Source organism: Hyphomicrobium sp. (assembly GCF_009026145.1).
GTDB lineage: Bacteria > Pseudomonadota > Alphaproteobacteria > Rhizobiales > Hyphomicrobiaceae > Hyphomicrobium_A.
Genome location: NZ_WBUE01000006.1, coordinates 1 through 55,139, shown reverse-complemented (window position 1 = coordinate 55,139; position 55,139 = coordinate 1). Strand labels below are relative to the sequence as shown.

At 66.4% G+C, this 55,139-nt stretch carries 57 protein-coding genes and 2 pseudogenes (1 of these 59 running past the window's edge); 28 read left to right on the top strand and 31 right to left on the bottom strand.

Annotated elements, in window-relative coordinates:
• Positions 1–131, bottom strand: the start of a protein-coding gene (locus F9K20_RS07020) for a DUF2066 domain-containing protein (protein WP_290999126.1). The gene continues 991 nt to the left of window position 1, outside the view; the window shows 131 of its 1,122 coding nt (coding positions 1–131); its start codon is at positions 129–131; its stop codon lies off the left edge, out of view.
• Positions 132–264: 133 nt separating this feature from the next.
• Between F9K20_RS07020 and purM the strand changes: the two genes are divergently transcribed.
• Positions 265–1,389: a phosphoribosylformylglycinamidine cyclo-ligase gene (purM, locus tag F9K20_RS07015; RefSeq protein WP_290999123.1), complete on the top strand. Its 1,125-nt coding sequence runs from the start codon at positions 265–267 to the stop codon at positions 1,387–1,389.
• Between the two features lie 21 nt (positions 1,390–1,410).
• Here the strand turns inward: purM and F9K20_RS07010 are convergent, their stop codons facing one another.
• A complete protein-coding gene (locus F9K20_RS07010; protein ID WP_290999120.1) occupies positions 1,411–1,764 on the bottom strand; it encodes a hypothetical protein in 354 nt (117 codons plus the stop codon).
• A 131-nt stretch (positions 1,765–1,895) separates the two neighbouring features.
• On the opposite strand from F9K20_RS07010, the gene purN reads away from it, so the two are divergent.
• Both purN and F9K20_RS07000 read left to right on the top strand, forming a co-directional pair.
• Positions 1,896–2,558, top strand: coding sequence for a phosphoribosylglycinamide formyltransferase (purN, locus tag F9K20_RS07005; protein ID WP_290999117.1), 663 nt, complete (start codon positions 1,896–1,898; stop codon positions 2,556–2,558).
• 228 nt (positions 2,559–2,786) lie between these two features.
• A complete protein-coding gene (locus tag F9K20_RS07000) occupies positions 2,787–4,181 on the top strand; it encodes a cytochrome P450 (RefSeq protein ID WP_290999114.1) in 1,395 nt (464 codons plus the stop codon).
• A gap of 75 nt (positions 4,182–4,256) precedes the next feature.
• On the opposite strand, the gene F9K20_RS06995 is transcribed toward F9K20_RS07000, so the two are convergent.
• Entirely contained in the window at positions 4,257–5,048 is a 792-nt protein-coding gene (locus F9K20_RS06995) for a nickel/cobalt efflux transporter (protein ID WP_290999111.1), read from the bottom strand.
• Between the two features lie 280 nt (positions 5,049–5,328).
• Here F9K20_RS06995 and F9K20_RS06990 point away from each other — a divergent pair, with 280 nt between their 5' ends.
• The gene (locus F9K20_RS06990) at positions 5,329–6,030 is read left to right on the top strand and encodes a hypothetical protein (RefSeq protein ID WP_290999108.1); all 702 of its coding nucleotides are present in this window, start codon (positions 5,329–5,331) and stop codon (positions 6,028–6,030) included.
• 139 nt (positions 6,031–6,169) lie between these two features.
• Positions 6,170–6,535 carry a cytochrome c gene (locus tag F9K20_RS06985; RefSeq protein WP_290999105.1) on the top strand — a complete coding sequence of 122 codons (366 nt, stop codon included), beginning with the start codon at positions 6,170–6,172 and terminating at the stop codon, positions 6,533–6,535.
• Here F9K20_RS06985 and F9K20_RS06980 read toward each other — a convergent pair.
• From F9K20_RS06980 to ndk, 4 genes are all read right to left on the bottom strand, one after another.
• Positions 6,532–7,929, bottom strand: coding sequence for an FAD-binding monooxygenase (locus tag F9K20_RS06980; protein ID WP_290999102.1), 1,398 nt, complete (start codon positions 7,927–7,929; stop codon positions 6,532–6,534). The genes F9K20_RS06985 and F9K20_RS06980 overlap by 4 nt on opposite strands.
• Positions 7,930–8,060: 131 nt before the next feature.
• Positions 8,061–9,293, bottom strand: coding sequence for a DUF1624 domain-containing protein (locus F9K20_RS06975; RefSeq protein ID WP_290999099.1), 1,233 nt, complete (start codon positions 9,291–9,293; stop codon positions 8,061–8,063).
• 115 nt (positions 9,294–9,408) lie between these two features.
• Complete coding sequence (locus tag F9K20_RS06970; RefSeq protein WP_290999096.1) at positions 9,409–9,951, bottom strand: dihydrofolate reductase family protein; 543 nt, start codon at positions 9,949–9,951, stop codon at positions 9,409–9,411.
• Positions 9,952–9,991: 40 nt separating this feature from the next.
• Positions 9,992–10,414, bottom strand: a complete 423-nt coding sequence (gene ndk, locus F9K20_RS06965) for a nucleoside-diphosphate kinase (RefSeq protein ID WP_290999093.1) — start codon at positions 10,412–10,414, stop codon at positions 9,992–9,994.
• Between the two features lie 236 nt (positions 10,415–10,650).
• Here ndk and F9K20_RS06960 point away from each other — a divergent pair, with 236 nt between their 5' ends.
• From F9K20_RS06960 to F9K20_RS06950, 3 genes are all read left to right on the top strand, one after another.
• On the top strand, positions 10,651–11,862 hold the full coding sequence (locus F9K20_RS06960; protein ID WP_290999090.1) for a DUF4339 domain-containing protein: 1,212 nt from the start codon (positions 10,651–10,653) through the stop codon (positions 11,860–11,862).
• Between the two features lie 9 nt (positions 11,863–11,871).
• Positions 11,872–12,222: a DUF3147 family protein gene (locus F9K20_RS06955; RefSeq protein WP_290999085.1), complete on the top strand. Its 351-nt coding sequence runs from the start codon at positions 11,872–11,874 to the stop codon at positions 12,220–12,222.
• A gap of 259 nt (positions 12,223–12,481) precedes the next feature.
• Positions 12,482–14,398 carry an ABC-F family ATP-binding cassette domain-containing protein gene (locus F9K20_RS06950; RefSeq protein ID WP_290999082.1) on the top strand — a complete coding sequence of 639 codons (1,917 nt, stop codon included), beginning with the start codon at positions 12,482–12,484 and terminating at the stop codon, positions 14,396–14,398.
• A gap of 227 nt (positions 14,399–14,625) precedes the next feature.
• On the opposite strand, the gene F9K20_RS06945 is transcribed toward F9K20_RS06950, so the two are convergent.
• Complete coding sequence (locus tag F9K20_RS06945) at positions 14,626–15,045, bottom strand: gamma-glutamylcyclotransferase (protein ID WP_290999079.1); 420 nt, start codon at positions 15,043–15,045, stop codon at positions 14,626–14,628.
• A gap of 150 nt (positions 15,046–15,195) precedes the next feature.
• Between F9K20_RS06945 and F9K20_RS06940 the strand changes: the two are divergent.
• Positions 15,196–15,493, top strand: a pseudogene (locus F9K20_RS06940) (GIY-YIG nuclease family protein).
• 125 nt (positions 15,494–15,618) lie between these two features.
• Here F9K20_RS06940 and glyS read toward each other — a convergent pair.
• The 7 genes from glyS to F9K20_RS06905 form a co-directional block, all read right to left on the bottom strand.
• Positions 15,619–17,799 carry a glycine--tRNA ligase subunit beta gene (glyS, locus tag F9K20_RS06935; protein WP_290999077.1) on the bottom strand — a complete coding sequence of 727 codons (2,181 nt, stop codon included), beginning with the start codon at positions 17,797–17,799 and terminating at the stop codon, positions 15,619–15,621.
• 259 nt (positions 17,800–18,058) lie between these two features.
• Positions 18,059–18,541, bottom strand: a complete 483-nt coding sequence (locus F9K20_RS06930; RefSeq protein WP_290999074.1) for a hypothetical protein — start codon at positions 18,539–18,541, stop codon at positions 18,059–18,061.
• A 3-nt stretch (positions 18,542–18,544) separates the two neighbouring features.
• On the bottom strand, positions 18,545–18,769 hold the full coding sequence (locus F9K20_RS06925) for a hypothetical protein (RefSeq protein WP_290999072.1): 225 nt from the start codon (positions 18,767–18,769) through the stop codon (positions 18,545–18,547).
• Positions 18,766–19,722 (bottom strand): glycine--tRNA ligase subunit alpha, encoded by a 957-nt coding sequence (locus F9K20_RS06920; RefSeq protein WP_290999069.1) that lies wholly within the window; start codon positions 19,720–19,722, stop codon positions 18,766–18,768. Before F9K20_RS06920 ends, F9K20_RS06925 begins: the two co-directional genes overlap by 4 nt.
• An 86-nt stretch (positions 19,723–19,808) precedes the next feature.
• Entirely contained in the window at positions 19,809–20,375 is a 567-nt protein-coding gene (locus F9K20_RS06915) for an autotransporter outer membrane beta-barrel domain-containing protein (protein WP_290999066.1), read from the bottom strand.
• Positions 20,326–21,354 (bottom strand): hypothetical protein, encoded by a 1,029-nt coding sequence (locus F9K20_RS06910; RefSeq protein ID WP_290999063.1) that lies wholly within the window; start codon positions 21,352–21,354, stop codon positions 20,326–20,328. Before F9K20_RS06910 ends, F9K20_RS06915 begins: the two co-directional genes overlap by 50 nt.
• Positions 21,355–21,637: 283 nt before the next feature.
• Positions 21,638–22,399, bottom strand: coding sequence for an AraC family transcriptional regulator (locus F9K20_RS06905; RefSeq protein WP_290999060.1), 762 nt, complete (start codon positions 22,397–22,399; stop codon positions 21,638–21,640).
• Between the two features lie 139 nt (positions 22,400–22,538).
• Between F9K20_RS06905 and F9K20_RS06900 the strand changes: the two genes are divergently transcribed.
• On the top strand, positions 22,539–23,498 hold the full coding sequence (locus tag F9K20_RS06900) for an MBL fold metallo-hydrolase (protein WP_290999478.1): 960 nt from the start codon (positions 22,539–22,541) through the stop codon (positions 23,496–23,498).
• Positions 23,499–23,516: 18 nt separating this feature from the next.
• On the opposite strand, the gene F9K20_RS06895 is transcribed toward F9K20_RS06900, so the two are convergent.
• From F9K20_RS06895 to F9K20_RS06875, 5 genes are all read right to left on the bottom strand, one after another.
• Positions 23,517–23,723: a hypothetical protein gene (locus tag F9K20_RS06895; protein WP_290999057.1), complete on the bottom strand. Its 207-nt coding sequence runs from the start codon at positions 23,721–23,723 to the stop codon at positions 23,517–23,519.
• A gap of 44 nt (positions 23,724–23,767) precedes the next feature.
• A complete protein-coding gene (locus F9K20_RS06890) occupies positions 23,768–23,986 on the bottom strand; it encodes a hypothetical protein (protein WP_290999054.1) in 219 nt (72 codons plus the stop codon).
• 40 nt (positions 23,987–24,026) lie between these two features.
• Positions 24,027–24,869 carry a S49 family peptidase gene (locus F9K20_RS06885; RefSeq protein ID WP_290999051.1) on the bottom strand — a complete coding sequence of 281 codons (843 nt, stop codon included), beginning with the start codon at positions 24,867–24,869 and terminating at the stop codon, positions 24,027–24,029.
• Between the two features lie 93 nt (positions 24,870–24,962).
• Positions 24,963–25,751: a methyltransferase gene (locus F9K20_RS06880; RefSeq protein ID WP_290999048.1), complete on the bottom strand. Its 789-nt coding sequence runs from the start codon at positions 25,749–25,751 to the stop codon at positions 24,963–24,965.
• 102 nt (positions 25,752–25,853) lie between these two features.
• A complete protein-coding gene (locus tag F9K20_RS06875; protein ID WP_290999046.1) occupies positions 25,854–26,066 on the bottom strand; it encodes a DUF2007 domain-containing protein in 213 nt (70 codons plus the stop codon).
• Positions 26,067–26,185: 119 nt separating this feature from the next.
• On the opposite strand from F9K20_RS06875, the gene F9K20_RS06870 reads away from it, so the two are divergent.
• The 3 genes from F9K20_RS06870 (at position 26,186) to F9K20_RS06860 (ending at position 29,474) form a co-directional block, all read left to right on the top strand.
• Complete coding sequence (locus F9K20_RS06870; protein WP_290999043.1) at positions 26,186–27,202, top strand: polyprenyl synthetase family protein; 1,017 nt, start codon at positions 26,186–26,188, stop codon at positions 27,200–27,202.
• A 91-nt stretch (positions 27,203–27,293) separates the two neighbouring features.
• Complete coding sequence (locus F9K20_RS06865) at positions 27,294–27,788, top strand: hypothetical protein (protein WP_290999040.1); 495 nt, start codon at positions 27,294–27,296, stop codon at positions 27,786–27,788.
• A 519-nt stretch (positions 27,789–28,307) separates the two neighbouring features.
• Complete coding sequence (locus F9K20_RS06860) at positions 28,308–29,474, top strand: methyl-accepting chemotaxis protein (protein WP_290999038.1); 1,167 nt, start codon at positions 28,308–28,310, stop codon at positions 29,472–29,474.
• Between the two features lie 6 nt (positions 29,475–29,480).
• Here F9K20_RS06860 and F9K20_RS06855 read toward each other — a convergent pair whose 3' ends face one another.
• The 3 genes from F9K20_RS06855 to F9K20_RS06845 form a co-directional block, all read right to left on the bottom strand.
• Positions 29,481–30,341, bottom strand: coding sequence for a 4-(cytidine 5'-diphospho)-2-C-methyl-D-erythritol kinase (locus F9K20_RS06855; RefSeq protein ID WP_290999036.1), 861 nt, complete (start codon positions 30,339–30,341; stop codon positions 29,481–29,483).
• Positions 30,342–30,419: 78 nt separating this feature from the next.
• Positions 30,420–32,213 (bottom strand): tetratricopeptide repeat protein, encoded by a 1,794-nt coding sequence (locus F9K20_RS06850; RefSeq protein WP_290999033.1) that lies wholly within the window; start codon positions 32,211–32,213, stop codon positions 30,420–30,422.
• 156 nt (positions 32,214–32,369) lie between these two features.
• Entirely contained in the window at positions 32,370–34,049 is a 1,680-nt protein-coding gene (locus F9K20_RS06845) for an electron transfer flavoprotein-ubiquinone oxidoreductase (RefSeq protein ID WP_290999030.1), read from the bottom strand.
• Positions 34,050–34,390: 341 nt separating this feature from the next.
• Between F9K20_RS06845 and F9K20_RS06840 the strand changes: the two genes are divergently transcribed.
• Positions 34,391–35,272: a uracil-DNA glycosylase gene (locus F9K20_RS06840; protein ID WP_290999027.1), complete on the top strand. Its 882-nt coding sequence runs from the start codon at positions 34,391–34,393 to the stop codon at positions 35,270–35,272.
• 27 nt (positions 35,273–35,299) lie between these two features.
• Positions 35,300–35,836 (top strand): molybdenum cofactor biosynthesis protein B, encoded by a 537-nt coding sequence (gene moaB, locus F9K20_RS06835; protein WP_290999024.1) that lies wholly within the window; start codon positions 35,300–35,302, stop codon positions 35,834–35,836.
• A gap of 13 nt (positions 35,837–35,849) precedes the next feature.
• Here moaB and F9K20_RS06830 read toward each other — a convergent pair whose 3' ends face one another.
• From F9K20_RS06830 to F9K20_RS06820, 3 genes are all read right to left on the bottom strand, one after another.
• Positions 35,850–36,539, bottom strand: coding sequence for a hypothetical protein (locus F9K20_RS06830; RefSeq protein ID WP_290999022.1), 690 nt, complete (start codon positions 36,537–36,539; stop codon positions 35,850–35,852).
• A gap of 155 nt (positions 36,540–36,694) precedes the next feature.
• Entirely contained in the window at positions 36,695–37,027 is a 333-nt protein-coding gene (locus F9K20_RS06825) for a hypothetical protein (protein ID WP_290999019.1), read from the bottom strand.
• A gap of 146 nt (positions 37,028–37,173) precedes the next feature.
• On the bottom strand, positions 37,174–37,875 hold the full coding sequence (locus tag F9K20_RS06820; RefSeq protein ID WP_290999017.1) for a TIGR04283 family arsenosugar biosynthesis glycosyltransferase: 702 nt from the start codon (positions 37,873–37,875) through the stop codon (positions 37,174–37,176).
• A gap of 132 nt (positions 37,876–38,007) precedes the next feature.
• Between F9K20_RS06820 and F9K20_RS06815 the strand changes: the two genes are divergently transcribed.
• From F9K20_RS06815 to F9K20_RS06800, 4 genes are all read left to right on the top strand, one after another.
• Positions 38,008–39,126 carry a PA0069 family radical SAM protein gene (locus tag F9K20_RS06815; RefSeq protein WP_290999015.1) on the top strand — a complete coding sequence of 373 codons (1,119 nt, stop codon included), beginning with the start codon at positions 38,008–38,010 and terminating at the stop codon, positions 39,124–39,126.
• Positions 39,127–39,194: 68 nt separating this feature from the next.
• Positions 39,195–39,854: a ribonuclease HII gene (locus F9K20_RS06810; RefSeq protein WP_290999012.1), complete on the top strand. Its 660-nt coding sequence runs from the start codon at positions 39,195–39,197 to the stop codon at positions 39,852–39,854.
• A 153-nt stretch (positions 39,855–40,007) separates the two neighbouring features.
• On the top strand, positions 40,008–41,135 hold the full coding sequence (locus F9K20_RS06805) for a DNA methyltransferase (RefSeq protein ID WP_290999009.1): 1,128 nt from the start codon (positions 40,008–40,010) through the stop codon (positions 41,133–41,135).
• Between the two features lie 170 nt (positions 41,136–41,305).
• Entirely contained in the window at positions 41,306–42,655 is a 1,350-nt protein-coding gene (locus F9K20_RS06800; RefSeq protein WP_290999007.1) for an NAD(P)-binding domain-containing protein, read from the top strand.
• Between the two features lie 26 nt (positions 42,656–42,681).
• Here F9K20_RS06800 and F9K20_RS06795 read toward each other — a convergent pair whose 3' ends face one another.
• A complete protein-coding gene (locus F9K20_RS06795; RefSeq protein ID WP_290999004.1) occupies positions 42,682–42,945 on the bottom strand; it encodes a hypothetical protein in 264 nt (87 codons plus the stop codon).
• Between the two features lie 194 nt (positions 42,946–43,139).
• Positions 43,140–43,622, bottom strand: a complete 483-nt coding sequence (locus F9K20_RS06790) for a GNAT family N-acetyltransferase (protein WP_290999475.1) — start codon at positions 43,620–43,622, stop codon at positions 43,140–43,142.
• Between the two features lie 100 nt (positions 43,623–43,722).
• Here F9K20_RS06790 and F9K20_RS06785 point away from each other — a divergent pair, with 100 nt between their 5' ends.
• From F9K20_RS06785 to F9K20_RS06770, 4 genes are all read left to right on the top strand, one after another.
• Positions 43,723–44,586 carry a Ku protein gene (locus F9K20_RS06785; protein WP_290999001.1) on the top strand — a complete coding sequence of 288 codons (864 nt, stop codon included), beginning with the start codon at positions 43,723–43,725 and terminating at the stop codon, positions 44,584–44,586.
• Positions 44,587–44,634: 48 nt separating this feature from the next.
• Complete coding sequence (locus F9K20_RS06780) at positions 44,635–44,889, top strand: hypothetical protein (protein WP_290999473.1); 255 nt, start codon at positions 44,635–44,637, stop codon at positions 44,887–44,889.
• A 220-nt stretch (positions 44,890–45,109) separates the two neighbouring features.
• Positions 45,110–45,460 (top strand): septal ring lytic transglycosylase RlpA family protein, encoded by a 351-nt coding sequence (locus F9K20_RS06775; RefSeq protein WP_290998998.1) that lies wholly within the window; start codon positions 45,110–45,112, stop codon positions 45,458–45,460.
• Between the two features lie 195 nt (positions 45,461–45,655).
• Positions 45,656–47,263, top strand: a complete 1,608-nt coding sequence (locus tag F9K20_RS06770; RefSeq protein WP_290998996.1) for an EAL domain-containing protein — start codon at positions 45,656–45,658, stop codon at positions 47,261–47,263.
• A gap of 39 nt (positions 47,264–47,302) precedes the next feature.
• Here the strand turns inward: F9K20_RS06770 and F9K20_RS06765 are convergent, their stop codons facing one another.
• Positions 47,303–49,000: a thiamine pyrophosphate-binding protein gene (locus F9K20_RS06765; RefSeq protein ID WP_290998993.1), complete on the bottom strand. Its 1,698-nt coding sequence runs from the start codon at positions 48,998–49,000 to the stop codon at positions 47,303–47,305.
• Between the two features lie 67 nt (positions 49,001–49,067).
• Positions 49,068–50,174, bottom strand: a complete 1,107-nt coding sequence (gene mutY / locus F9K20_RS06760; protein WP_290998990.1) for an A/G-specific adenine glycosylase — start codon at positions 50,172–50,174, stop codon at positions 49,068–49,070.
• Between the two features lie 88 nt (positions 50,175–50,262).
• On the opposite strand from mutY, the gene F9K20_RS06755 reads away from it, so the two are divergent.
• The 4 genes from F9K20_RS06755 (at position 50,263) to F9K20_RS06740 (ending at position 54,844) form a co-directional block, all read left to right on the top strand.
• Entirely contained in the window at positions 50,263–50,826 is a 564-nt protein-coding gene (locus F9K20_RS06755; RefSeq protein WP_290998987.1) for a DUF721 domain-containing protein, read from the top strand.
• A 236-nt stretch (positions 50,827–51,062) separates the two neighbouring features.
• Positions 51,063–51,659, top strand: coding sequence for a thioredoxin domain-containing protein (locus tag F9K20_RS06750; protein WP_290999470.1), 597 nt, complete (start codon positions 51,063–51,065; stop codon positions 51,657–51,659).
• 12 nt (positions 51,660–51,671) lie between these two features.
• Positions 51,672–52,484: a DsbA family protein gene (locus tag F9K20_RS06745; RefSeq protein WP_290998985.1), complete on the top strand. Its 813-nt coding sequence runs from the start codon at positions 51,672–51,674 to the stop codon at positions 52,482–52,484.
• 221 nt (positions 52,485–52,705) lie between these two features.
• Positions 52,706–54,844, top strand: a complete 2,139-nt coding sequence (locus tag F9K20_RS06740; protein ID WP_290998982.1) for an AAA family ATPase — start codon at positions 52,706–52,708, stop codon at positions 54,842–54,844.
• On the opposite strand, the pseudogene F9K20_RS21255 reads toward F9K20_RS06740, so the two are convergent.
• A pseudogene (locus tag F9K20_RS21255) lies at positions 54,830–54,877 on the bottom strand (hypothetical protein); the annotation flags it as partial. The gene F9K20_RS06740 and the pseudogene F9K20_RS21255 overlap by 15 nt on opposite strands.
• Here F9K20_RS21255 and F9K20_RS06735 point away from each other — a divergent pair.
• Positions 54,859–55,139, top strand: a 281-nt coding sequence (locus F9K20_RS06735) for a DUF58 domain-containing protein (protein WP_367238178.1), incomplete at its 3' end; no start/stop codon positions are given. The pseudogene F9K20_RS21255 and the gene F9K20_RS06735 sit on opposite strands and share 19 nt — an antisense overlap.

Sequence of the window (55,139 nt, the reverse complement as noted above, 5' to 3'; positions counted from 1 at the left end):
TTGGCGGCCTGCGCGTCCACGGGATAGTTGGCGACGGTGAACACCTCATCGTTGCCGGCGGCGAGGGCACCCGGCCCGATCAGGATGCCGGCCAGCATTGCACACAGGAAGCTAAGTCGAACAGGCCGCACGCGCCTTATCCCTCCCCGGGGCCGCCCTTGCTATGAGCCCAGAATCGCCGCGAGTTGCCCTTCGCCCACCGAAGCTGCTAGGACGCCGCATCTCCCGCAGGCAAAGGGGGCAAAAGTTGGGTTCCAAGGTCACATGACAGAGCCTGATCGGGAACGCAACCCGGCCATCACCTACCGCGACGCCGGCGTCGATATCGACGCGGGAAATCGCTTGGTGGAGCTGATCAAGCCGCTCGCCCGCGCAACGCGCCGGCCGGGGGCAGACGCCGATCTCGGCGGCTTCGGGGGGCTGTTCGACCTGAAAGGCGCGGGTTTCCGCGACCCCGTCCTCGTTTCGGCCACCGACGGCGTCGGCACCAAGCTCAAGATTGCCATCGACACCGGACAGCACGCCACCATCGGCATCGATCTCGTCGCCATGTGCGTCAACGATCTCGTCGTGCAGGGGGCCGAGCCGCTGTTTTTCCTCGACTATTTCGCCTGCGGGAAGCTCGACGTGGAGACTGCGCGCGTAGTTGTCGGCGGCATCGCCGATGGCTGCCGGCAGGCCGGCTGCGCGCTCATCGGCGGCGAGACCGCGGAAATGCCTGGCATGTATCAGGCCGGCCACTATGACCTCGCCGGCTTCGCCGTCGGCGCCGTCGAGCGCGGCGAGATCCTGCCGCGCAGCGACATCCATGTGGGCGACGTGCTCATTGGGCTTGCCTCCTCGGGGGTGCATTCCAACGGCTACTCGCTGGTGCGCCGCCTCGTTAAGGAGAGCGGGCTCGCCTGGGAGGCGCTGGCGCCGTTCGAGCCGGGCAAGAGTGTGGCTGAAGCGTTGCTGGCGCCGACGCGCATCTACGTGAAGCCGGTGCTGGCGGCGATCGAAGCGGCGGGCGGCACCGACGGGGCGGTGAAGGCGCTCGCCCATATCACCGGCGGCGGCTTGTCGGAGAACGTGCCGCGCGTGCTGCCCGAGACGGTGGCGGCACGCATCGATCTTGCATCGTTCGCGGCACCGGCGGTGTTCGGCTGGCTGGCGCAGACGGGACACCTTTCCGACGCAGAAATGCTGAAGACGTTCAACTGCGGCATCGGCATGGTGCTCATCGTCGCCAAGGGGGAGGCGGAAGCGGTCGTGCGCACGCTGCAGGAGGCGGGCGAGGCGCCGTTCCTCATCGGCGAGATCGTGCCGCCCGGAGGGGCGCGCTCGGAGGCCAAGGGCAAGGGTGATACCTGGGCCGTGCAGTACACGGGCGCCCTGCGCTACGCGTGAAGCCACAGGGCCAGGGCAGCCTCAGGCGCGGTCGAGCGGGCCGTGATCGTCGCAGTGATTGCCATGCGGGTGATGCAGATGCCCGTCGACCAGATAGTCGACATGGTCGCCGTGCGGCACCGCCTCATGTCCGCAGCCGGGCCCATGCACGTGGCCCGGGGCGTGTCCGACGCAGCGATGGTCGGGCGTGCAGCGGTCGGGGTTGCGCGTGGAAACCTCGATCACGTGCTCGTCGACATGGTCCTCGTGCGGGTGGTGCAGGTGCCCGTCGTGCAGGTAGTCAACGTGCCCATTGTGGCGGACGGCCATATGCCCGCAATTGGGCCCGTGCTGATGGGTGTGATGGGCGTGGTGCTGATTTGTACATCCCGGCATGGCTGGCCTCCCTGTGCTCGGCGACGCAAACGGCGTGGCCAGCATAGCCTCACTCACCCGATCCGGCCACGGCATTGCATTGTGGTTCATCCTGGGCTGTTATCCGCCGGGCCGCATGCTATGCCGCGGCCATGAGCACAGCAAAAAAGCGAGTCGGCATCCTCATCTCCGGGCGCGGCTCCAACATGATGTCGCTGATCGCCGCGGCGCGCGCAGCGGGCTATCCCGCCGAGATCGTGTGCGTGCTCTCCAACCGGCCGGAGGCCGAGGGGCTGCTCAAGGCGGCAGGCGAAGGGCTGCCGACGCGCGCCATCGATCATAAGGGCTTTGCATCGCGTGAAGGCTTCGAGGCCGAGCTCGACAAGGCCCTCGCCGACTTCGGCGTCGAACTCGTCGCCTGCGCCGGCTTCATGCGCAAAATGACGGCCGGCTTCGTCGAGCGCTGGCGCGACCGCATGCTCAATATTCACCCCTCGCTATTGCCGGCCTTCAAGGGCCTCGATACGCACGCCCGCGCGCTGGCGGCGGGCGTCAAGCTGACGGGGTGCACCGTGCACCTGGTGCGCTCGGAGGTCGATTCGGGGCCGATCATCGCCCAGGCGGCCGTGCCGGTTCTCGACGGCGACACGGCCGAGAGCCTCGCGGCGCGGGTGCTGGAGGCCGAGCATCGGCTCTATCCCCACGCACTTTCACTTTTTGCTTCCGGGGCCGCATTGGTTTCGGGCGACATGGTGAACATTCGGCAAGCGTCGATTAACCAAGCAAAACCATTGTTTTGGCCGCCGCTCGAGTGAGCCATCGAGCGTTGCCGCAGATCAGCGGTCGAGCGCCAAAATGAAGCGGAAACGCGTGGTCGCATGGACACTTGCGACCGCCGGGTGGTACTTAGTCTTCAGCCTTGGGGGAGCCGGCTCGGCCGTGCAAGGTATCCACACGGGCCCGCCCGTTGCCCAGTTTACAACCCGTTGGCTGGATTAGGCATAGAAGAGCGTTTGAACGGCCTTCTCGCCGGGAGAGACGTCATGACCGCGACGGCAAAGCCCACACCCGCTGCTGAAGCAGAAGCCCCCAGCTACGCGCAGGGCCTCGGTGAAGAATCGAGCATCTGGTTCAAGCTGACACCGCTTCTGAAGGGCGGCCTCGACAACCCCCTGCACATCATCATGCAGATGGCCGAACGCTACGGGCCGGTGATCCCTATCAACCTCGCCAATCAGCGCATCGTGCTGCTTTCCGAGCCCGAGCACTTCAAGCACGTGCTGGTCACCAAGGCCGACGCTTACATCAAGTATTTCGACGGCTTAAAGCCGATCTTCGGCAAGTCGATGATCACCAACGACGGCGTGCTCTGGCAGAAAATCCGCATGCCGCAGCAGCCGGCGTTCCACCCCGACATGTTCGCCGAGTACATCCCCTACTTCCTGGCGGCCATCCGCACCAAGATGGGGCTGTGGTCCGACATCGCCAAGTCGGGCGAAACCATCGAGATGGTCGAGCAGACGTGGACGCTCGCCGCCGACATGATCTGCAAGGCGCTGTTCGATCGCGACATGCCGTTCAATCCGCACTTCGTGTTCAAGTGCGTGAAGACATACACCGACGTCATGAACCACAAGGAGATCCGCCTCAAGAAGCAGGCGGGCGAGGTGTTCGAGATCACGAAGGAGGACGCCGCGAAGGCGATGGAGGTGTGGGCCAGCGTGCCGCCGTCCGTCATCGCCGCTGACCCGCGCGAGGAGCGCGAGCGCACGCTTTTGAAGATGATCGAGGCGGCGGTCAACGACCCCAACATGCCGGAGTTCAACCAGCAGCAGGCGGTCGACGAATTGAAGCAGTACCTGTGGGCCGGCACCGAGACGACGGCGCTCACCCTCGCCTGGGCGCTATACGAGACGGCACGCCACCCAGAGGCGGCCGAGCGCATCCGCAAGGAAGGCGAGCAGGTCTACGGCGACCGCGAACCGACGGCGGCGGACTACTCGGCGCTCGCCTACACGCGCGCCGTCATCCAGGAGACGATGCGCATCTATCCGCCCATCTGGGGCCTCATCCGCGTCGCCAACGAGCACGACGTGATCGACGGCAAGGAGATCCGTCCCGGCGACCGCGTAGTGCTGTTCGCCTACGGCGCGCACCACAACCCGCGCTTCTGGGAGGCACCCGAAGAGTTCCGCCCCGAGCGCTGGATGGGCGGCGGCGCCAAGAAGCAGGTGAAGTATTCCTACCTGCCGTTCGGCGGCGGCAAGCGCTCATGCATCGGCGGCGCCATGAGCCAGGTGGAGAACACGCTCGCCCTGTCGCTCTTGCTGCGCCGCTTCCGGCCCGAGTACGTCGGCAACGATCCCGCAGGCATCAACGCCACGGTGACGCTGACGCCCAAGGGCGGCCTCAAGTTCAAGATCCGCGAGCTGAGCTAGGACCAGATCATCCCAGCGTTTGCACGACGCGGCGCGGAAGAAGCGTTCGCGCGCTGCGTTGCGGATGGACCGCCTTCAAATGACCTGCAGCTCGGCGAGGCCCTGCGCCGTAATCACGACGCCGAGCACGAGGACCATCGCCGCCGAGGCGTAGGGCGCCCAGCGTGCGAAGCGGTCGAGACCGAACTGCGCCAAGGCTCTAGCACCCCAGGATGCCAGCACGCCGACCGCGATCAACGTCAGCGCAAGACCGATGCTGAACGCGGCCACCATGATGACGCCGAGCGCGTAGGCCTTCTGGTGAAAGCAGGCGAGCAGAACGGCGAAAGCGGCCGGACAGGGCATGAGGCCGCCGGTGAAGCCGAACCAAGCAATGTCGCCGGTTGTGACCGAGCCCTTCGCCAGCTGCTGCTTGAGCTCGGCGGCGTGGGCCGCGGCATGGGCATCTGCGTCGAGATCGTCATCCGCATGATGATGGTCGTACCCGCCGGGATGAGCGCGGTGGTGTACATGCCGATGACCCGCCCCGAAGTCCAAGCGCGAGAGGATGCGTATGGCCAGCGCGACGAGGAGAAGGCCGCCGACGAGAAGCAGCCATGGCTCGGCGTTCTCCAATACCGCCGTGTCCTGCAGCTGCCAGGCGGTGATCGCCAACACCCACACGACGATAGTGTGGCCCACGGTGGCCGAAACGCCGAGCAGCGCCGCCTGCGCCGCCGTGCCGTGGATGGCGACGATGAAAGCCGCCATCATCGACTTCGCGTGACCGGGCTCGAGCGCGTGCAGCGCCCCAAGCGCGAGCGCCACCGGCAGCAGCAGGATCGCATTGGCGGCGCCGGACTGGATGAGCGCGGCGATGTCGGGCATCGATGCCTCACAGGTGATTGACGAGCCCCGAACTTGCGAAGCACCGCTCGATCCGTCTTCTCTCCGATGGCAACCCCGTCGTCGAGCAGTGCTCGGTAGGATCGTAAATCGGCTACGTCTGGCTCTGCGGAGTGCATGCTCCACGCCGTGGAGCCGTTGCGCAAGAGCCAGAGGTGGTTTCATTTGCCTCGATCACGCCAATAAGCGAGCGCAGATGGGCCTCGGCGCGCTCAAGGCACATGATCTTAGGGGGATGACTGGCGTGCTGGGACGCATCTGAATGCAGTGGCTGATCGAGCTGCAACATTGGCTGTATGGAGGCATGGCGCAAGGCCTCAAGTCGGCCGGCGACGTGACCGCGCTGCCGGCGCTGCTCGCCTCGGCCGTCCTCTTCGGGGCTCTGCACGCGCTCATGCCCGGACACGGCAAGAGCGTGCTGGTCTCCTACCACCTCGGGCGTGAGGGCAGAGTGGGCGAAGGATTGCTCACCGGCATGGTGCTCGCCCTCACCCACGTCGGCTCGGCGGTCTTGTTCATCATGGCGGGCATTGCCGTCATCAGCCGTACGCTGGCGGCTGGCGGCAGAGCGCCGGCATTCGAGCAGGCGAGCGCCGCGCTCATCGTGGGCGGGGGCATCTTTCTGCTTTGGCGATCGCTGCGACCGCATGAGCACGCCCACCCCGGCGATGGACGCGTCCTGGCATTCGTCACCGGGCTCGTTCCCTGTCCGCTGACAACCTTCATTCTGACCTACGCCATTGCCAAGCATCAGCTCGCGGTCGGGTTTGCCGCCGTCGGCGCCATGACGATCGGCGTCATCGCCACACTCGCAAGCTTCTCCGTGGCCGCGGTGCTTCTGCGCGGCAGATTCATGCATCTCGCGGCCCGAACCGAATCCCTGCGGCTCCGTATCGGACACGGCTTCGAGATGGCCGGCGCCGCCGCCATCGTTGTGCTGGGGCTGGCGATGCTCGCCCGTTGATGCCGCCCCGGCCGGGCTCAATCCCGCCCGCACGGGCCGCCGGGTTGCGCCACCAAGCCGCCCCGTCGTTGACCTCACGCAATGACCCGCCGATGCTGCTGCCTCTTATTGACGGGGACAGAGCCGGAGGAGTGTCGATATGCATTCGAGCGCCCAACTGAAGCGAACCATCGCCCTCAGCCTTATCGCCGGAGCTTCCATTGCCGGCTTGGCGCTATCGGCCGGCTCGCTGCGCGCGCAGGTGCATCCGGACGCCAAGACCGGCAAGCAGATCGCCGAGAAGCTGTGCGTAGGTTGCCACATCGTCGGGGCTGAGGCGGCGGGCGCCGCGGTGCCGGCCGACGTGCCGAGCTTCACGACCATAGCCAACAAGCCGGGGCAGACGGCACAGGCGATCGCCGGCGCCATCGTCATTCCGCACCCGCCGATGCCGCAGATCGAGCTGACGCGCGAGGAGATCGGCGACGTTGCCGAGTACATCCTGACGCTGCGCACCACACCCTAGCGGAATACAGAGCCCAGCCCGCCGAGTAGAGAAGCCCCGCGTGCTTGCCCCGCCGTATGATGCAAGCGGCGCAGGTTGCCGCGCAGCACCTTCATGGCGATCGCGGGGGCCAACAGCGCCGCCGGCGGCGCCAGCAAGTTGGCGACCTCGAGAAAGCGCACGCCGAGACTGGCGTCGAGCGCGCCGGCGCGGTGCAGCCAGCGGATGTACCAACTCAGCATGCGTCCCGACAGCGTGCGTTCCCCTTTGACGAGGGGGTGCTCGAGGTCGCCGCCGACGGCGATCTGCCAGGGCGTGTCGACGATCTTGGCGGCGGCGCTGAAAAAGCGCGGCGCCAGCGGGCCGGTGGCCGACGCGAGGCAGTCGCGCAGGGCCATCGCCTCGAGGATGGCGGCGGCCATGCCCTGGCCGTAGGCGGGATTGAACGAGCACAGGGCATCGCCGGTCACCAGATAGCCGGCGGGAAAGCGCGGCAGCCGCTCGTAGCGTCGGCGCACACTGGCTGGAAAGCGGAAACCACGGAAGGGCGAAAGCGGCTCGGCGTTGGCGACGATGTCGGCGATCTCGGTCACGGGCAGCGAGCGCGCGAAGGCATCATAGCTCTCCTGGTCGGCCGGCGGATTGCCGCCGAAGTAGCCGCCGAGGCTGACGATCCAGCGGTCGTCCTCCTGCGCCAGCGCGACGCCGAAGCGGTAGCGCGGCGCGCCGCCGCGCACGGCCACCACACGCTTGCCACCGGCATCACCAGAGCGGCGGCGGTAGAGGCGCGTCGTATAGCCGATGCCGACCTCGACCTCATCCACGGACGGCGGCTCGAAGCCCAGCTCTTGCAGCCAGGATGGGCTGCGCGAGAAGCGCCCCGAAGCGTCGACGACGAGATCGGCGGCGAGGATCTGGCGACCCTCGCCGACGTCGATCTCGAGCCCCGTAACGCAATCGAGACGCGAATCGAAGGTGGGACCACGGACCTCGCAGCGCTCGAGCAAGCGCACGTTGCGGCGCTCCATGAGGCGGCGGCGTACGAGCCCTTCGAGCATCGGGCGGCTGACAAGAAGCCCGATCAGTCCGCTCGGCGCCGCGGCGAGGCGGACGCCATGGTTGAACCACACACTGTCAGCGAAAAGATCGGATTCGATCGCGCCCGCGGCGACGAGCTCGGCACCAAGACCAGGGAACAGGGTTTCCAGCGCCTCACGGCCGCGCGCCAACAGGGCGTGGGCGTGCAGGCCCTGCGGCACGCCTTTGCGAAACCGTGCATCGGCGGGAAGAACGTCGCGGTCGAGCACGGTCACGCGCGCGTAGTGCTCGGCCAGAACGCGGGCGGCAGCGAGGCCGGCCATGCTGCCGCCGACGACGACGGCGTGATCTCGGGCACCGGGCATAGGGCGGGACATGCGGCGTTCTCCCTCGTTTTCTTGACGCGGTTGCCACAAGCTACGGGGCAGCTCACCTCTGGGTTTCGCGCTGCGGTCTGTCGGAAGCAGGCGAGACAGGCCACGCCGGCGCGCGGCCGCCTCGATCACGCCTAGAGGTAGCTCCACCACCATTCGCTGCGGCTGCGCTTCAGTTGCGCAAACCAGCGACACAGGGGGTAGAGGGCGGCGACGACAACGAGCCACGCGACGTAGACGCCCGGCAGGGCAAATCCGAAGCCGGGCGGCTTGGCATCCGGCAGCGAGCCGAACAGCCAAGCAGCGTCGCCAAGCGTCAGCGCTGCCACGACCACGGCGAAGGCGTGGATGAGAAAGATGTGCGCCACGTAGTAGAGCAGCGGCACGCGGCCGAAGGTCGTGATGCGCCGCGCGAGGTCGCCGCGCGCTCCCTCGAACACGGCGAGCAGCATCAGCGCCGGGCCCAGCGTCATCATCAGATAGAGCAGCGATGGCGGATACTTCTCGACATTCAGCATCGACAGCACGCTCGCCAGCGCATTCCCCTGCACGGCCCACGGAGCGGGGTCGCCGTAGACGTTGCTAAGTCGCAGCACCAGGAAACCGACGGTGATCGTCGCGCCGAGCGTGAGCAGCAGGCGCCGGCGCTCGAGGGCCGGAAGGGCGAAGGCCGGCCCCAGTACGTAGCCGGCCGCCATGACGCCAGCCCAGGGAATGAGCGGGTAGAGCGCGTAGAGCTGCATCCCCGGTCCCAGCGTGAGGAGCTTCGGCTCGTGGAGGAAATTCCACACCCAGCCGGCCGCGCCGAAGTCGGCGGCATGAATGCCATCGAGCAGGTTGTGACCCGCTATCATGCCGATGCCGATGGCTGCGATCGCCGCGCGCGGCAACCACACGAGCCCGGCGAGCACCACCATCGAGGCGCCGATGGCCCAGATGACCTGGGTGACGAAAAAGTCGAGGCCTAATCCGAACGTCCAGCCGAGCCGCACGACGGTGAACTCGAGTACCATCAGCCAGAAGCCCCGCGTCAGAAGAAAGCGGCTGATCTCGCCCGTCGACCGCCCGCGCGTGCCGTAGAGGTAGGCCGACACGCCGGCCAGCAGGATGAAGATCGGGGCGCAGAAGTGCGTGATCCAGCGCGTGAGGAACAGGGCCGGATCGGCGACGTCGCGCGGATTCATGCCGCTCGAGCCGAAGAAATCGCGCGTGTGGTCGAGCGCCATGAGGACCATGACGAGGCCGCGCAAGAGATCGATGGAATCGAGGCGCGGGCGCGCGATGCTGCCGACCTCGACGCGGGTAGCGGTCGGCGCCGGAAGCGGCAGCGGCCAGGTGCGCGCAAGGGTATCGTATTGAAGGCTCATGACGACCTCGTGGTCCGCAATGCCACCGCGGTCAGATACGTGGCACAGACCAATCAGGTGTCACCTGAGCCAAGGAGGCGTGCTGTTCCCGTGGGAACAAGCGCGCTAGGTCGCTCTAGCGCAATACGCCGCTGCGGCCCGGCACGAGGTAGCGCAGCTTGACGACCCCGTCGGGAAACGCCTCGATGCCGTCGAAGACCAGCGTCGGGCGGCGACTGAGGTCATTGAGCAGACTGAGGCCCGAGCCGAGCAGCACCGGGACGAGGAAGATCTCCACCATGTCGACGAGACCTTCTTCCAGCGCCGATTGCATGGTGACGGCACCGCCGACGATCCAGATGTCGTTGCGCGTCGTCTCGCGCGCCTGCTGCAAAGCGGCCTTGATGCCGCGCGTGTTGGTGACCACGCCCTGCGGCACGTCGCCGAGGCTCGACGACGAGAGGACGTAGACAGGCTTGCCGGCGTAAGGCCAATCCTCGCCGATGGCGAAGATCAGCTCGTAGGTGCGCCGCCCCATGATGAGGGCGCCGACCTCGGAGATGAATTTGTCATAGCCATAGAGGCGGGCGTCGTACGGCGCCAGCCAGTCAACGCTTCCCTCGCGGTCGGCGATGAAGCCGTCGAGACTGGTGGCAACGTAGAACCTGACGCGCGCCATGAGGAGGGTACCCCCGCGACCGCGTTAGGAGATCGCGGCCTCAGCCGACAATTTCGTTCGTCTTGAAATTCAATGCAATCTCGCGTGCGGCGGAGGCGGCACTATCGGAGCCGTGCACCGAGTTGTGGGCCTTCGACTTGGCGAAACGCTTGCGAATGGTGCCCCTTTTTGCTTCGCGCGGATCGGTGGCGCCCATCAGCTTGCGGTACTTGGCGACGGCGTCCCCGCCCTCCAGCACCTGCACGACGATCGGCCCCGAGGTCATGAAGGCGACGAGCTCGTCGAAAAAAGGGCGGCCCTTGTGCTCGGCATAGAATTTCTGCGCCTGCGCCGCCGTCCAGCGCACGCGCTTTTGGGCGACAATGCGCAAACCCGCTTTTTCGATGAGCGCATTGATCGCTCCGGTCAGGTTGCGCCCAGTGGCATCCGGTTTAATAATGGAAAGAGTTCGCTCGATGGTCATCCCTCGGCCTCTGGTCCGGTTTGGATTTTTCTTGAATTGCGGCGCCTTATAGCGGGGCCGCGAAACCTCAGCAAGCCCGCCAAAAGGTCGCCGTGGAGTACCGGGACCCGCGCCCGTGCGGCCAATTGACGAAGCGGGGTGCGGCGAACCACATTGGCGCCATGCAAAAAGGCCAGCGTAGGCCAGGGTGCTGCGCGCTCGGTGCCGTCGGCTCCCCGCAATGATACGAGAATTCCATGACTGGCCAGCAGGCTGACATTCAGTGGTATATCGCGCGTGAAGGCAAACAGCACGGCCCGCTGTCCGACGTCGAAATGCGCACATTTGTCGCGCAAGGTCATCTAAAGCCGACCGATCTCATTTGGCGCCCCGGGTTCGCCGATTGGCGTCCTGCGCCGGCGGTGTTTCCATTTCAGCAACCTGAGGCGGCCCCCGCACAGCCGCGACCGACGACGCAAGGGCGCCGCGCCGAGCCGTCGCGGGGCCCGGGAGCACCGGCCGCCGCAGGCGGGCAGCCGACATTCGAGCCCAATCGTATCCGCGTCGCGCGAGGGTCTGATGACAGCCGCTCGTCGGGAGCAAGGCGGGCGCTAGGCATCCTGGCGTTGCTCGCGCTGCTCGGGGGCGGCGGCTGGTATGCGTGGCAAAGCGGGGCGCTGGACAGCCTGCGCGACCGGCTGACGACGTCGAAGGAGGGCGAGCAGGTGCCGACCGTCGCGGCGCCGGACGCCTCCACCCCGCCGGCGCCCGAGGCAACGGCACCGGCTGCTTCCTCCGCCGAGGTCGATGCCGGCGCGCAGCAGCTCGATTCCAAGTTCGAGAAGATGGCGGCGTGGAGCGTCGTCAAACGCGAGTTCCCGGATTGGTACGGCGAACAGCTCCGCCAGGCCGCCAAGCTGTCGGCCGAGAACCAGCCGGAGACGGCGGTCAACAAGCATCTGGCCGAGGCGCTCGTCGCGCTGCGCCGCCAGCATGCCAACGACGCACTCTCCGCCAGCACCCCGCGCCTGAAGGATGTCGCGACCGCGTTCCTCAACAACCTCAAATCGCTCGCCAACAAGAGCGTCGGCGCCTGCTACGGCTTCATCTCGCAGGGCGAGACCTCGCCCGCCGTTCTCGAGGTGCTGCAATCGCCCGATCAGGGTGCCGCGGTGCAGGCGCAGGTCGCCGCCATCTTCGAGGCCATCGCCGACGGCCGCAAGTCGCCGACCCCGCACGACAAGGCGGTCAAGGCCGACTACGACATACTGGTACAGGAGCTGACCAAGCTCGGCTGGAAGGAGAACGACCTACAGGTGTTCTCCAATCCGACGCTGCTCTCGCGCGAGCCCCCCGAACGGGTCTGCCAGATGGTGCAGGACTGGTTCAACGCCCATCTCGCCGTGGCCGACCAAGGGACGCAAGAGCGATTGCTGGTCGAGACGCTGAAGCCCGTCGTCTCAGGCTGAGCAACGCGCATGCTGGCGGCCGCCATCAAAGTCGCCATTACCGCCGTGCTGGTGGTGGCCATCTCCGAGGTGGCAAAGCGCTCATCGCTACTCGGCGCCGTTCTGGCGTCCATTCCGCTGACCTCGGTGCTGGCGATGGTCTGGCTCTATGCCGACACCGGCGACGCGCACAAGGTCGCCGACCTGGCAACGGGAATCTTCTGGCTGGTGCTGCCGTCGCTGGCGCTGTTCATCGCGCTGCCACTGATGCTGCGCGCCGGCTGGCCGTTCGGCCTGAGCCTCGCGGCGTCGAGTGCTCTCACCGTTGCCTGCTACTTCCTGATGCTCGCCATCCTGAAACGCTTCGGCATCGCGATTTGAGCTTCCTCACCTGCCATCCCAGAAGCCGTCATGGCGAAGCGTCACGGCGCAGCCGTGCTCCGCACGGACCTTCGCATGGACGCGCTAGCCGAGGCTATCCGGACCCAGGTAAGAATCGTCGAAGACACAACGAAGCGCCTCCGGCGAGCCTCTCCTGGGTCCCGGGTCGCGCTCGGCTGAGGCCTCGCTCGCCCGGGATGACAGTAGTGGCATTGCGCGACGGTGACAGGGCGGGGAAGAGCCGCTATGCCGTCGGCCCATGCTGCATATCAACGACCTCAGCTACCGCATCGAGGGGCGGCCGATCTTCGAGGGGGCAACGGCGGGCATTCCGACCGGCCACAAGGTGGGCCTCGTCGGCCGCAACGGCGCCGGCAAGACGACGCTGCTGAAGATCATCGCCGGCGATCTTTCCCCCGACATGGGCTCGATCACCATGTCGCGCAACGCCCGCATCGGGCACGTGGCGCAGGAGGCCCCGGGGGGCGAGGAAAGCATTATCGCATGCGTGCTCGCCGCCGATAGCGAGCGTGCGCGCCTGCTCGAGGAAGCGGAACATGCCAGCGATGCGCACCGCATCGCCGAGATCCATGAGCGTCTCTCCGATATCGGCGCGCACGCGGCGCCGGCGCGCGCGGCGCAGATCCTCGCCGGCCTCGGCTTCGACGAGGAAGCCCAGCAGCGCCCGTGCCGCGCCCTATCGGGCGGCTGGCGCATGCGCGTGGCGCTCGCCGCCGTGCTGTTCCTCGAGCCGGAAATCCTGTTGCTCGACGAGCCGACCAACTACCTCGATCTCGAAGGCGCCATGTGGCTTGAGAGCTACCTGCGCTCCTATCCGCACACGGTGGTCATCGTCAGCCATGACCGCGACCTCTTGAACCGCGCGGTAACGGCGATCCTGCATCTCGACCGCGGCAAGCTCACCTTCTACTCCGGCGGCTACGACGACTTCGAGGAAGCGCGGCGCGAGAAGCAGCGGCTCGAACTCAAGCTCAAGAAGAAGCAGGACGAGGAGCGCCGCCGCATCCAGGTGTTCATCGACCGCTTCAAGGCCAAGGCGACCAAGGCGGCGCAGGCGCAGAGCCGCGTCAAGGCGCTGGCCAAGATGCAGCCGATCGCGGCGCAGCTCGACGAGCGCGTCAAGCCGTTCCATTTGCCGAATCCCGCCAAGGCGCTCGCCTCGCCGCTCATGCGGCTGGAGGAGGTGGCGATCGGCTATGCGGCGGACGCCCCCGTTCTGGCGGGTCTGAACCTGCGCATCGACCAGGACGACCGCATCGCCCTGCTCGGCCAGAACGGCAACGGCAAATCGACCTTCGCCAAGCTCATCGCCGGCAAGCTGGCGCCGCTCGGTGGCAACCTGTTCGGTGCCAAGCGCGTCGATGTCGGCTACTTCGCCCAGCACCAGCTCGACGAGCTGAGCCCGGGCAAGACGCCGTACGACCACATGCTGGAACTGATGCCGGAGGCGACCGAGGCGCAGCGCCGCACGCGGCTGGGCACCTACGGGTTCTCGGTCGACAAGGCCGATACTAAGTGCGCCAACCTGTCAGGCGGCGAGAAGGCGCGCCTGCTGCTGGCGCTGGCCGCCTTCCACGCCCCGCACCTGCTCATCCTCGACGAGCCGACCAACCACCTCGACGTCGACAGCCGCGAGGCGCTCGTTCACGCGCTCGCCGAGTACGAGGGCGCCGTCATCCTCATCAGCCACGACCGGCACCTGATCGAGGCGTGCGCCGATCGGCTTTGGATCGTGCGTGGCGGCACGGTGAAGGCGTATGACGGCGACATGGACAGCTATCGCGCCGACCTGTTGGCCGAGCGCGGCGCCGGAACGCGCACGAAAAACAACGGCGCGCGCAACGAGGCGGGACGCAACGCGCGCGCCGACCAGCGGCGCGCGGCGGCCGACCGGCGTGCGGCGGTGGCGCCCCTGAAGAAAGCCATGCAGGGGGCGGAGAAAGAAGTGGAAAGGATCGGCGCCGACATCGCGCGCCTTGATCGCCTGCTCGCCGATCCGCAGCTCTATGCGCGCGATGCACAAGCAGCGCAGAACGCCGCCATCGACCGCGGGCAGTTGGCCAAGCGTCTCGCAGAGGCGGAAGAGGCTTGGCTCGCCGCCAGTGAAGCCTACGAGGCCGCCAATGCCGACGCGTCCGACGCTGCGGATGCGTAAGGCGCGAGGATCGCGTGACGAATTCGTGACAAGTCAATTCTGCGCGATATGCACATAAAAATATGTTTTTGCGCGCCCCAATAGTGACGGCTTCGCGACGGGTGTATGACGAAACGTGTGGGAGCTGGCCGCCTCGGTCTTAAGCGGGGACCGTGCCTGCGCGGTAGAGGGCCGTTCGGGGTCCGCAGGCCAGCTCTCAACGACTTCCCCCAATGTCGACAAGTGCGTCAGCGGCCAGTCCATCGGCCGCTGGCGAGTCGGCGCCGCGCGTCCGGTGCAGCCCGCAACATATAGACCCAGGCGTCGAAGGTTTCGCCGCCGGCGAGCCGCACCTGGCGGATGGTGCGGTCGTACTCGTTGTGATCGGCGCCGTGCACATAGCCCTCGTACTCGTCCAGCCACCTGAGCGCTGCGTGCGGATTGGAAAGCAGCACCGCTTCACCGTGCACGATGTCGTCGATGTCGTTGCTCGGCGCGGCGCCGGGATAGCGGCCGAGATCGTAGAGGCGCGCCTGCGGCAGCGAGGCGGGGCCGAGGCCGTCGGACTGGCGCGCCAGGCGCAGGCGCTGTGCGCGGCCAAGGACACTGCGCGCGCCGCTCATCAGCGTGCCGTAGACGAACAGGTAGCGGCAGTCGGGGTCAGTCATAACTTTGGAGCCTTCGGCACACGTTACGCTGGGTCCCGGGTCGTCGCTCGGCTGGCGCCTCGCTGGCCCGGGATGACAGTGTGAACTCGCTCTCTTACTGTTATCCTGGAAGGCGAAGCGAAGCTGAGCCTATCTGGGAAGGGGCCGGCTATGCCACGGGTGTACGCGTACTTCGTCCACATTCTTGCGAGCAAGCGCAATGGTACTCTTTACGTGGGCGTCACGAGCGATCTTTACGGCCGCATGGTCGAACATCGGGATGGCCTCATCCCTGGCTTCACAAAGCACCACGGTGTCAAGACGCTTGTCTACTTCGAAGCATGACGACGTGGACGAAGCCATCCGCCGCGAGAAGCGTATTAAGCGCTGGCGGCGTGCCTGGAAGCTCGCGCTGATCGAGCAGCGCAATCCGCAATGGCGTGATCTCTGGCTCGACCTCACCACGTAACCTCCGTCATCCCGGCCGCGGGAGCGGAGCGACCGCAGAGCCGGGACCCAGCATAAGAATCGCCGAAGGCTCATAAGGGTCTTCGACGCAATTTGCGCTGGATGGGGCGCAAGGAGCGTATAACATTACCCCGTGATTTTGGTGAAGTCGGCGACGTTCAAGGTGGCGGCGCGGATCTGCGACAGGAGGCGCAGGCGGTTCTTGCGCAGCTGGGGATCGTCGGCGTTGACCGTCACCTTGTCGAAAAAGGCATCGACCGGCGCGCGCAGCTCGGCGAGGGCGCGCATGGAGCCGGCGAAGTTCTCCACATTGAGCGCGGCGACGGTGTCCTGCTTCACGCTCTCGATTGCGGCGGCGAGTGCTAGCTCCTCCTTCTCCTGCAGGAGGGCGACCTCGTAGTCGCCGGCGTAGCTCACCTTGTCCCTCTTCTCCTCGATAGTGAGGATGCTCTGCGCGCGCTTGACGCCGGCCAGCAGGTTGGCGCCGTCATCGGTCTTCAGGAACTCGGTCAGCGCCTCGACGCGCTTGACGATGAGCGCCAGGTCGTCCTGACCGGGCAGCGAGAAGATGGCATCGATGAGGTCGTGGCGCGCGCCCTTGTCGCGCAGGTACACCTTCAGCCGCTCGGCGAAGAACGCGAGCAGGTCCACTGAGTTTGGTGATACCTGCCGTCCATTCCAATCTGTGAACGTTCGAACTTCGCCGTGAACTATGTCCCCACCACTCTTGCGCTTCTTTTCAAGCGCGACATCACTGATCGACTTCAGTACCAGTTCTGCTGCCTTCTCGATTTCGTCGATTAGCGGCAGGCGCAGGTCGTTGTCGATGACGAGGCGGATGACGCCCAATGCGGCACGGCGAAGCTGGTAGGGATCGCCCGAGCCGGTCGGCTTCTCGCCGATGGCCCAGAACCCGACGAGGGTGTCGAGCTTGTCGGCGAGCGCTACGGCGACGGCCGCGCCGTCGCCCTCGCTCTCCAGCGGCACGCTGTCAGCCGGACCCTTCGGCTTGTAGTGCAGCTCGATGGCGCGCGCGATCTCCGGGCTCATGTGCTCGGCTTCCGCGTAATATCGGCCCATCAGGCCCTGCAGCTCGGGGAACTCGCCGACCATGCCGGAGACGAGGTCGGCCTTCGACAATTCGCCCGCGCGCAAGGCGAGCGCGGCCTCGCACAGCTCTTCGAACCTGGCGATCTCGGCGGCGAGCTCCTTGATGCGCTCGGTGCGCTCGAACTGGGTGCCGAGCTTCTCGTGGAAGGTGACACCCTTCAGTTCATCGCGCATGACGTCGAGCTTCTTCTTGAGGTCCTGCTCCCAGAAGAACTTGGCATCGGAAAGCCGCGCCGCGATCACCTTCTCGTTGCCGGCAATAATGGTCTTGCCGCCGTCCTTGGCCTTCAAGTTGGAGACGAGCAAGAAGTTATTGGCGAGCTTCTTGCCGTGGCGCAGGGAGAAGCACTTCTGGTGGGTCTTCATCGCGCTGGTCAGGCACTCAGCCGGCACCTCGAGGAACGATTTGTCGAAAGCGCCCATGAGCACCGTCGGCCACTCGGTGAGGCCGGCGTTCTCAACGGCCAGCGCATCGTCCTCGACGAGGGTGAGATGAGCTTCCTTGGCGAGCGCGTGCGCGCCCTCGTTGATCTGCGAAGCGCGCGTCGCCGCATCGAGGATCACCTTGTGTGCTTTCAGCTGCTTCTCGTAGTCGGCGAATCCCGTCACCTTGAACGGCTCATTGCCCATGAAGCGATGCCCGCGCGTCTGGTTGCCGGCCTTGATGCCGGCGATCTCGAACGGCACCACCTTGCCGTCGAGCAGCAGCACGATCGAATGCAGCGGACGGATCCAGCGCAGCTCCGAGCCGTTGTCGAGATGAGCGTTGAAGCGCATCGTCTTCGGCCAGGGGAAATTGAGGATCGTCTCGCGCAAGATCTCGTTGACGATCTCGCCGGCGGAGCGCCCCGGCTTGTCGATGCGCGCGATGTAATAGTCGCCCTTCTTCTCGTCCTTGACGACCTCGGCGTCCTTCAGCGAGGCGAGCCCCGCTGCCTTGAGGAAGCCCTGCACTGCCTGCTCCGGCGCGCCGACGCGCGGGCCTTTGCGCTCCTCCGAGGTGGCGGGGGATTTCTTCGGCACGCCGTCGATGACCAGCGCCAGGCGGCGCGGCGTGGCGAAGGCGCGCGCCTCGCCCACCTCGAGCCCGCGCGCTTTCAGGCCGTCCACCATCAGGCGGCGCAGGTCTTCCGCCGCGCGCGTCTGCAGGCGGGCGGGAATCTCTTCGGAGAACAGCTCGAGCAAGAGCTCAGACATAGGTCATCTCAGGCTTCGAATTGGGAGGCGCACTCATACGTGATCGGGCCATGACTGTCATCCCGGAAGCCGTCATGGCGAAGCGTCACGGCGCAGCCGTGCTCCGCACGGACCTCCGCATGGACGCGCCAGCGGAGGCTATCCGGGACCAGCACAATAAGCGTCAAAGACGCAAGAATGGGCCTGCGGCATTCCTCTGCTGGGTCCCGGGTCGCGCTCGGCTACGGCCTCGCTTGCCCGGGATGACAGCTGCGGGAAGCTAGCCGATGCGGGCGTGCAGGCCGAGGTCGTAGTCGGTGATGGCGAACGCGGCACGCTCGGGCTCGATGACCATCGGCACGATGGAGATGATGATGTCGCTCGCCGCGCTCGCCGTCTGCATCAGGTTGAGCATCAGCAGGCCATTGGGTGCGGCGAGAAAGTCGTGGAAGAACATGAAGGCACTTTTGTCATCGACATCGAAACGGCCCACCGCCCAGGCGGCGAGGCGCTGCGACTCTTCCGGGTGCAGCACGTAGATGGCGATCTTCTGCAGCGGGCCGGCGAAGGGACGCAGCGCCTCGCCGAGGGCACGGTTCTCGATGTCGCGAACCTCCAGGCGTGCCTCGAGCTTGAACAGCGGGACGGAACGGCCCGGGCTCTCGCGCCAGATGCGCGAGGTCCACGACGTAAGGCGCGGCTTGATGGCCAGCGCCTTGTCCTGCGGGGGGGCCTCGCTGCCGGTGTAGGGCGCGAGCTGCATCCCTCAGGGCGCCGGAGTGATGACGGGCGTCTGCGTGGGGGCGCTGCCGAGGATCAGATTGGCGATGTCGGCGAGGGCGCCGGTCGAGCCGAGATATCCAAGGCCGGCGACAACCAGCGCCAGGACAAACCAGAAGATCGACCGTTGCCGTCCCCAGAAGGCGATGTAGGCGATGAGCAGTGCCGGAATGCCGATGATGAGCGCGCCGATAATTGTTGGGTCCATCATGCGCCGCCTCCCGTGGTTTGCAGCCATGCCGCGCAGCAGGCCTTGGCCAGCTCGCGCACGCGTAAGATATAGCTCTGCCGCTCGGTAACGGAAATGACCCCGCGCGCGTCCAAGAGGTTGAACAGGTGCGAGGCCTTGATGCACTGGTCGTAGGCCGGCAGGGCCAGCAAATGGCGCCCCACCGGCATTACGCCCTTGTCGAGCAGCGCCATGCACTCCTTCTCGGCGTCGTTGAAGTGGGCCAATAGCAGACCCGTGTCGGCGTGCTCGAAGTTGAAGCGCGAATACTCCTGCTCGGCCTGCAGAAACACCTCGCCGTAGGAGAGCTTGCGCGCGTCGGTGCGCCCGTTGAACGACAGGTCGAACACCCGGTCGACGCCCTGCACGTACATGGCGAGGCGTTCCAGGCCGTAGGTGATCTCGGCCGAGACAACCTCGCAATCGAAGCCGCCGACCTGCTGGAAATAGGTGAACTGCGTCACCTCCATGCCGTCGCACCACACCTCCCAGCCGAGGCCCCAGGCGCCCAGCGTCGGGCTCTCCCAGTCGTCCTCGACGAAGCGGATGTCGTGCAGCTCGGGGACGAGACCGATGCGGCGCAGGCTCTCGAGGTAGAGGTCCTGCATGTCGACGGGCGCCGGCTTCATGATCACCTGCAGCTGGTAGTAGTGCTGCAGGCGGTTGGGGTTCTCGCCGTAGCGCCCGTCCTTGGGGCGGCGCGAGGGCTGCACGTAGCAGGCGTTCCACGGCTTGGGGCCGAGGGCGCGCAGCGTCGTCGCCGGGTGGAAGGTGCCGGCGCCGACCTCCATGTCGTAGGGCTGCAGGATGACGCAGCCCTGCTCGGCCCAGAAGCGCTGCAGGGCGAAGATCAGGTCCTGGAACGACTTTTTTGGGTGTAGCGGCGCCACCTCGACGGCGCTTGGGCGGGACTTTGCGGCTTCGGTGGTCGGCATGGCGTGACGCCCCTCTTCGGATCGGGGCGCACTATACGCAGCGGAAACTCCCTGTCACGTCGCAATAAGTGCTGCGAGGCAGGCGCTCAGTTCAGCGGAACGTTGAGCGTGCCCTGCAGGGTGTAGCCCGAGTAGTCGTCGGATCCGACGCCGTCCCAGGAGGCGAGGCCGCGCAGGTACCATCCACTCGTCGTAATGACGTTGAGGCCACCTTCGAGCCGGCCCCAGAAGTCGCCGGGGCCGACGACGAAGCCGTCGACGATGGCGACGTTGGGGTTGTCGAAATCCCACACGCCCTTGATGGCCGCGAACGGCTCGATGAACGTGTCGGCCGAGTGCGCGAAGCGGTAGCCGATCTCGGGGCCAAACTGCAGCCGTCCGAGTGAGACGTCCTGGCCGGCGATGAAAGTCCCGGCCGAGTTGGTGAAGGCGTCCTGACTCTCCTCGACGTAGGCGAGCTCCGCTGACGGTGTGAAGCGCCAGGCGTCGTAGAGCCAGTTGCCGGCAAGCGTGCCCTTCACCAGCCAGCGCGAGGTGTCGAAGCCGCCGGTGGTGGTGCCGAGGGTGAGGTCGTTGGACGAACGTCCCCAGGCGGCGCGCAGATCAAAGTAGATGTTCTCGTGCACTTGCATCGACAGGTACGGCCCGATCATCCAGTCCGTTGCCGTCGACCTTGGAGGCGAGCACGGAAGAGTCGTCGTTCGACCAGTCGAACTGCACCAGCGCGCCGACGATCATGTTCTTGGCCACGCGATAGTCGCCGCCGACGTAGAGCACGCCAACGTGGCCGTCGCGGTCGAGGTTGCCGTTATCATCGTCGAAGGCCGAGTAGCGGCCTTCCACCCAGATGTCCCACGGTGACGTTGTTTCGTAGACGAGCGGCAGCGATCCGCCGTCGCCGGCGCCGAGCGCCATGCGGTCCTTACTCATCTGCGCTTGCGCCGTCTTTCGGCGAAGCTGCGACAGGCTGTGCGAGAACTGAATGCTCTTGCCGCCGGTGGTATCGACCGTGTCACCAAGGTCGTTCGCGCCGAGGCCCATGGCATTGCCGAGCCCCGCTCCGAGCCCCATGGCGCTGCCGAACGCGGCGGCATTGCTGGCGACGTTCGTCGCGCCGTTGGCTGCGCTGGCGACATTCACCGGCACCGACACATGCGAGCGATTGAGCAGGCTCGTGCTGCCAGGATTGTTGAGCAGGATGCCGTTGATGCGCGAGACGAGGAAGCCTTTGGTCACCCCCTGCGAGGCATCCGCACCGGACGGCGTCGGAGTCGGCGTCGCGCAGGTCGCAGTGATCGTGAGCGTTGCACCTGACTGATAGATGGAAAAAAAGGTCACGAGAGTCGTGTCGCCGTTGTTTCCCGTGACGGTGTAGCTCACCTGCTGTGGGGAGCTCGTTAGGTGGACGACAAGCAGCTGCGTGCTAAGTCCTGCATTGTACAGCTCGAAGTCCGAGGTGTTGCCGTTACCGGTGACGGTGAAATGGATCGTATCACCGACGCTGAAGCCAGAGATTTGCCGCTGCAGGCCCGGAGTCGTCGAACTCGACACGTTGAACAGGCCGAAGTTGTCGACCGCATTGCAGCCCTGGGCAGGGGCCGCCCAGGCGGCGCTCGATCCGGCCAGCAGCAAAGCTATTGCGATGATGGGGATAAGAAGGCGGCGCGTGCTCGCGTGGTGCCGAAGCGTGGTCAGAATCCCCTCCTGCGGTCGCGCTGTGGTTATCCCGCAGCTTCCGACACCCTCACGCGCGAGCACTTGCGAAGAGCGTCCAGAAATCCCATCGTCGATTCGGGTGCAATTGGACAGGTGTCACCAACGTGAGCACAACTTGGCGTTGCCTTCCAGGCACGCTTTTCTGATCCACGTCAACGTGCGGGGCAAAGAGGCGTCCGTTCGCACCAACAAGAGGAGCCTATAGACCGCGCGAGGGCGGGGCGCCGAAGGTCAAGCGAAAGGCGCGGGAGAAGTGCGCCTGATCGGCGAAACCGGCGGCGTGCGCGGCAGCGGTGAGGCTGCTGCCTCCGTGGGCGACCTCGCGGATGGCCGCGCGCAAGCGATGCCAGCCGCGATAGCGCCGGAACGGCACGCCCACCTCGCGGGTGAAGAGATGCTGGAAGCGCGAGGCCGACAGCCCAGCGGCAGTGGCCGCTTGCGTCGTCGACAACGCATCGGCTGCGCGGCTTTGCATCGCCTCGACGGCACGCGCCACGCGCTCGTCCATCTGCCGCCGAGCGCGGCGCTGCGCGAAGCCGACGATATCGCCCATGCTCGCACGTAGGTCTTCCGTGTCAGGGCGTAGCTCGAAGTGGCTGCGCAGCGGCGAGGCATCGCTGCTGCCGACGATCGCGCCGCTCACATCCTCTCCCCCGGCGACCAGCGCGGCGAGCGCATCGGCGCCCGCGATATTGGGCTCGAGGTAGAACACGCCAAGGGGTTCGCCGCCGACGTCGAACTCGTATGGCGTGCCGGCGCGGATGACGGCGCTGCGGCACGTGAGCCAACGGCTACCGGCGATGCACAGGCGGAAGGTGCCGTAGAGGCCGGCGAGATAGACGGCGGTGCTGTGGGCGTGCGGCGCGTTGTGGTGGAGCGGCCCGGCGAAGGTGGCCCAGCCGGCATCGACGTGCCACAGCGAGCCGCGGAGGGTGCACTCCTTCGTAGCACGTTCGTTCAAGCGACCCGACACGGTCATCCATTACCTCAAGGGTAAGCGAGAGCAGCCAAGCTTGCAGAGGACCAGCGACGTGGCAACGGAACAGATTGGCAGCGCATACGTGATGCCGGGCGACGGCGCCGGCTTGACCCGCCGCCACATGCTGGCCTCGGCCGCCGCACTGGCGGCGGTGCCGCTGGCGGCAGCACTGCCGCCGGCAGCGCACGCCGCCAGCCCCATGCAGGGCACCAGCAGGCCGAGCTGGGCTCGCTTCAAGCTCGGCGCCTTCGAGCTGACCATGCTGGCCGATTCTGACGCCTTTATTGACGGACCGTACCCGATCATCGGCGCCAACGCAGCGCAGACGGAGGTCGAGCAGCTGATGCGCGACAATCTATTGCCGCCGGCCAAGTATCAGCCGGGCTTCACACCCATGCTGCTCAACACTGGCAAGGAGCTGCTGATCTTCGACACGGGCAATGGAAGCAACGGCTTCGTGCCGCGCCCACAGGGCGGGTGGCTGGCGAGACAGCTCGTCGCCGCGGGTTTCAAGCCGGAGCAGATCGATGTCGTCGTGCTGTCACACGGGCATTCCGACCACGTGGGCGGCATCATGGAAGTGGGAAAGCCACTCTTCCCCAATGCACGCTACGTGATCGCCGCGACCGAGTACGACTTCTGGTCGCCGCGGAACAAACTGCCGGCCGAGTTGGAGAAGTACGCCGGGCCGTTTCGCTCCAACCTCGTGCCGCTCGCCGACAAAGTCAGCTTCATCAAGCCGGGCGACGATGTCGTGGCGGGCGTGCGCTCGCTGGCGGCACCGGGCCATACGCCAGGGCATATTGCCTTCATCATCGAGAGCCTCGACAAGAGCCTGCTGTTCTGGGGTGACTGCGCGCACCATCACGTCGCCTCGCTGGCGCGGCCCGACTGGGACTGCGTGTTCGACGTCGACAAGAGGCAGGGTGCTGAAACGCGCAAGAAGATCTACGACATGGCAGCAAGCGAGCGCCTGCCCGTTGCCGGCTACCACATGCCGTTTCCGTCGATCGGCTATGTCGAGCGCCTGGATGGGGGTGGCTACCGCTGGCTCGCCCACACCTACCAGCTCAATCTGTAGGATCGCGCGGGCGGCGGGCTATTTCTTCTTCTGCTTCGCGAGCTTGTCGCGCTCAGCGAGAAGCTCATCGAGCTTGGCCTGCTGGTCGGCGATGCGATCGGCAATGCGGCTTTCGTCGGCGGCACCGGAATAGGCGGCGGCCTGCTCGACGAGCTCACGCAGATTATCGCGCAGGATGGCAATGCGGTTATCGAGCTCGGCGAGCACTGGATCGACGGCGGGCATAGATTTCCTCTTGATGGGTTGAGGAGGGGAAGAGCTGTCGCGGGTCAGGCGTTGCGCCCATCGCTCGGTCGATAGACGCCGGCCTCCGCATCCCATTCGAGAGAGCCGAGATCCTTGGGAACCGACTGGAGCGGATTGTTGCGGCTCATCTGCTCGTGCGCAGCGCGCGTAGCGGCGGCGGCACGAGCCATTTCCTTGGCCAGCCATTTCATGCCGGCGAGGAGGCCGGCTCCGATGAGCACCGCGGCGACGACCTGGGGCATCGACGACACTCCCTCTCAAGCGCGCTGCCGAATGCGCGGATTACAGCCCGAACCGCGACCACAGCGCCCGAGCCTCCACAGCGGATATCAGATCCTCGGCAAAGGCAAGACGGGCGCCTGTTAATTCCTGGTAACCCGTGGCCGTCGGCGAGCGCCGCAAGCGGCCCAAAAGGCCGCCCCTCTCGAGCGGCACGACCTTGAGGCGAACCTTGTCGCCATAGATTTCACGCATCTTGGAGCGCACGTCCGAGATGCCGTCGATGAGGCCCAGCTCCAGCGCCTTGGGGCCGGACCAGAAGGCGCCGGAGAACAGCTCGCCATCGGTGCCCGAGAGGCGCCCGGCGCGGCGCTCCTTGACGATGCCGATGAACACGTCGTGCACGTCGCGCTGCACGCTCTTGATGCGCTCGACGTCCTCGGCTCGCTCAGGGCGGAATGGATCGAGCGCGTCCTTACGATCACCGGCGGTGTAGACGCGGCGCTGGATGCCGAGCTTTTCGATCGCCTTGTCGAAACCGAAGCCCGAGAAGATGACGCCGATCGATCCGACGATCGAGGATGGATCGGCGTAGATCTCGTCACCCGCCAGCGCCAGGTAATAGCCGCCGGAGGCGGCGATATCCTCGCAGAATGTGTAGACCGTCTTCTGCTTCTCCTCGGCGAGCTGGCGGATGCGCCGGAAGAGCAGGCTCGACTGCACGGCCGACCCGCCCGGCGAGTTGATGACGATGGCCACGGCGGGGCACCTCGACAGCTCGAACGCCTTCTCGATGCCGCTAGCGGCATGAGCGATCGACAGGCCGGGACGTAATGGCGTCACCATGCCGATCGGGCCGGAAAAGCGCAGTATGGGAACTACGGGACCTTGGCCAAAGAACCACATGCGGAAGGCCTCGCTGATAGCCTGCTGATCGGATGGAGCGGAACTTTTAGGGCATCGGCGCCACCCCGGCTAGGGTGGCCCAAGAGGTCCCGATCATGCCGAGGCTATCATCGGCAGAGGGGCGCCATTGCGAAGGATTTCCTGCGCCGCAGGCGTGAAGGCATTCCCCCCCTCTTGGTGCAATATGAAGCCCGGGAGAACCTGCAGCGGCGCCCGGCTCCCCTTTATGCCCTGCACAAGCACCCGGTGCGCGGCGGCGCCCCGGCGCGGGTAGAGTGGCAGGACTTTCAGGGCGCCGAAGCGCGGGTCGAGGGCCGCAAGTACGCGCCTCAACGCCTCGGCCTTATGGATGATGGTCGCCTCTCCGCCGGGTGCCGCCATGCGCGCCATAAAACGCGCCCAGCGCTCCAGCTCCTCCTCATCCATGGAATGTGCGCCGGCCTTCAAGTCATCGGTTGCGCGCGTCCCGGCCCCCACATCGTGATACGGCGGATTGGCAATTACGTGCCCGAAGCTTTCCTCGACGAGACCCTGCGCTCGCAGCTCAGCCACCCCGGCGCCAACAGCGGCGGTGATGACGCGCACGCGATCCTGAAGGCCGTTGCGGCGGATGTTCTCCGCCGCCAGTTCGGCAAGCTTCGGCTCCTTCTCCAGCAGCACCACCTCGGCGCCAGGCAAGCGGCGGGCGAGACACAACCCGGCCGTGCCAACGCCTGCCCCGATGTCGAGCACGCGCAGCGGACGGCTCGCATCGGCAGTCACGGCAGCGGCCAGCATCACCGCGTCGAGCCCGGCCCGGTAACCATTGCGCAACTGCAGGATGTTGAGCGCCCCGCCGAGGAAAGCGTCATCCGTCACCTCAGACCGGTCCTGAGCTGTCATGCCCGCACCATGGCGCTCATCCAAGGGCTAAGCACAGCGCGGCGATAAGGCGGGTGACGCCGAGCAGCCGGCGGCGCTGAATTTGGGTTGCAGGACGCACCGTCACGACCGTACCATCCATTGACCGAGGTCGGCCTCGATGAGCAATCGACGGGCGGCCTCCCAGCTTTCCTCGGGCACGGCGAGCCGCTGGGCGACGGCACCGAGCGTGCCCTGCACGGTGCTCATGTTGCCGTCGAACACTGCGGCTTCAATGCCGGCATCCTCCAACAGCACCATGAGGTAGCTGAGAAGCACGGGGTCGTTGGTCGTCACCAGATCACGCATAGCACCAAGGTAAACGGGACTAGGGGCCTACCGCAAAGTTTGCTTGGTATTCGCCCCCGCCACAACGCTATACCAACCAAAACAAATATGAGCTCCGGAAAATGCCCTTGGGACAAGTCATACCGTTCGACACCGCCCGCAGCGCCCCGGAAAGCCTGCAGCCGCTGCTCGACCTCGTCGCCGGCGACATGGAATCGATCAACCGCATCATCCTCGACAAGCACGTGTCGGACGTCGAGCTGATCCCGGAGCTCGCCCACCACCTCATCGATTCGGGTGGCAAGCGGCTGCGGCCGATGCTGGCGCTGGCCTCCTGCAAGCTGTGCGACTATCCGGGCACGCGGCACATCCACGTCGCGAGCGCGATCGAGTTCATGCATACGGCGACGTTGCTGCATGACGACGTGGTCGACGAGAGCGGCCTGAGGCGCGGCAAGCAGACAGCGCGCATGCTGTGGGGCAACCAGGCGAGCGTGCTGGTCGGCGACTTCCTGCTCGGCCAGGCATTTCGCATGCTGGTCGATGTCGGCTCCCTACCTGTCTTGAAGATCCTGTCCAACGCCGCAGCGGTGATCGCCGAGGGCGAGGTGATGCAGCTCGCCGCCGCCAACAATACGACGACCACCGAGGACGAGTACCTCGCCATCATCAACGCCAAGACGGCAGCGCTATTCTCGGCCGCGGCTGAAGTAGGCGCCGCCATCGCCAACCGACCGGCGGCGCAGCAGACGGCGCTGAAGTCCTATGGGCGCAATCTCGGCCTCGCTTTCCAGCTCGTCGACGACGCGCTCGACTATTCCGGCGATAGCGCCAACCTCGGCAAGGCGATCGGCGACGACTTCCGCGAGGGCAAGATCACGTTGCCAGTCATTCTTTCGTTCCGCCGCGGCTCGGAGGAGGAGCGCCGCTTCTGGAAGCGCACCATCGCCGATGGGGAGCTCAAGGAAGGCGACCTCGAACGCGCCGTGGCGCTGATGCGACAGCACAAGGCGCTGGAGGCCACGTTGGAGCGGGCCCGCGCTTACGGGGTGATCGCCCACGATGCCCTGGCGATCTTCCCCGACCGACCGGAAAAGGCGGCGATGCAGGACGTGATCGCGTTCTGCGTGCATCGCACACACTGAAAAAATCAACGCCGCGGCTGCCCATATTGCCCGGCGATGGCCGGCAGCCTAGGATTCGGCGCCTCGCAGACAGATGATCGGGGAAACACCGGTGCCGTCGCTTCAGCACTTCGTCACACGTATGCCCGGCCGCAGCGGCTGGCTCGTCGCGGCTTGTTGCATCGCGCTTGCCGGAGCCGCCGTCACCGCGCAATCGGCGCCGCAGCAGCAGCCTGGCATCGTCCTCGTCAAGCTCGGCATCGGCGACATGAGCAAGGCCGAGCAGGCCAACCTGTGGAAGCTCGTCGACGAGTATGCCACGGTCGACGCGCTACAGGAATTCTGCGGCACCAAGCTCAACTTACAGCGGCGCGCCTGGCTGGCAGTCAGTGCGTGCGTCGATCCGGCTTCCCTGCGCAAGGTGTTCGCTAAGTTCCGCACCAAGAAGGGCGAGTATCTCAAGCAGTGGGAGACGCTGCACGGTCAGCCCGAGGCCAAGAAGGCCGTGTGCGAGCGCTTCAAGACGAAACTCGGCGAATACTCGAAGATCATGAGCGGGCAAATCAACGAGGCTGCCACCGCCTGCCGCAACTGCTTCTTCTGCTAGCCGCGAGACGACTCCACAGTCTCAGCGACGACGAACGCCAGTCTCGGTCAGGATGGTGCACACCCTCTCGTACTTAAGTACAGGGGCATCCGCAATTCCTTGTTCCTCTTCGAAAATGAGTGCCGCGGATCGGTCGCCAGCCCGGTCACGCCGTTGCCGATAAACATATTGTTCACCGCGATTGCTTCATCTCATTTCTCTCGCTGTAGCAGATATTCGACCTCCCTCGATGGGCAATCCATATTCATGAGCATCGCCGCCATTCGCTTCGCCCGGCCTCAGACCGCCCCTTCCCAGAACCAACACGCTGCCGCTGAAATCGGCGAACGGGGCAGCCGCCTTGGAATTGAAATCGCCGATATCGCCGGGATCATCGAGGATCTGGGCGCACTCGGCGATGAGCAGATCGAACGCTTGAGGGCCGTCGTTGCCTCTGTTCGCGGGACGAGCAGGACAAATGCTTTGCTCGCCCAATCGATGCAGGAAGCGCGGAGCTCGGCGGAACAAACGCGAAAGGTCTTGAGCGACAGCTCTCAATCGGTCGCCACTTCGCTCACGACGGCGATCGAGAACATGCAGCAGCTCAGCGAGGGCGTGTTCGGCTTTGTAAGCTCGCTGGAAAAGGTCCGTGCAACGATTGCAGAGGTGCAAAAGGCGAGCGCTGCGATGCGCTCTTTCATCCAAGAGACGCAGATGCTCGCACTCAACGCCGGCGTGGAAGCGGCGAGGGCGGGCGCTGCTGGCCGCGGCTTTGCTATTATCGGGGCACGCGTAAAGTCGCTAGCCGACGAGATCGGCACGTTCGGCACACGAAATGAAGTGAATCTCACCGCGCTGCAAAGCACAATCGACGAGCTCAGCGCATCCGCATCGAAGAGTGCCGCAACGGCGCAGTCGGCTCTGGAGGTGTCCGGCCGAGCCTCCCAATCAGCCCGCACCATCCAGTCGCTGGCGCAGAGCGTGCAGATTCTCACTGAGAACATTGAGGCGATGACCGGTCCGGTCAATCAGAATATCGGCGACATCGCCAAGGTACGCGACGATCTCAAAGGCCTTGTCGAGATCGCCAACAAAGCCGACAGCATGCTTTCCGTGGCGCACACGCGTGCCGAAGCCATTCTCGGCATCAGCGAAGATTTCATCCTCTTCGTCTCAGAGAGCGGGATCGAAACGGCGGACAGCCCCATCATTGCGCTGTGCCGGAACGCCGCCGGCGAGATGGCCGCATTGTTCGAAGGCGCGATCGATAATGGCCAGATCAGCCTCGCTGACCTCTTCGACGAAGCCTACCGCCCCATACGCGGCACTGATCCCCAACAAGTGCAGACACGCTTCACGGAGTTCACCGACCGTCACCTGCCCCAGATTCAAGAGCCCATCCTGACCAAGAACCAACGCATCGTCTTTTGCGCCGCAGTTGATCGCAACGGTTACCTGCCGACCCACAACTTGCGCTATTCCAAGCCGCAAGGCGGCGATCCCGTGTGGAACACGGCCAATTGCCGTAATCGGCGCATCTTCAATGATCGTACCGGCCTCGCGGCTGCGCAGAGCACGCGCTCCTTCCTCATGCAGACGTATCGCCGTGACATGGGCGGAAAGTTCGTGCTCATGCGGGACGTCTCGGCCCCGATCCTGGTCAAGGGGCAGCACTGGGGCGCCTTGCGCATCGGATTCGCCGCCTAGCCTGGATCAATCGCCGATGACCGTGGCAACGATCCACCAATCGGGATGGCGCGCGCGCAGCTTCGCGGCCGCCGCGCCCGCCAGTGCCGCATCGGCGAAGATCCCGTAGCTGGTCGGGCCGGCGCCGGAAAGGCTGGCGTACAGGCAGTCGGGAAGCGCAGCGAGCGCTGCCTCCGCTGCGGCGCTGGCCGGCATGGCCGCGTGCGCCGCCTCACGCAGGTCGTTGCCGAAACCGCGCATGTAGGCGATCAGGGCCGCTGCATCTGGGAAATCAGGAAGCGGCGCGGGCGGATGGGCGGGCCCAGCCGGCGGCACCGAGAGCCGCGCGAAAACCTGCTTCGTTTTGCCCAGCGGCGCCCCCGGCGGGCACACCAGAACCGCAGCAAGGCGCGGCAGGTTAGCGGTGGGCTCGACATGCTCACCGACGCCCCACACGAGCGCGCTGCGGTCGGCGAGGCAGACCGAAACGTCAGCACCCAGCGCGGCCGCGACGGCGCCCCAGTCGACGGTGCTCGCCGGATTGCACCGGCGCACGGCGCGCAGCACCGCGGCGGCATCGGCCGAGCCGCCGCCGATACCGGCGGCAATGGGCAGCTGCTTCTGCACTTCGACACGGCCCAGGATCAGTTGCGGGTCGGCGGCGGCGAGGCGTTCGAGCGCGACATCGACAAGATTACCGCCGGTGATGGCCGCGTGAGGCCCCGACATGTGCACGCCGCGCTCCGACCCCGGCACAAAGCGCACCTCGTCGCCGACATCGGCAAAGACGATGAGGCTTTCGAGTGCATGGTAGCCGTCGGCGCGGCGGCCGAGGACGCGAAGCGTCAGGTTGATCTTGGCGCGCGCGCGCTCGGTGATAAACGCCATGGTCTCAGCTCAAGCGAAACGGCCCCGACGAGATGCTGTCCGGGGCCGCTTCCTCATAACGATGACAGTTGCTTTAGGCTACTCAACCAGCGCCGGGTTGAGCTTCGTTTCCTTGCGCCGCTTCTGGTGCACCCGCCGCATCGTCTCGCGCGGGCCGGCGCGCGCCTCCACGCTCGGTGGCAGGCCTTCGGCGAGCTTCTTCTTGATCTTCTCGACCTCTTCCGGCTCCGGATCGAGGGTGAGCGCCTGATCCCACTGGAACTTCGCTTCGCGCTCGCGGCCGACGCGCCACAAGGCATCACCGAGATGGTCGTTAAGGACGGGGTCCTGCGGCTTTAGCTCGACGGCGCGCTCCAGAAAACGCACGGCCTCGGCGTAGTTGCCGAGCTTGAAGTGCGCCCAGCCGAGGCTGTCGACGATGTAGCCGTCGTCCGGCTTCAGGGCGACGGCCTTTTCAATCAATGCCATGCCTTGCTTGAGATTGCGGTTCTGATCGACCCAGCTGTAGCCGAGGTAGTTGAGCGCCAACGGCTGATCCGGGAACAGCTCGAGCGCCTTCCGCAGATCGGCCTCGGCTGCCGGCCAGTTCTTCAGCCGCTCATAGCAAGTGCCGCGGGAATAGAAGATGCTCCAGTGCCGCTTATCCGGCTTGGGAATGAGCTTCATGGCCTGCGTATAGACCTCGGCCGCCTCCGCGTAGCGCTTGCGCGCGCGCAGGATGTTGCCGAGTGCGTCGAGCGGCTTCAGATCGTCGGGGCTCTGCTTGACCAGGCGGTCTAAGATCGCCTTGGCCTCGTCGACCTTTTCCAGCGAATTGAGATCGAATGCCTTGCGGATGTCGATCGCCGACTGCAGGGCCGTGCCCGGTGGAATGCGGTCGTAGGCATCGATGGCATCCTGGTAGCGCTGGCCCGTTTCGTAGGCGCTGGCCAGGGCCGCAAGCGCGAAGGCGTGATCCGGCTTGGCGTAGAGGGCGAGCTGCAAGTAGAGGACGCCCATGCTGAGGCCGCCCTCGCTCGTCAGGGCTTCGCCCAGACCGTAGAACACCTCGGCCATGCCTTCGACGGGAGTGGTGATGAGCAGCTCCGTCTTCTTGTCGGGGCCAATGGCGTCGCGCAGCTCGCGCACCAGCACGTGTGGATCGGACTGTGCGCGCTCACTCTGCGCGTCGAGGATTTCCTTGGCGCGCTTGAAGTTGCCCTCGTGCGCGGCATGGCGGGCGAAGGCGAGCGCGATGCGCAGCGTGGTGGCGTCCTGGCGCATCGAATGCTCGTAGGCCACCTGCGCCTCCTGCGGGCGCCCCATGACGTCGGCGATGAGCGCCTTGTGATAGTTGAGATAGAACTGCGCCCACTCGGCCTGTTTCGGCATTTCGAGCAGCTTTAGGGCGCGCTGCGCATTGCCGGCGGCGGCTGCTGCCCAGGCGCGGGCGAGCGCGCTCGTCAGCTCGCCGATGGGGCCATCGCTAGCCTTGCGGAACTCCTCGTCCGCCTTCTGGTAATCACCGCCCTTGAAGCTGTCGAGGCCGAGCAGGAGATGCGCCATGCGGTTCTCGGCGTCCTTGGCGACGAGCTGCCGGGCGAGCGGCACGGCGCGATCCCAGTGCCCCTCGGCCGCCTCCGTCTGGAAGGCCTGCTCCAGGAGCACTGCGTTGGACGGGTCGAGCGCCAGTGCGCTGCGGTAGAAGGCGGCAGCGCTGTTGTTGTCGTTCGACCCCTTGGCGAGGTTGGCGGCGAGATAGCTGCCGAGCAGCGAATGGGAGTCAGAATCGGTGGTAAACTCGTTCGCAGCTTGCGATGCGCTGAGGCTGGCGGTGAACATGCCGATGGCGGTTGCCGTTGAGTGCAACAGCTTGCGAAGGCTGGACCGCATTCAAACTCATCCTTCTTGCAGGCATGGGGCTGATTCCCGCAGCGCCTTACCGTAGCAAATAACGCGGCGATTTGGCGACATGGGCATGCTGGGTAACGTTGAATCTGCAAATTCCTGCGGCGCCGCATTCACGCCCCGCAGCAACCGCTAGCCCCCTCACATTCCGGCGTAATTCGGCCCGCCGCCGCCCTCGGGGCAGACCCAGGTGATGTTCTGGCTCGGATCCTTGATATCGCAGGTTTTGCAGTGGACACAATTCTGAGCGTTGATCTGGAAACGCGGATCACCGCCCGGCTCGGCCACGATCTCGTACACGGCCGCGGGGCAGTAGCGCTGCGCGGGCTCGGCGAATTCGGGCAGATTGATGGCCACGGGCACAGCCGCATCGGCGAGCTTGAGGTGAACCGGCTGGTTCTCCTCGTGGTTGGTGCCGGAGAACGAGACGTTGGTGAGCCGGTCGAAGGTGAGAACGCCATCGGGCTTCGGATAGGTGATCGGCTTGGCATTCTGGGCGCGCTTCAAGGTGGCATAGTCCGGCTTGCGGTGCTTCAGCGTGAAGCCGAGGCCGCCCGGAATGATGGTGTTGAGCCACATGTCGAGGCCGCCGAGCGCGATGCCGAGATAGGTGCCGAAGCGCGACCACAGCGGCTTGGCATTGCGCACAGGCTTCAAATCGCGGGCAATGTCGCCTGAGCGTGCCGCTTCCTCGTAGGCCTCGAGCCGATCGTGCGCGCGCCCCTCGGCAATCGCCGCAAACGCCGCTGCCGCCCCGGCGATGCCCGACAGCACGGCGTTGTGGCTGCCCTTGATGCGGGGCACGTTCATGAAGCCGGCCGCGCAGCCGAGTAGCGCGCCGCCCGGGAAAGTGAGCTGCGGGATGGATTGCCAGCCGCCCTCGGTTATCGCCCGGGCGCCATAGCCGATGCGTTTGCCACCCTCGAACGTCGAGCGGATCGCCGGATGCGTCTTGAAGCGCTGGAACTCCTCGTAGGGCGAGATGTACGGGTTCTCGTAGTTGAGGTGCAGAACGAAGCCGACGGAGACGAGATTGTCGCCGTAGTGGTAGAGGAACGAGCCGCCACCGGTGCGATCATCGAGCGGCCAGCCGAACGTGTGCTGCACCAACCCGGGCTGATGCTTTTCCGGCGCGACGCGCCACAGCTCCTTGATGCCGATGCCGTACTTCTGCGGATCGCGGCCGTCGGAGAGGCGGAATTGCTCGATAAGCTGTTTACTCAGCGAGCCGCGCGCGCCCTCGGCGAGGAACGTGTACTTGCCGCGCAACTCCATGCCGCGCACGAAGTTGTCGGTCGGCTGCCCGTCGCGGCCAACCCCCATGTCGCCGGTGGCAATGCCGACGACGGCACCCTCATCGTCGTAGAGAAGCTCGCTGGCCGCAAAGCCAGGATAAATCTCGACGCCGAGCTCGGTCGCCTGCTCGGCAAGCCATATGCACAAGGCGCCGAGGCTGATGATGTAGTTGCCGTGATTGCTCATCAACGGCGGCATGAAGATGTTCGGCAACCGCAGTGCCTTCTTCTCGGTGAGGAAGTAAAAGCGGTCGTCGCGCACCTCCGTCTCGACGGGAGCGCCCTTCTCTTTCCAGTCGGGGATGAGCCGGTTGAGGCCCTTGGGGTCTATGACGGCGCCGGAGAGTATGTGCGCACCGACCGCCGAGCCCTTCTCGACGACGACCACCGACAGCTCGCTGCCGGCCTCAGCCGCGAGCTGCTTCAGCCGGATGGCGGCCGCGAGACCTGCAGGCCCGGCTCCCACGATGACGACGTCGAACTCCATCGCCTCTCTGGGCGGCAGCTCGGCTGCGGTCTCGGCCATTTCTCGTGTCACCTCGTCGTGGGGCGCAAGTCTCAAATGCGTCTAAAGTGGTCGTAGGTCGCTAGTGTCCTTCAGATCGCGAAATTCGTCTCACTATGCGGCAAGGTTGGAACGAATTTCGCGATCTGAAGGACACTAGCCAACTTAGCTGATCTAGTGTGATTCAGATCGAGAAGTCCGCCTTTACTACCCGGCCGAGGGCGATGTGGCGGACTTCTCGATCATCACACTAGGGCGGCAGCGTCAAGCGCCGCGCGGCCGCAAGGATCCATTGGGAAAGGGGAAGCGCCGCCACCGCGCACGCTATGAGCCGGCGGCCTCCCGCTATATGGTTCGCGCCCATGAGCACTGACAGGCCGCAAGACGATGCGGGGCGCTTAGCCGCCGGGCGCATCCTCGCCTGGTACGAGGCAATGGGCGTCGACGCCGCGCTCGGCGAGGCGCCGGTCGACTGGTTGGCGCGCCCCGACGCGGCACCGGGCGCACGGTTCTCGCTGGCCTCCACTGCCGCAGCCCCAGCCACGCCAAACCGCGCCGCGCCGGTGCCAGCGCAGCCACGCCAGGGTTCTGCTCCACCCCCACCAATGGCCAGGCCGGCGCGGCAGTTCCCGGCGCGCGCAGCGGCCGCACCCGCGGGCGACGCGCGCCTCGACGTCGCGAGCGCGCGCAACCTCCACGAGTTGGGCGCCATGCTGGCATCCTTCGAGGGCTGCGGGCTGAAGGCAACGGCGAAGAACCTGTGCTTCTACCGCGGCGCCGAGCAAAGCCCGCTGATGATCATCGGCGAGGCGCCGGGGCGCGAGGAGGACCTCGAAGGCAAGCCGTTCGTCGGCCGCGCCGGGCAGCTGCTCGACAAGATGCTGGCCGCCATCGGCTTGACCGAGGATAAGGTGCACATCACCAACATCGTCTACTGGCGACCACCCGGCAACCGCACGCCGACGCCGCAGGAGGCGCTCGCCTGCCGTCCGTTCCTCGAGCGGCAAGTCGCCCTCGTCGCGCCCAAGGTGGTGCTGGCGCTCGGCGGTGCCGCGGCGAAACAGTTGTTCGACGTGGCCGACGGCATCATGCGCATTCGTGGAAAGTGGCGACAGTTGGAGATGGGTGGCCACAAGGCGCAGGCGATGGCAACGCTGCACCCCGCCTATCTCTTGCGCACGCCGGCGGCGAAGGGCATGGCTTGGCGCGACCTCCTCGCCGTCAAGGCGGCACTCAAGGCTTGAGCCGCATCGCAATAGCGAAGAACGAGAATGGCAAAGATCGACGAGAGCTTCTCATTCAAACCGCTGCGCATCGCGACGCTGACCGTGTCCGACACGCGCGACAAGGCTTCGGACAAGTCGGGCGATGTGCTCGAGCAGATGATCCGCGAGGCGGGTCACGCGCTCGTCAAGCGCGAGATCGTCACCGATGATCTGACGCAGATCCGTGCGCGGGTCGAAGGCTGGATCGCCGATCCCGGCATCGATGTCGTCATCACCACGGGAGGCACCGGATTTACCGGGCGCGATGTGACGCCGGATGCGGTGAAGCCGCTGTTCGAGAAGGAGATCGAGGGTTTCTCGGTCATCTTCCACATGCTCTCGTTCCAGAGCGTTGCGACCTCGACCATCCAGTCGCGCGCTTGCGGCGGCACGGCGAACGGCACCTACGTGTTCTGCCTGCCCGGCTCGCCCGGGGCCTGCAAGGACGCCTGGAACGGCATCCTCAAATGGCAGCTGGACAGCCGCCATCGGCCCTGCAATCTGGTCGATATCATGCCGCGCCTGAAGGAGACGCGCGGCTAAGCTCCGGCGCTGCTCAGAAGCTGGTGCGGCCACGCTCGATGGCGACAAGCTCGAGCGTCGCGTTGGTGCTCTCGAACACGGCAGCGGCTAGCTGGCCGGCGACGACGAGCGCCAGCCCGAGCACGACCGCCGGCGCACCGACGAGCACGCCGAGCGGTAGGCCGAAGAGAGCAACCGCCGCGAGCTGCCCGACGGAGCCGGCGCCGACCGCAAGCGCGATGCCGCTCAGGAGCATGAGCCAACCGATGCCGCTCAGCGCGTGGGCGACGAACTTGGCGACACGGAAGCGTGGCTGGAGTGGTGGCAAGTCCTCCTCGCCCTGGCCCTGCTGACGCGAGACGATCTGCGGCATGCCGGTGGGCGCCTGCTGCTGATCGGCAGCGTAGCCGCTCGGTGGCGCATGATTGGCGACGTTATAGACGCGCTGGCCGCCGACGGAGGGATTGGGTGGGGGCGCCGCTTGTGCGCTCTGCGGGCTCGCTGCGCCGGCTTCGCGACTGCGGGCGACGCGGGCCTCGCCCCAGCGCCATTCGGCAATGCGGAACAGGCCTTCGCGCGCTTCCTGCGCCTCGACTGTCGTCCCGTGTTGCTCGACGAGGTGACGGTAGAACTGGAGGGCATAGTCCATCTTGCCCTCGGCCTCGGCCCGCCGAGCCGCCTGCAACACCTGCACGGGCGTGAACTGCACCGATGTCTGCACCATAACGCGACCCCCTAACGCTCACTCGAGCGGTGCAAGGCTACCACTGTCAAATACGAATGTCCGCCCCACCATCGGCGGAATTCCTCAAAACCCGAAACTTTACTAACAATGGAGCCCGGCAAATTGACGCGGAGCTGGCTCCATTGGGTCGTTTCCTACAGGTCGTCAAGCGAGGCGATGCGCTCGACGTGCAGACCGGCGAAGCCGACCAGCGTCTCGGCGAGCGCACCGCTTCCCATCGCGCGCGGGCGCGGCTGCACTTCGACGAGCCAGTAGCCGCTGGCGCCGCGCGCCATGAGCGCGGCAGCGACATGCTCGACCTTGAATGCCGGCACCCCGTCGCCGACGATGAGCACCGGGCAGTCGAACGGCATATCGCTGATGCGCGGCAGGGCGCCGTTGTTGCCGGCGACTTTTTCGGCCGTGCCCTTGTCGATGCAGAGCAAGCGGCCGGAGGCGGCACGCCCTACGGGCTTATTCCGGCGCACAGGCGATGGCCGCGGCGGCAATGGCAGGGATGCAAGGCGAAGGGACGTGGCGGCCACAGCTTTTTACCCCCGTAAAAGCGCTGATCCAGGACTAAGTCACCTAAATCTAACGGCAAAATTACGACGGCGCGATAGCGGCGTTCACTTCACCGCTCGCTGCCACCGTGCAGCTGCGCGGCACGTGCCGGGGCCAGGCGCAGCGCGTAGAGGATGCGCTGGCGCTGATTGTCGATCGCGTGGCGGATATAGCCCTCGCGCCGATAACGGGCGGCGCTGCTGACGGCGCGCGACGCCAGCAGCTTGACGCGGCGCATGCCGAGGCGGCGGATGAGGTCGACATCCTCCAGCAGCGGCAGTGCTCGGTAGCCGCCGACCTTGTCATAGTGGCGGCGCGCGATAAGCAGGCCCTGGTCGCCAAAGGGCGGGCACAGGAGCGCCCCGCGCAGGCGCACGATGCCTTCCAACGCACGCGGTGCAAGCCCGTCGTCGTCGAGCGCAAAGCGAAAGGCGGCGGCGGCATGGCGCGAGACGCCGCTGTCGACGCGCTGCATGAAATGCGCGGCCTCGCGCTCCCAGCCGGCGTCGAGCACCGTGTCGGCGTTGAGGAACAGTAGCCACTGATGACGTGCCGCGTTGGCACCGGCGCGCAACTGGGCACCACGGTTGGGCGGGGCGGTGATGACCTCGGCGCCGGCGTGGTCGGCAATTTCACGCGTTCGATCCTGCGAGCCGCCATCGACGACGATCACCTCGCGTACGAGACCTTCGAGCGCCGCCGGCACCAGCGCAGTGAGCGTTGCCGGCAGCGTTGCCTCGGAATCGAGCGCGGGGATGACGACGGAGACCATGTTTTTTCTCTGCCACGCCGCACGCAGCTTCAACAACCGCAATTGCTGCACGGACTCGACTGCAGCGTTACTGTTCTTGCTTTGTTCTCGACGTTCCGCTAGGTTTTTCGCGACGCATTCGGAGAGCCGCGGGTGACGAAAAGGCAGCAAGAGACCCCGACGGTCGCGGCAACCCCCGGCGGGCTGGTCGACGGCGAGCGGCGGCGCGGGCGCGGCGCGCGCTCGAACCATACCGGGCGCTTCGAAGGCGAGCGGCGCGAAGCTTTCGACGACGGTTGGGAGGGTCTCGGCGAGCTTGATGCCTTCAAGACGACGGTGTTCGACGATCCGGCGCGCACCATCATCACGCGCAACGACAGCCCCGACATCTCCTTCGACCGCTCGATCAACCCGTACCGCGGCTGCGAGCACGGCTGCATCTACTGCTTTGCGCGGCCGACGCATTGCTTCCTCGGCCACTCGGCGGGCCTCGACTTCGAGACCAAGCTCTATGCGCGCACGAACGCAGCGCAGCTGTTGGAGAAGGAACTCTCTAACCCACGCTACGAGCCAGCGTGCATGGCCATCGGCACCAACACCGACCCCTATCAGCCGATCGAACGCGAGCGGCGCATCATGCGCTCGATACTGGAGGTGCTGGAGCGCACCTCGCACCCCGTGGGTATCGTGACCAAGTCGACGCTGATCACGCGCGACATCGACATCCTAGCGCGCATGGCGCAACGCCGATTGGCGCGCGTGTGCATTTCGGTGACGACGCTCGACGCAAGAATTGCGCGCGCGATGGAGCCACGCGCGCCGACTCCGAGACGGCGGCTCGAGGCGGTGCGTCAGCTCGCCGAGGCCGGCATCCCGACGACGGTGATGGTGGCGCCGATCGTCCCAGCACTCACCGATGCCGAGATCGAGCGCATCCTCGAGGCAGCGCACGCGGCCGGCGCGCGTTTCGCCGGCTACGTGATGCTGCGCCTGCCGCTGGAGATCAGCGTCTTGTTCCGCGAGTGGCTGGCAGCTGAGTTCCCCGACCGCGCCGAGCGCGTCATGCATCTGATGCAGTCGATGCACGGGGGGCGCGACTACTCGGCCGACTTCGGCGTGCGCCAGCGCGGCACCGGCCCCTATGCCGAGCAGATCGGGGCGCGCTTCCGCCTGGCCGTCAAACGGCTGGCGCTGAACGAGGATCGCGCCGAGCTGCGCACCGACCTGTTCCAGCGCCCCGTGCTCGCCGGGCAACAAATGCCGCTTTTCTGAAGGTTTTCCTCAGGGCCGTGCAGGGCGCGCTTTGACTCAAGAGCCGCCAGGGTCAAACCTTCCCCGCCATGGGGAATGCTGCCGCCGAGCTTCGACCGCGACCGACCTTCGAGTTGGAGGCGGCGGAGCTGCAGCTGCACGGCGGTCCGGTCGCCGGTGTCGATGAAGCGGGCCGCGGACCGCTGGCCGGACCCGTCGTCGCCGCTGCCGTCATCCTCGATCCCGAGCGCATTCCCGACGGCATCAACGACTCTAAGGTGCTCGACGAGGAGACGCGCGAGTTCCTTTACCTGCGCATTAGGGCGACCTCGATCGTCGGTGTCGGCATTGCCGACGTGAAACGCATCGATCGGCAAAACATCCTGCACGCCACCATGTGGGCGATGGCGCAGGCGGTGGCGCAGCTGCCGCAGACACCCAAGCTCGTCGCCATCGACGGCAATCGCGCGCCCAAGCTCGGCTGTCCGTCGCGCACGGTGGTGAAGGGCGATGCGCGCTGCCTGTCGATCGCCGCCGCCTCGATCATCGCCAAGGTGACGCGCGACCGGCTGATGGTGGCGCTCGGCGCCGAGCACCCCGGCTACGGTTTCGAGCGGCACAAGGGCTACGGCACCGCCGAGCACCACGACGCCATCAAGCGGCTTGGCGTGACGGTGCATCACCGGCGCTCGTTTCGCGCCGTGCAGCTTGCCCTCGGCCTCATCACCGAGGACGAGGAAGTCGTTTAGATTCTGCTAATCCCGATAAGTGCCTGATGCGATTCATCTCTGCATCGGCAACCGATAAATCGCTTCCCAAGCGACTCCGCGCCCCGCTAGAATCCGCGGGCTTCGGCGCTCGCTGAGGCGTGTGCTTCCCCTGACTTTGAAAGTTGCGTTCACATGGTTTTGCGTCGTTCGCCCGCGGCCCTCGCGGCCAATCGTGTCGTCATCGGTGATTGCATCGCAGCGCTAAAGAAGCTCCCCGATGCTTCCGCCGATCTCGTGTTTGCCGACCCTCCTTACAATCTGCAGCTCGCCAATGACCTGATGCGCCCCAACAATACGCGCGTCGACGGCGTCGACGACGACTGGGACAAGTTTGCGAGCTTTAGCGAGTACGACGCCTTCTCGCGCGCCTGGCTCGGTGAGTGTCGGCGCATCTTGAAGCCCGACGGCGCCATCTGGGTGATCGGCTCCTACCACAACATCTTCCGCCTCGGTGTCGCGCTGCAGGATCTCGGCTTCTGGATCCAGAACGACGTCATTTGGCGCAAGGTGAACCCGATGCCGAACTTCCGCGGCAAGCGCTTCACCAACGCGCACGAGACGCTGATCTGGGCGGCGCGCGACCAGCGCGCGCGGGCAACCTTCAACTACGAGAGCCTGAAAGCGCTCAACGACGATCTGCAGATGCGCTCCGACTGGCTGTTTCCGATCTGCTCGGGACCGGAACGCCTGAAGGACGACGGCGGCCGCAAGGCGCACCCGACGCAGAAGCCGGAGACGCTGCTGCAGCGCGTGCTGCTCGCCTCGACCAAGCCGGGCGATCTCGTCGTCGATCCGTTCTTCGGCACCGGCACGACGGGAGCCGTCGCCAAACAGCTCGGCCGCCGCTTCATCGGCATCGAGCGCGATGCCGATTACGCCAAAGCCGCCGAGGAGCGCATCGCCAAGGTGCGACCGCTGCCGCTGTCGGCGCTGGAGACGGTGCGCTCCAAGCGCGCCGAGCCGCGCGTGCCGTTCGGCACCATCGTGGAGATGCGGCTTGTGGAGCCCGGCACCACGCTGCTTGATGCCCGAAAGCGCATCCGGGCCGAGGTAAAGGCCGACGGCTCGCTATCGTGGGGCGGCAACCAGGGCTCGATCCATCGCCTGGGCGCCATCGTGCAGGGCAAGAGCGCCTGCAACGGCTGGACCTACTGGCACTTCGAGGCCGATGGAAAATTGAAGCCGATCGACATCCTGCGCGAGCAGGCCAAGCGCCAGTTGGGCCTCAGCGGCGCAGCGACGGTGATTGCTGCTGAATAATCAGCCCACTGGAGGGCCACTTGCGGCATTTTTGCCCAAACGGGAACGGCGTTGATCAAGGTCGGCGTTGTCAACCGTCAGCGCGCGCGAGGCGCGACGCCGCAGTGGACTGATCACCTATCTGGGTCTAATCCAGGGTCCCATTCATAAACTTTATTTCTAGGACAGGTATGCGTCGCACTGCGTTGAGAACCGACCGCTTGCTTGTCATCGGCGCGGGACCTGTCGGCTTGGCGATGGCCGACGCCATGAAGCAGCGGGGCATCGCCTTCGACCAGGTCGACGCCGGCGACGGCGTCGGCGGCCTGTGGCGGCATGGCGTCTATCAGGGCGTCCACATCGTCTCCTCGAAAAAGTCGACCGGCTACATCGACTACCCGATGCCGGCGCACTACCCGGATTTTCCCAGCAGCTCTCAGATGCTGCGTTACCTCGAAAGCTTCGCCCACGATCGCGAACTCAGCACGTCGATCGAGCTACGCCGCAAGGTGGTGCGCGCCATGCCGCTCGCTGACGAAAGCTGGCAAGTGACGTTCGAGGACGGCGAGGAGCGCACCTACAAGGGTGTCGTCGTCTGCAACGGGCATCACTGGGACAAGCGCCTACCGCACTACCCGGGCCGTTTCACCGGCACCCTCATTCATTCGGCCGACTACAAGGAGCCCAAGCAGCTGCGCGACAAGCGCGTGCTGGTCATCGGCGGCGGCAACTCCGGTTGCGATATCGCCTGCGAGGCGGCGCGCGTCGGGGCGGCGTGCGACTGGAGCCTGCGCTCGGGCTACTGGTTCCTGCCCAAGACGGCGTTCGGCAGGCCGCTCACCGACCTGCCGATCTGGAGCCTGCCGGTATGGCTGCAGCGGCTGTTGCTCAAGGCGCTGGTGCGCGTGTTCATCGGCGATTATCGCCAGTACGGGCTGCAGCGGCCGAACCACAAGCTGTTCGAGCGGCACCCGGCGTTCGGCACCGACGTGCTCAACTACCTGCGCCAGGGTCGCATCAAACCGCGCCCTGACATCGCGCGCTTCTCCGGTACCAAGGTGCACTTCACCGACGGCAGCGTCGGCGAATACGATCTCATCGTCGCCGCCACCGGTTTCACCAATTCGATCCCATTCCTGCCCAAGAACCTCGTGCCCATCGAGAACGACATCGTGCAGGTTTATGGCGGAGCCTTCCCCGACGCGGTAAAGAACCTCTACATCGTCGGCTGGGCACAGCCGCGCAATGGCTTCGGCACCATCATCTCGCCGGCGGCGAAGCTCTACGCCGAGATGATCGCCATGCAGGACGAGGTGGAGCTGCCGATCGGCTACGTCCTTAAATGGCGCGGGCTCAGGGTGCAGTCCTCGCACCTCATCGATCCCGGCTCGACGCGCCGCGTCATCTGGCTGGCGCACAAGCTGCTGCCGCTCCTGAAGCGGCGCGCGCGCATCATCGCCGAGACGGAGGGCCGCCCGCCGTTCGACCCATCGCTCTACGAGTTCGATGGGGGCGACGGTGCGGTCGCCGTCAATCAGTAAGCGCGCTGCTAGCTGAGAATGAGCGCCTAGCGCTGCACGCGCTCGCGGTGCGGGACATCCGTCGGGCGCAGCTCGCCGGTGCGCTCGCGATAGGCGAGGCCCGGGTAATACGGATAGGCGTAGCCGCGATAGTAGAAGTAGTACGGCCCCTGGAAGTCCGGGCGCACGTAGCGGTACTTAACCTCGCCCGACGGCGTGCGGTAGAACTCGGCCCTAGCGTCAGACTGAGGAGTGGCGAGCAGGGCCAGGGCGGCGAAGGCCGCCGAGCCGAGAACGATGGTGGTCCGCATGTTCTTCCTCGTTGATCCTGATGAGGACCACGGAACATGTCGTTTCCCCCCGCGCCTCATTTCGGGAAGGTAACAACGGTCGCTTAACTAAGGGTGACCGCAATGCCACGCCGGGCTGCCAATACGCGCCCGACGATCAGTCACATCGGTGGGCGGCGCTCGCTTCCCGCTCCTCCCCCCTTGCCGGGGCGCCATCACAGCCGGCGGAACATGACGCGGGTGTCGACGTAGCCGAGATGCGGGTGCTGGAAGGCGCCGGGCAGGCGCCCGACGACGGCAAAGCCGAGGCTCTGCCACAGGTGCACGGCGCTCTCGTTGCTGGCGACGACGAAGTTGTATTGCATGGCCAGAAAGCCGCGCCGGCGGGCCTCCTCGAGGGAGTGCTCGGCCATCGCACGCGCAACCCCGCGGCCACGCGCCGCCGGGTCGGTCATGTACCCGCAATTGGCGACGTGAGCGCCCCCGCCGCGCTGGTTGGTGGTGAGGTAGTAGGTGCCGACGATGCGCCCGTCCTCCTCGGCGACGAACACCGCGCGCCCCGGCCCTGTCCAGTAGGCGATCGCCTCGTCCTCAGGCATGTCGCGCTCCAGCGCGTAGGTCTCGCCGGCGCGAATGGTTGGCTCGAGGATGCCCCAGATAGCGGGCCGGTCGGCTGCCGTAGCGAGCCGGATCAGCAATTGCGGGGCCACCGGGCTCACCTACGAAGATAGGAACTTTTTTGTTATCATTGGCGTCCTAAGGTGGAGGCTGCGTCCCCTTAAGTTGCGGAGCATTAGAATGGCCGCGCGTGCTTATTGGAAGGGCTTCCTGCGGCTCTCCCTCGTGTCGATCGCCGTCGAGTTGTACAACGCCGTCGAGACCAAGTCGGAAATCTCCTTCCGGCAGATCCACAAGCCCTCCGGCCGACGTATCAACTACACCAAGACGGTGCAGGGCATCGGCGAGGTGAAGAGCGCCGACATCGTCAAGGGTTACGAGGTTGACCAGGACACCTACGTCACGCTCGAGCCGGAAGAGATCGAGGCGGTCAAGCTGGAAAGCAAGAAGACCATCGACCTCGTCAAGTTCGTCGACGCAGAAGACATCGACCCGCGCTATTTCGAGCGCCCCTATTTCATCGCCCCCGCCGACAAGCACTCGGCGGAAGGCTACGTTGTCATCCGCGACGCCTTGAAGAAGACCGGCAAGGCGGGCCTCGCGCAGCTCACCATCGGCGGGCGCGAATGGCTGGTCGCCATCACGGCGCTCGGCGACGGCCTGTTGATGGAGATGCTGCGCTATGCCGACGAGCTGAAGGAGCCGGCGGATTTCTTCGACGAGGTGCCGTCGCTGAAGCCCGACAAGGAGATGGTCGATCTCGCCGTCGAGCTGATCGAGCGCAAGGCCGGCAAGTTCACGCCCGAGCAGTTCGAGGATCACTACGCCACGGCCCTGCGCGAGTTGGTGCATAAGAAGTTGAAGGGCCAGAAGATCAAGGCCCCGCACGAGGAGGTGGCACCCGGCGGCGCCAAGGTCATCGACTTGATGTCGGCGCTACGCAAGTCGATCGGCGAGGGCAGCGGAGCGGCGAAGGGCAAGCAGGCCCGCTCGACCAGCCGGCGCGCCCCAGCAGCGCGGCGCGGTGCCAAGAAGCGCGCCTGACGCCCAAGTGTGCAGGAGCCGGCGATGGCGGCCAAAAAGCCAACAGGCATGAAGCGGCAGACCGGCACTGCAGTGCTGCACGAAAACGGCCCGCGCAAGCTCATCGAGTTCGATGCTTCGACTCTGCAGGCGCTCGAGCTGCTCGGCCGCGATTCCATGAAGGACCTGCAGGAGCTGGCCGACGAAGCGTTCCGCGATCTTCTGAAGAAGCACGGGCGGCCGACGAGCCTCAAAGAGGCACTGCGCCAGTCGACGCGCCAGCTGCCGGCCAACGATCAAGCGCGTGGCCGCAAGGCTCGCTGATCCGCACTTCCAGGACCCCCACCAGACGGTTAACACGCAGCGACAAATTGCTGCGCGCCTCCTCATTCTCAGGCCACTGAATAGCGCCGGTTTTCCAGGCTCCTCGATAGTTAATCAAAAGTATATTGCATGGCGTTGCAAGTCTTTGAAGGAACGTAATATTCCTCGGCCCGCTTGGGCATGCAAAGGAGCCCCCTCCGTAAACGACGAGGGAGTTCACATGCAAGCCCTATTCGCCGCCATGATCGCAGTCGCTGCCGCGCTGCTGCCCTGGGCCACTGCCCGCGCGCAAACCGGCGTCGCCTCGCACTACTCGGACCTGTCGATGACCGCCAGCGGGAGCTCGTACAGCTCGCGCGCCATGGTCGCCGCCCATCGCACGCTGCCCTTCGGCACCAAGCTGCGGGTAAAGAACCTGCGCAACGGCCGCTCGGTCGTGGTGACCGTCGTCGACCGCGGTCCGTTCATCAAGGGGCGCATCATCGACCTATCGAACGGCGCCGCCAGCGCGCTCGGCTTCTCCGGATTGCAGCGCGTGCACGTCGCGGTGCTGGACAAGTCCGGCAACTGAGGAATGCAGGCTCCCTCCGGGAAACATGGCCCGGAGGGCGCCCATCTACTCGTCCCGATGAGCCTGGCGGGCACGCAGCAGTTGCGTCACCGGAGGTATCAGGCACCGATAAGCGGCAATTGATCAAGCCGTCACACGCTATTTTCAGCCTCTGTTGACACTATGCGTCCGCCATCCTGGACGCAGCCAACGCGCATGTCCGCAATTGTAAATGCATTGATCGCTGGTCGGCACCAGCGACTGCTCCGCGGCGCGCTGTGGGGTGGGATCTTCGCCGCCCTCCTCGCCATCGGCTACGGGTTCATCGTCTGGCAGGTGCGCAGCCACCTCCGGGGGGACCAACACGCCGAGCTGGGACGCATCAGCGCCATCCGCACCAATGCGGTAACCGCGCTGCAGATGCTGCAGCGCGACGCCACCGCAGCGCCTTGCTCGGCCGATTTCCTCGCCCAGATGCAGCGGGTTGCGTTCCTGCCGGACGGCCTCAACGAGTTCCTGTATGCGCCGGGCGGCCGCGTCGAGTGCAGTACGAGCCAGCCCAAGTTCGACCCCCCGGTACCGCTGGCTCCCCCTGACATCGCCACCGCCAAGCCCGACGATCCGAGCTGGCGCATGGACCGCGATCTGGGTCCGCTCGGACGTTTCGGCACCATCGGCACGATTGCCCAGCTCGGCAGCTTCGCCGTCGCCATCCCGCCCTACACCCGCTACGAGAACGAGTCGCCATGGCTGCACAAGGAGCTCGTCGCTCGCGGCGCCGATGGGAAGGTATGGAGCATCGCCGGCGACCACGGGCTCTATGGGCGCCTTGCCGCCAAGCTGCACAGGTCTCTGGCGACGCGCCTGACGACCATTGCCGCCAGCGCGTGCGATGGGCAGAGCCACTACTGCGTCGCCTCAGAGGCAGATCTCTTCGGCTGGGCGCGCGATTGGATCACCATCCTCACATCGACCGTCGTGCTCGCCGGCCTCTTCGCCTGGATCTGCGCCAACAACACCCTTGCCTGGCTCAACCGCCACTGGTCGTTCGAAGCGCGCTTCCAAAGGGGGCTCAACCCGCAGTCCATCCTGGTCGCCTACCAGCCCATCATCGCGCTCGGCTCCGACGAGGTCGTCGGCGTCGAGGTGCTGGCGCGCTGGCTCGACGTCGATGGAACGATCGTCGCCCCGCACCGCTTCATCGACATCGTGGCGCGCAGCGGGCGCACTGCCGAGTTCACGCAACTGGTAGCCGACCGGGCCTTCGCCGAGCTGAGCACGCAGGTGCCGCGCGATGTGCCGCTCGAGGTGAATTTCAACGTATTCGCCTGCGACTTCGACAGCGTCCGGCTATTGCGGATCTTCGCCAAGTTCCTCGATGAGCCGCGGCGTTTCCACCCAGCGGTGGAGCTGGTCGAAAATCACGCCATCGACTTCGAGGAGGCCCAGTGCACCATCGAGGCGTTGGCCGCGGCGGGCGTGAAAACCTACATCGACGATTTCGGCACCGGATATTCCAGCATCGAGCGCGTGGCGCGGCTCGCCGTGCACGGCGTGAAGCTCGACCGCTCGTTCGCCATGTCGCCGCCCGACAGCGTCATGGGGCGCATGCTGGTGCAGGTGATCGAGATGATCAGAACCTCGGGGCGCCTGATCGTCGTCGAAGGCGTCGAGACGCTGGCGCGGCTCAATCTGTTGCGCGCCACCGGCATGGTCGACTGCGTGCAGGGCTACGTTGTGGCGCGTCCGCTCGGCATCGACGAGCTGGTCACTTTCCTCTCACGCGGCCGCGCCGCGTGGGCCGCGCATCCCGCCGCCGCCTGACGCGTCAGGAGACTTTCTCGGCCCGATCGGCGACCATTGCTAGCGCGTGACGGTCGGCACGACGACCGGAATAGGCTCCTGCGCCGCGTGCCGTCCCTTGTCGGGCGACAGCTCGGCGCCCAGCCGCTTCAGCGCCTCGGAGGTGTCGAGGCGGTCGAGCATGATCTCGATCAGCGCCGGGCCGCGGTTGCTGCCGCGGGCGCGCTCGAGCGCGACGTCGAGCTCGTCCTCGGTCGTCACGCGCTCGCCCCAGCCGCCGCCGAACACCTCAGGCAGCCGGTGATAGGCCCAGGGCTGGATGTCGTTGTAGGGGCCTTCGTGGATCACCCGCTCGGTGGTGTAGCCGTCGTTGTTCATCAGCAGCAGGATCACGTTGCTCTGCCGGCGGCACAGCGAGGAAAGCTCCTGCGCCGACATCTGAAAGGCGCCGTCGCCGATCAGTGCCAAGGGACGCCGTGCGGGGTCGGCGAGCGCGGCGCCGAGCGTCGCCGGCAGCGCGTAGCCGATGGAGAGGTAGAAGGCCTGGCCGATGAAGCCGACGTCGTGGTGCATGACGAGGTCGGCGGCGGCGACGATCGAATCGCCGGTTTCGGCGATGACCGTCGTGTCGTTGCCAATGAAGGCATTGATGCGCTTCATGACGCGGCTGATGGTCAGCTTGCGCCCCGGCTCGGCGACAAAGGCGGTGTCGAGCAGCTGCGAGACGCTTCTGAACGGCGGATGGGTGAGCCCCGCCTTGGGCATGCGCTCGGCAAGCCCCGCCACGACATCGCCGATCCACACCTGCTCGTAGACGTGCTGGCTGATCTTCAGGCGCCCGGAGTTGGCGAGAATCATGTGCCGACCCTCGAGCCGGCCGGTGTGGATGCCGAGGCAAATGTCGCTGATCCAGGCACCCAGGCAGAGCAGAACGTCGGCCTGCTCCACGACGTCGCGTATCTCCCGCCGCGACATGCCGCCCTCGTAGACGCCGATGGCCTGCGGGTGGTGCTCGGAGATCACCGTCTTGCCGAGCAGCGTGGTGGCAACGGGTACGCCGCTCGCCTCGACCAAGCGATGGAACTCATCCATCAGCCCGTAGCGGTGCAGCTCGACGCCGCCGAGGATCACCGGGCGCTTGGCCGTCGCGAGCAGCGACATGGCCTCGTCGAGCGCCTCGGCGAGCGCATCCGGGTCGGAGACCCACCGGTCCGGTGCGGCGAAGGGGCCGGGCGCGTGGCAGGGGCGGTCCACCATGTCGGCCGGTATCTCGATCATGATCGGCCGCTTCTCGGCGATGCAGCGGGCGAGCGCGCGGTCGATGCGCTGCGGCGCCTCGGCCGGGTCGTCGAGCACGACCGAGGCCACCGTGATGTGCGCATAGGTCTGCTGCATGGTCGCGAAGTCGCCGACGCTGTGGTGCAGCAGCATCGAGGAGCGGCGCTGCGTGGTGCGCGGGCCGCCGACGAGAACGACGAGCGGCACCTGCTCGGCGTAGGCACCGGCGATGGCGTTCATGGCGCTGAAGCCACCGACCCCCCAGGTGACACAGATGCAGCCTATGCCGTTGATGCGTGCGTAGGCATCGGCCGCATAGCCGGCATTGAGCTCGTTGCAGGTGCCGACGAACTCGATCCCCGCCGCGATCAACCGGTCCATGAACGTCAGCACGTAGTCGCCGGGCACGCCGAAGGCATGGCGCACGCCGGCCTGCTTCAGGCGTTCGAGGAGATAGGCGGCGACCGTGGACTGGGCCATAAGCTCTAGATGGGTCTGATCCGTGGGACGTCCAACCGAGTGCATCCTCACTCTCCAGTTAGAGACCCTAGTTCTCCTTCAGCGCGTGGGCGATGACCTTGCGCATGACGCTCGGCACCGCCGCCGCATGCAAGTCGCGCCGCGCCACCCATTGGCAGCGCTCGGGCTCGGCCCAGAAGGTGAGCGTCGCATCTGCCGGGACCAGCGCGCGGTAGACGATGAGCTCCAGCCGGAAATGAGTGAACACGTGCACCACCGTGCCCGGCACCGCCCACCAGTCGGCGCGCAACGGCGCCGTGCGCAAGGCTTCGTGCGCCGGCGGCAACAGATCGCCCCACACCGTGCCCGGCACCTCCAGCATGCCGCCGAGCAGCCCCGCCTCCGGGCGCCGGCGCAACAGCACGCAGCCGTCCTCGCGCAGGGCGACGAAGGCGAAGCCAACCCGCTGCGGGCGCTCGGCCCGCTCGAGCCGTATGGGAAGTGCCGCGGCAAGACCGTGCGCGGCGGCGGCGCAGTCCTGCTGCACGGGGCAGACAAGGCACGAGGGCCGCCTCGGCGTGCAGACGCCGGCGCCGAGGTCCATCATGGCCTGCGCGAAGTCCCCGGCGCGCCGCTCCGGCGTCAGCGTGGAGGCGAGGCGTTTCAACTCCGGCTTGGCGGCGGGCAACGGCTGGCGCACGGCGAACAGCCGCGCAACGACTCGCTCGACGTTGCCATCGACCGGGGTGGCTGGCTCGCCGAACGCGATGGCGGCGATGGCCGCCGCCGTGTAGGGACCGATGCCCGGCAGCTTCTGCAGCTCGGCGGCCGTCGTCGGAAACTTGCCGCCGTGCTCCTCCGCCACCACGGCGGCGCAGCGATGCAGGTTGCGGGCGCGGCTGTAGTAGCCAAGCCCCGCCCAGGCGGCGAGCACGTCATCGAGCGGGGCGGCGGCGAGCGCCTTGACGGTTGGCCAGCGGTTGAGGAAGCGCAGGTAGTAGGGGATGACGGCCTTGACCGTCGTCTGCTGCAGCATGACCTCGCTCAGCCAGACGCGATACGGGTCGGCACGTTTTCCCGGCGCCACCCGCCAGGGCAAGTCGCGGCGCTCCTCGTCGTACCAGGCGAGCAGCGCGTCGACCGTGTCGGGGCCGGCCGGCCGGAGCGGCAGTTGCTTTCGCGCAACAGCAGTCAAGGGATCGTCTCCCGGCGCCCGCGAATCGATTGGCCGATGGTAAGCGTCCAATACCGCGCTGCAAACTCTCGAGGGCGACGAACCCGTCATGGCCAGCAACACTGCGACGCTCCGCGCTCCCGCCACGCCCCCCACGAGCATGCATCCGCGCGGCTTCGTCGCGGCGCGCGCCGTCGGAACGTATGTGCCCAAGCTGACGCACAAGGCGTTCGAAAAATACGGTTTTGCCGCCGCCGCGCTGATCACCGATTGGGCGGTGATCGTCGGCAACGAGGTGGCCGGATATACGGCCCCCGAGCGGCTGAAGTGGCCGCGTGGCGTCGAGATCGGCGGTGATGTCGAGGAAGGCGCGCAAGGCCGCCCCGGTGCCACGCTTATCGTGCGCGTCGAGCCCGCGCGGGCGCTCGACGTGCAGTACAGGGCGCAGCAGCTCATCGAGCGCATCAACGCCCACTTCGGCTATCGCGCCGTCGCCGAGCTGCGCCTCCTTCAGGCCCCCCTCCCCGAGCGCAGTCGGCGCGCCGGCGAAGCTGAGCGCCTCGACCCGCCGGCGTGCGCCGCCCCCGAGCTTGCCGGCATCGCCGACGAGCGTCTGCGCCTGGCTCTCGCCAACCTGAAAACCGGTCTGACGCGGCGCGGCCAAGTGCGCTGAAACAACCCAGCACCGGCCCGAGCATTAAGCTTCATTCACTTGGAGCGGCGCCTGTTTTGCCTTATTCCAACGCCCGGTAGCGTGCTAGTCGGGCGAGGTCGCCCGAGGCCCGCCAAGCGCATTCGAACTCTCCAGGGAGCAGCCACGTGTTCGCATCGAAGACCCCATCCGGCCGATTTGAGCTTGCGCGGCGCGCCGCGCTCGCCGCCCTCTGTGCAGGCGCCCTCGGTGCCGCGGTGGCGCTGCCTGTCGCGGCCCAGTCGAAGGGCCCGACCGAGGTTCCGGTCGAGGAGCTGATGAAGCCCGTCGGCCTGCCCGAGCTGGCGCTCGGTCCCATCGATGCCAAGGTGACGGTCGTCGAGTATGCCTCGATGACCTGCGGGCACTGCGCGCACTTTTCCAAGGACATCTGGCCGGCCTTCAAGGCCAAGTACGTCGACACCGGCAAGGTGCGCTACGTGTTCCGCGAGTTCCCGCTCGACAACCTCGCCGCAGCGGCTGCGATGCTGGCGCGCTGCGCCGGCGGCGACAAGGCGTTCCCGCTGATCGAGGTGCTGTTCGAGAAGCAGCAGGAGTGGGCGTTCGGCGAAGGCAATCCGGTACCGCGCCTGTTCGAGATCGCCAAGCAGGCGGGCTTCACGCAGGAATCGTTCGACAAGTGCCTGACCGATCAGAAGCTGCTCGATGACATCACGGCCGGCCGCTCGCGCGCCTCCGACGTGTTCGGCGTCTCTGCCACCCCGACCTTCTACATCAACGGCAAGAAGCTCGATGGCGCGCCGACGATGGAGAAGTTCGACGCCATGATCGAGCCGCTGCTGACCAAGAGCTGAGCCCTAGGACCCGTGAGCCGGATAGGCGTCCTCGCCGCGCTGCTGCTGCTGCCAGTCTCGCTGGCGGCATGCGGCGGCAATGGTCTGCCGACTACGGCGGAGCTGACGCCCGACAAGGCTGGGGACGCCGGCGGTGGCTCGGCGTATCCAACTACCGAGGATACGGCGGCGACCGGCCCGGAGCGCTTCAATCCGTTCGCCGACCCCTCCGACAGGCCGCCGGGCGGGCGCGAGGTGATCGAGAACCCGACCATCGCCGACGTTATGGTGACGGGCACCCTCCCGGAAATGTCGTTCGGCCGCGCCGATGCGCCGGTCACCATCGTCGAATACGCCTCGCTCACCTGCCCGCACTGCCGCAACTTCCACCTCAAGACCTTTCCGGCTTTCAAGAAGGAATACATCGACGCCGGCAAGGTGCGCTTCATCCTGCGCGAGTTCCCCATTGGCAAGACGTCCGGTGCGGCGACCATCGCCCTGCGCTGCGCCAAGCCGGAGAAGTACCTGACGCTCTTTGGTAAATTCATGGAGCAGCAGGCCTCCTGGGTCTCGCAGGAGGTGCGCCTCGACCCCATATTCAAGGTCGCCGCTCAGGTGGGGATGACGCGACAGCAGTTCGATGCCTGCCGCGAGAATCAATCCATGATCGATGGGCTCAAGTGGGTGAAGGACCGCGGGCGCAAGCTCGGTGTCATCGGCACTCCCAACTTCTTCGTCGAGGGCAAGCTCGTAAAGAAGGAGCTCACGATGGAGGACATCCGCGCCATGGTCGATCCGCTCGTTGCGGGCCGCGCCACGGCGTCGGCGGGAGCGCCGGCGAACTGATCGTCGGCGGCAATCCGCTCCGCAGGGCGGCGCCAACTAGTGTCCCGATTCCGAAGTTCGCCAGAGTTCGCTGCTAGGATCGGAGCGAACTCCGGAATCATAGAGGGACACTAGAATCATAGAGTTGCTAGTGTGATTAAGATCGAGAAACTCGCTCGATACCTGGCCGCTGGTGATGGCGAATTTCTCGATCATCACACTAGCTGCGTGCAGGAACCGTAATGAAGATCTCTCGCCTGAGGCTGTTGGGCTTCAAGTCGTTCGTCGAGCCAACCGAGCTCATCATCGAGCCCGGTCTCACCGGCGTCGTGGGGCCGAACGGCTGCGGCAAATCCAATCTTCTGGAAGCGCTCCGCTGGGTTATGGGCGAGACCTCGCACAAGAGCATGCGCGCCGCCGCCATGGACGACGTGATCTTCTCCGGCACCAACGCGCGGCCGGCGCGCAACAGTGCCGAGGTGACGATCTTCCTCGACAACACCGCGCGCGCGGCGCCGGCCGAGTTCAACGACACCGACCACATCGAGATCACGCGCCGCATCGAGCGCGAGGCGGGCTCGGCCTACCGCATCAACGGGCGCGAGGCGCGCGCCCGCGACGTGAAGATCTTGTTCGAGGACGCCTCCACCGGGGCCCGCTCGCCGGCGCTGGTGCGCCAGGGGCAGATCGGCGAGATCGTCAACGCCAAGCCCGAGCAGCGTCGCCGCATCCTGGAGGACGCCGCCGGCATCGCCGGACTGCACAGCCGCCGCCACGAGGCGGAGCTGCGCTTGAAGGCGACGGAAGCCAACCTCGCTCGCCTCACTGACGTGCTGGGCCAGCTTAACAGCCAGGTCGAAAGCCTGAAGCGGCAGGCACGCGCGGCGCGGCGCTACAAGGAGATCTCCGACGAGATCCGTCGCCAGGATGCGCTCCTGATGCATCTCGCCTGGGCCGATGCACAGGCGCACGTCGACGGCGAGGAGGCGGGCCTGCGCGATGCGCTGTCGAAGCTCGCTGCGGCTACGGAGGTGGAATCACAGGCGCTCGCCGAGGAGGCGCGGCTCGCCGAGCGCATGGACCCATTGCGCGAGCAGGAGGCAAAGCGCGCCGCCGTCCTCGGGCGCCTGCGCATCGAGCAGGAAAACTTCGAGCGGGAAGCGGCGCGTGCCGCCGAGCGCGAGCGCGAGCTGCGCGCCCGGGCAGAACAGCTTACAGGTGATGCGGCGCGCGAGGAGGCGCTAATCGCGGAAGCGCGGCAAATTCTCGCCGACCTCGGCGCCGAGATCGAAGGTCTGGCCTCGGCCGAGGCGGAGGCCGGCGAGGCCGAGCACGGCGCGCGAGCGCGGCTCGAATCGGCGCAGGCAGCGCTGCGCGAAGCCGAGACCAAGCTCGCCGAGCTGACCACCAAAGTCGCCGAGCACCGCGCCCGCAAACAGAGTGTCGAGGCGGGTCTCGCCGAGCGGCAGGGGGTCATCGCCAAGCTCACGCGCCAGCTCGCTGAGCTGCAGACGCAGGCGCGCGAGATCGCCGGGCGCGCTCCCGACGCCGAAAAGCTGGCGCAGATCACCGAGGCGGGCCAGCAACTCGCCGATCAGATCGCCAAGCTCGAAGTGCAGGCGCTCGCCGCCGAGGACAACGCGCGCTCGATCGCCACCGTCGCCGACGCCGCGCGCGAGGAGAGCAACAAGGCACGGCTGCGCCTTGCCGCGCTGCGCGCCGAGCGCGAGACGCTGGTGAAGCTCTTGATCGGCGCCCGGCACACCGACTACCCGCCCATCCTCGATCGCCTGCGCGTCGCACACGGGTACGAGGCGGCGCTCGGGGCGGCACTCGGCGACGACCTCGAAGCGCCCGCGGCCGAGGAAGCGGCCGTGCACTGGCGCCACGTCGAGGTGCCGCGCCAGGACCCGGCGCTCCCTGCAGGGGTCGAGCCGCTCGCCGCCCATGTCCAGGCCCCACCCGAGCTCGACCGGCGGCTGCGCCAGACCGGCATCGTTGGCGGGCGCGAGCAGGGCCACAAGCTGCAGCCGGCGCTGAAGCCCGGCCAGCGCCTAGTCACACGGGCGGGCGACCTGTGGCGGTGGGACGGTTTCACCGCCGCCGCCGAGGGCGCGACGCCCGCCGCGCAGCGGCTTGCCGAGCGCAATCGCCTGTCGTCGCTGGAGCTGGCGCAGGCGCTGCTCCTCGGCGGCAAGGCGCGCGCCCTGCTCGAGGGTCGGGCCCACGTCAGCTTCGACGACGTGCGCTACCTGGCGGTGCCGGTCCTCCGCCACCGGCTCCTCCTCAACTTCCAGGCCCAGGCCGAGCGGGTCACCACCGATTCGCTGATCGAGCGCCTGCTCGGCGCCGTGCCGACGCCCAAGTCAGGGATGGCATGAGCCGCACCCCGCCGATGGGGCTCCTCGACCCCACCGTGCTGGCGCGAATCGGCGATCTCTCGCTGATCGCCCGGACCGTGGTGGAGGGGTTCATGCACGGGCTCCATCGGGCCCCCCGGCTCGGGCATTCGACCGAGTTCGCCGAACATCGGCCCTACCAGCCGGGCGACGATCTCCGACGACTCGACTGGCGGGTCTACGGACGGCCCGACCGCTTCTACGTCAAGGAATACGAGGCGGACACCCACGTGTCGGTGCTCCTGGCCATCGACGTGTCTGCATCCATGGACTTCGG

Bases quoted from the DNA above. Each gene is read 5' to 3' on its own strand.
- purM (WP_290999123.1), top strand. From the start codon at position 265: ATGACAGAGCCTGATCGGGAACGCAACCCGGCCATCACCTACCGCGAC.
- F9K20_RS07010 (WP_290999120.1), bottom strand. From the start codon at position 1,764: ATGCCGGGATGTACAAATCAGCACCACGCCCATCACACCCATCAGCAC.
- purN (WP_290999117.1), top strand. From the start codon at position 1,896: ATGAGCACAGCAAAAAAGCGAGTCGGCATCCTCATCTCCGGGCGCGGC.
- F9K20_RS07000 (WP_290999114.1), top strand. From the start codon at position 2,787: ATGACCGCGACGGCAAAGCCCACACCCGCTGCTGAAGCAGAAGCCCCC.
- F9K20_RS06995 (WP_290999111.1), bottom strand. From the start codon at position 5,048: ATGCCCGACATCGCCGCGCTCATCCAGTCCGGCGCCGCCAATGCGATC.
- F9K20_RS06990 (WP_290999108.1), top strand. From the start codon at position 5,329: ATGCAGTGGCTGATCGAGCTGCAACATTGGCTGTATGGAGGCATGGCG.
- F9K20_RS06985 (WP_290999105.1), top strand. From the start codon at position 6,170: ATGCATTCGAGCGCCCAACTGAAGCGAACCATCGCCCTCAGCCTTATC.
- F9K20_RS06980 (WP_290999102.1), bottom strand. From the start codon at position 7,929: ATGTCCCGCCCTATGCCCGGTGCCCGAGATCACGCCGTCGTCGTCGGC.
- F9K20_RS06975 (WP_290999099.1), bottom strand. From the start codon at position 9,293: ATGAGCCTTCAATACGATACCCTTGCGCGCACCTGGCCGCTGCCGCTT.
- F9K20_RS06970 (WP_290999096.1), bottom strand. From the start codon at position 9,951: ATGGCGCGCGTCAGGTTCTACGTTGCCACCAGTCTCGACGGCTTCATC.
- ndk (WP_290999093.1), bottom strand. From the start codon at position 10,414: ATGACCATCGAGCGAACTCTTTCCATTATTAAACCGGATGCCACTGGG.
- F9K20_RS06960 (WP_290999090.1), top strand. From the start codon at position 10,651: ATGACTGGCCAGCAGGCTGACATTCAGTGGTATATCGCGCGTGAAGGC.
- F9K20_RS06955 (WP_290999085.1), top strand. From the start codon at position 11,872: ATGCTGGCGGCCGCCATCAAAGTCGCCATTACCGCCGTGCTGGTGGTG.
- F9K20_RS06950 (WP_290999082.1), top strand. From the start codon at position 12,482: ATGCTGCATATCAACGACCTCAGCTACCGCATCGAGGGGCGGCCGATC.
- F9K20_RS06945 (WP_290999079.1), bottom strand. From the start codon at position 15,045: ATGACTGACCCCGACTGCCGCTACCTGTTCGTCTACGGCACGCTGATG.
- glyS (WP_290999077.1), bottom strand. From the start codon at position 17,799: ATGTCTGAGCTCTTGCTCGAGCTGTTCTCCGAAGAGATTCCCGCCCGC.
- F9K20_RS06930 (WP_290999074.1), bottom strand. From the start codon at position 18,541: ATGCAGCTCGCGCCCTACACCGGCAGCGAGGCCCCCCCGCAGGACAAG.
- F9K20_RS06925 (WP_290999072.1), bottom strand. From the start codon at position 18,769: ATGATGGACCCAACAATTATCGGCGCGCTCATCATCGGCATTCCGGCA.
- F9K20_RS06920 (WP_290999069.1), bottom strand. From the start codon at position 19,722: ATGCCGACCACCGAAGCCGCAAAGTCCCGCCCAAGCGCCGTCGAGGTG.
- F9K20_RS06915 (WP_290999066.1), bottom strand. From the start codon at position 20,375: ATGATCGGGCCGTACCTGTCGATGCAAGTGCACGAGAACATCTACTTT.
- F9K20_RS06900 (WP_290999478.1), top strand. From the start codon at position 22,539: ATGCTGGCCTCGGCCGCCGCACTGGCGGCGGTGCCGCTGGCGGCAGCA.
- F9K20_RS06895 (WP_290999057.1), bottom strand. From the start codon at position 23,723: ATGCCCGCCGTCGATCCAGTGCTCGCCGAGCTCGATAACCGCATTGCC.
- F9K20_RS06890 (WP_290999054.1), bottom strand. From the start codon at position 23,986: ATGCCCCAGGTCGTCGCCGCGGTGCTCATCGGAGCCGGCCTCCTCGCC.
- F9K20_RS06885 (WP_290999051.1), bottom strand. From the start codon at position 24,869: ATGTGGTTCTTTGGCCAAGGTCCCGTAGTTCCCATACTGCGCTTTTCC.
- F9K20_RS06880 (WP_290999048.1), bottom strand. From the start codon at position 25,751: ATGACAGCTCAGGACCGGTCTGAGGTGACGGATGACGCTTTCCTCGGC.
- F9K20_RS06855 (WP_290999036.1), bottom strand. From the start codon at position 30,341: ATGGCGTTTATCACCGAGCGCGCGCGCGCCAAGATCAACCTGACGCTT.
- F9K20_RS06850 (WP_290999033.1), bottom strand. From the start codon at position 32,213: ATGCGGTCCAGCCTTCGCAAGCTGTTGCACTCAACGGCAACCGCCATC.
- F9K20_RS06845 (WP_290999030.1), bottom strand. From the start codon at position 34,049: ATGGCCGAGACCGCAGCCGAGCTGCCGCCCAGAGAGGCGATGGAGTTC.
- F9K20_RS06840 (WP_290999027.1), top strand. From the start codon at position 34,391: ATGAGCACTGACAGGCCGCAAGACGATGCGGGGCGCTTAGCCGCCGGG.
- moaB (WP_290999024.1), top strand. From the start codon at position 35,300: ATGGCAAAGATCGACGAGAGCTTCTCATTCAAACCGCTGCGCATCGCG.
- F9K20_RS06830 (WP_290999022.1), bottom strand. From the start codon at position 36,539: ATGGTGCAGACATCGGTGCAGTTCACGCCCGTGCAGGTGTTGCAGGCG.
- F9K20_RS06820 (WP_290999017.1), bottom strand. From the start codon at position 37,875: ATGGTCTCCGTCGTCATCCCCGCGCTCGATTCCGAGGCAACGCTGCCG.
- F9K20_RS06810 (WP_290999012.1), top strand. From the start codon at position 39,195: ATGGGGAATGCTGCCGCCGAGCTTCGACCGCGACCGACCTTCGAGTTG.
- F9K20_RS06805 (WP_290999009.1), top strand. From the start codon at position 40,008: ATGGTTTTGCGTCGTTCGCCCGCGGCCCTCGCGGCCAATCGTGTCGTC.
- F9K20_RS06800 (WP_290999007.1), top strand. From the start codon at position 41,306: ATGCGTCGCACTGCGTTGAGAACCGACCGCTTGCTTGTCATCGGCGCG.
- F9K20_RS06795 (WP_290999004.1), bottom strand. From the start codon at position 42,945: ATGCGGACCACCATCGTTCTCGGCTCGGCGGCCTTCGCCGCCCTGGCC.
- F9K20_RS06785 (WP_290999001.1), top strand. From the start codon at position 43,723: ATGGCCGCGCGTGCTTATTGGAAGGGCTTCCTGCGGCTCTCCCTCGTG.
- F9K20_RS06780 (WP_290999473.1), top strand. From the start codon at position 44,635: ATGAAGCGGCAGACCGGCACTGCAGTGCTGCACGAAAACGGCCCGCGC.
- F9K20_RS06775 (WP_290998998.1), top strand. From the start codon at position 45,110: ATGCAAGCCCTATTCGCCGCCATGATCGCAGTCGCTGCCGCGCTGCTG.
- F9K20_RS06770 (WP_290998996.1), top strand. From the start codon at position 45,656: ATGTCCGCAATTGTAAATGCATTGATCGCTGGTCGGCACCAGCGACTG.
- F9K20_RS06765 (WP_290998993.1), bottom strand. From the start codon at position 49,000: ATGGCCCAGTCCACGGTCGCCGCCTATCTCCTCGAACGCCTGAAGCAG.
- F9K20_RS06755 (WP_290998987.1), top strand. From the start codon at position 50,263: ATGGCCAGCAACACTGCGACGCTCCGCGCTCCCGCCACGCCCCCCACG.
- F9K20_RS06740 (WP_290998982.1), top strand. From the start codon at position 52,706: ATGAAGATCTCTCGCCTGAGGCTGTTGGGCTTCAAGTCGTTCGTCGAG.